Source organism: Thalassolituus marinus, assembly GCF_020320395.1.
In the GTDB taxonomy this organism is placed as follows: Bacteria; Pseudomonadota; Gammaproteobacteria; order Pseudomonadales; family Oceanobacteraceae; genus Venatoribacter; species Venatoribacter marinus.
This window is the reverse complement of record NZ_JAEDAH010000024.1, coordinates 1-44,340: the sequence shown is the minus strand read 5'-3', so window position 1 is coordinate 44,340 and position 44,340 is coordinate 1. Positions and strand designations below refer to the sequence as shown.

Sequence of the window (44,340 nt, the reverse complement as noted above, 5' to 3'; positions counted from 1 at the left end):
AATCGCTTTATTATCGAATTTGGTGACCGCCTGAACGGTCACCTGTAATGGGGTGGGCAGTTACACAGATTTATTTACAGGCTCAATGAGAACTAAACATAAACCCACTTTTGTATCAAACTATATTTTCGATAAAACTAGAGTTCTACCTAACACTCCCTAGTTTTTAATCAAACTTTATTTAAAAGTTGATCATAATGCATTCAAAAATAGAAGATTTATTATCAAACTTTAATTCAAAGCCACAGCCACAAGCACCAAACGGTGAATTTCTGCTGTTCGCCTCCGATGACGGCCGGGTACGGATCGAATGCCGCTTTGAAGGTGACACCCTGTGGCTGTCGCAGGCGATGATCTGTGATCTGTATGGCAAGGCAAAAGCAACCATCAGCGAGCACATCAAGAACATCTTTGAAGACGGTGAGTTATCCGAAGATTCAGTTGTTCGGTTTTACCGAACAACTGCCGCCGATGGCAAAACATACAACGTGCAGTACTTCAGCCTGCCCATGATTCTGGCCGTCGGTTATCGCGTCCGCTCTACCCGTGGCACCCAGTTCCGTAAATGGGCAACCCGAACGCTTCAGGAATACCTGGTTAAAGGCTTTGTCATGGATGACGAACGGCTGAAGAATCCGCCGGTCGCTAATTCCATCGTTCCTGATTACTTTGATGAACTGCTGGAACGCATACGAGATATCCGTGCCAGCGAACGGCGAATGTATCTGCGTGTGCGTGAGATTTTTGCACTGGCAGCCGATTACGAACCATCGTTGAAAGACACGACCCGCTTCTTCCAGACAATTCAGAACAAGCTGCATTACGCCTGCTCCGGACGAACAGCACCAGAGCTCATCTACCAACGTGCCGATGCATCAAAACCCAATATGGGGCTAACCACCTTTAAGGGTAGCGACGTACGCAAAGGTGACGTGACCACCGCCAAAAACTATCTGAGCGAAAGCGAAATCAAAGAACTCAACCGGATTGTGGTGATGTGGCTGGATTTTGCCGAAGATCAGGCAAGCCGTCGTCAGCAGGTTTTTCTGAACGACTGGCAAGACAAACTCGATCAGTTTCTGCAATTTAACGATCGTGATGTTCTCGAAGGTACAGGCACCATTAGTAAGAAACAGGCCGACCTGAAAGCCCAAACAGAGTATGACCGCTTCTCTGAAGAAAGACGTCGAATTAAAGAGCAGCAAGGTGAGCAGTATATTTCCGATCTTGTTCAGTGGACCCCGCCTGAGAAGAAATAACCCAGCGGGTTAGCCTGCTGCCTAATCAGCACCAACCTGATAAAGTTAACAGCATCAGCTCGGACACACAGGGAAGTTTCATGTCATTCCAGATCGCCAACCTGCAAAGCGAAATCCAGAACCAGCGCCGCTGGCTGCGTGATGCTCAGGATGCCGCCAAACGTCATGCTCGCGCCGCTGACAACGCTCGCCAAAAGGCGCAACAGCTTCAGCAAGCACTGACCCAGGCCAATGAGAAATACCAGTTCCAGAAAGCCTTTTCCGATGAACAGCTGGATACCATCAAGTACCTTGCAGCCCGCTCTGCTGAGCCGGGTAACGAGGGCCTGCGCGAGTTCAGCTTTAAGCTGTACCTGCTGGAGTTGTGCGGCGCACCGTATGAACAGGGCCTGCGCGGTTGTGGCGGTTATCACTGGCTGGACTCCCTGCGAATGGGTCTTTATCGGACCCCTGCGCGTGCTCTTAACCGGGAAGAAATGCGATTGATCAACCTCAAGCTGATGGTGCGAGCGGAGTTTTACACCTTTGCCAAGATCACCAAGAAGCTGAATGCCTTTCAGGGCAAGGTACTGGAAGCGCTGACCTTTGGTTCAGATGAGTACCCGCAGCTGCGCGACCCACGTTTAGTAGAGGTTGTGGTACGAGAAGTGAAGGCGCATAACGAGTGGATAGCGCAGCTGGAAGGAGCGGAAGAAGGCGATCTGCGCTTGCAGCATGATTGGGAAGCGGAGCGTCTGGCGTGGTGGAAGGAGAATGCGGCGTACCTTGAGGCAACCCATACAGTGCCTTTGTTTAAGGCGATGTTGAAGGAAAATCCGGCCATCCGGGTTGACGACTTTCATGCGGCAGGCCGGATAGCGCGGGATGCGGGCTGGCATATTAACCGTATGGAGCCATCCAAATATTACACTGCCAATACAGTTGCGGCGTTTTGGGATGCCCCCCACTCCTTCTGCCCGCAGGAAGTTATGCTTTAATCGCCAGCCTTTCCACTATCCTTCGTACTCTTATCCTCCCCCTGCTTGCCAGGGGCAGGCAAAGCGTTGTCACTGTCCTTCCCTTCATCCTCCCCCTGGTTGCCAGGGGCAGGCAAATCGTTGTCATTGTCCTGCTTAGGGTCTTTGCCTGCATTGGCAGGGCTGGCAGGGTTAGAAGCGGAGTTATCGTCCTTGTCGCCCTGATCTTCGCCCTTGTTCTTTTTCTTGTCGTCCTCTTTGAGGTTATTAGTGTTTTCTTTATCGTCATTGCCGCCGCCGGGTCGAACTAAAGCGCCGCCGACGCCGCCAGCGCCGGAAGAAACGAGAGCAGCAATAGCGTGTTTGCTGTCATTTTCATCAGAGCCAGGAGAGCCAAAAGAAGCACTAATGACGTTATTAATGAAAGCAGGAATTTCCCAAGAGAGTGAAAAGGACTTGTAGGTAACCCAGACTGGCGTGAAGCGAACTTTTCAAACGCTGCAAAGTCCCTTATAAACCGTTTCGCCCATTACCTCGCCACAGAAGATAACCATGAACTCTCGTGTATTCATTCTGCTGAGCCTTCTGTTCAGCAGCCTCACATTTGCCGCCACCGACTTCGCCACCATCCAGAGCTACGGCCAACTGGCGGCTGATACCTACCTGCCGGAAACGGAACTGGAAGACCAGCTGAAAAGTCAGGGGCAAACGCTGGTGCATCAGGCGGTTATGGCTGAGTCTCAGGTGAGCTACTTCCTCAGTTCAACGGACGATATGCAGACCATTGCCGTGCGCGGTACTGCCAATCTGACCAACGCCATGGTCGATCTGGATATCGAGTTTCAGCCGGATGAGCAACTGGGTATTACCCTGCACAAGGGTTTTAAAACCAGTGCGGCGGCGGTGTATGCCGATGTAAAACCGCATCTGGATAGCAGCAAGCCGATTACCGTTACCGGTCACAGCCTGGGCGGCGCCATTGCAGTCATTGTGGCGATGTTCTTAGAACAGGAGCAACGTACGCCTGCGCAGGTGATTACCTTTGGTCAGCCGAAGGTCACCAACGTTACCGGTGCCGGAGTGTTCGATGATATTCCCCTGACCCGCGTGGTCACGCCGAAAGACATTGTGCCGTTAGTACCACCTCTCAGCCCGCTGCAGATCAAGGATATGGATATCTACTGGCACATGGGTGAGGAAGTTATTCTGCTGGGCGAAGGCCAGTACTCACAAACCTCCGGGGTAAAAGCGATGCTGCGCGCTACCAAAATCATGAGTGCCCTGCCGGATGCCGACAATCTCGAAGCGCATAAAATGGATACCTACATGAGCCGCATTCAGACGCTGCAAACCGCGCCGGTTGAGGTGCCGTATAAAATGGAAATCAGCCTGTTTGGTCTGTCACTGAACTGACGGATCCTGTCCTCTGCGGTCAAACAATCTGGCCGCAGGGGTCGCTACGCCGACACAGCACTCGGGTATAGTGCCGCCTGATAACGATAAAAACGACAGGTCAGGTACTATGACATTACGCACTCTGGTTGCCGCCATCGCGCTGGCAACAGGCTCCGCGACAGCGCTAGCCGACGACACCCCCGTGAACCCTACCGTGGCACCGCAGGTAACCGATGCCGTTACTGAATCCACCCTGCACAGCCGTCGCGATGTTCCGGCCGATGCCCGCGAAGTGGTAGTGGTTGGTAACAACTGGGATGGCACCATTGATATCTACGATCCGCATACCTTCAAACGCATCAAAAAACTGAACGCGGTGCCGGACAAAGAACAGCGTCTTGAAGAGCTGAGCAGCAGCATCAAACGCTGGATTGTGTCGACCTTTATCAAGGAAGTGATTGGCGAAGGTAATCACCAGATGGTGGACGATATGTTCCCATCCAACGATGGCCGCTATCTGTTTATCTCGCGCCCGAGCTTTGCCGATGTGATTGCGTTGGATGTAAACAGCGGCGAGATCAAATGGCGTACGCCGGTGGAAGGCTCCCGCTCTGACCACTCCGCCATTTCGCCAGACGGCAAGGTATTCCTGGTATCGGCTTCTACCGCCGGTAAGGTGCACGCCATCGACACCGAAAACGGCGAGATCATTGGCGGTTTTGAGTCCGGCGATCAACCCCATGAAAACACCTATTCGCGCGATGGCAAACTGATCTACCACGCCAGCATCGGCAAGGTGTATGTACCGTTCACGACCTCATGGCTGGACTGGATTAAAGGCGATCGTTACTTCCAGATCGTTGATGCCCACAGCTATGAAATCCTGCAGCGCGTCGACATGGCCGACAAGCTGGAAGAGTTCGGTTTCCCCTGGGTCGACAGTGCCGTACGTCCGATGGCGGTAGCGCCGGACGGTAAGTTTGTTTACCTGCAGATTTCCTTCTACCACGGCTTCTTTGAATACGATGTTGAGCAACAGAAGATCACCCGTCGTATTGAGCTGCCGGTACCGGAAGAAATTCAGGCCATGAGCACGCGTGACTACCAGCTCAACTCCGCTCACCACGGTCTGGCGATGAACAGTGCGGGCACCAAGCTGTGCGTGGCGGGCACTATGTCCGGCTATGCTGCCATCGTCGACCGTGAAACCTTCGAGTATCAGACGGTACAGCTGTCCGAGCACCCGCTGGGTGCCAAGCCTTACTGGTCCACCGAAAGTGCCGATGGCAAAAACTGCTATGTATCGGTCAGCGAACAGGATCGGGTATCGGTGATTTCCTTCGATGAAGCGCGCGAGATTGCCAGCTTCCCGGTCGGTGATCACCCACAGCGCATCCGCACCGGGCATCTGATCATCGAGCAGCCTGCCGACCGTATCGTCAGCGACTAAGTTCGATAGTGAAACGGGTGGCCTGCGCGTCGGAGGTCACCCCCACCTTTCCGCCGTGGGCATCCACCACTGCCCGCACAATGGCTAACCCCAGGCCGGCTCCTTCCGACTGGCGCTGACGCGACGGGTCGGCACGATAGAAACGGTCAAACAGCTTATCCAGGTGCTCGGCGGCAATGACCTCACCAGGATTACTGACGCTGATTCTGACCCTGCCCTCTGTACTTTCTTCCAGCACGACGCTGATACAGCCACCGGCCGGTGTGTAGCGCAGAGCATTGGACAGCAGATTGGACAGTGCGCGGCGCAGTAAATGACGATCCGCTGCGACCTGAGCGGCCCCGTGCAGCGCCAGCGTAACACCCTGCTCTGCTGCCAGAGCCTCAAAGAATTCAAACAGCTCCTGCACTTCGTCGGCGAGATCCAGCGACTGGCGTTGCAGCGCCAGTAAACGGTTATCACTTTTTGCCAGCCACAACATGTCACCCACCATTTTGCTCAACCGTTCCAGTTCTTCGAGGCTGGAGTAGAGCAATTCATGATAGGTCGACGGCTCCCGCGGCTTACTCAGGGTGACCTGGATCTGGGTCATCAGGTTGGTCAGGGGTGTGCGCAGTTCGTGGGCTATATCGGCGGAAAAATGCGACAGCTGTTCGAAACTGTATTGCAGGCGCGCCGCCATTTCATTAAACGACAGAGCCAGATCACTGAGTTCCGGTGGCAGACTGTCAGGGTCGATACGGTTGTCCAGATTACTGCTCTGAGTGCTGCGCAGGTTACGACTGAAACCACGCAGCGGGATATGCCCCTGATAGATGGCGTAGGCGGCGGCGAGCAGCGTCAGCAGCGCCGTAGCCGCCATAATCAGCCACAGCGAATGGCGGAAACTGTGCAGGAAATGCAGATGAAAACCCATATCCACCGCCAGCGTCAGACGCTGACCGCTGACTTCCATTACCGCGCCGCGAAAGGTGTGATCGCCCACCTGCCAGGTGCGCAGGTTGTCCGCGGTGATGCGACTGACTGGCGCAATATCGGCCGCAGCGGCGGCAAAGCCCGCGCTGCTGGCCTGGTACAGCAGTTCGCCGGATGCAGCTTCTAACTGCAGTTCCACGCCATGATGGCCACTGAGCCAGGGCATCAGGCTGGTGTGCAGATCCGCTTCCTGCTGTGGTAACAGATTGAGCAGGCTGTCGGCGATAGCCTGCAGCTCACTGGCATCCTGCTCAGCAAAGTGATGGCGTACCGAACGCTCAATCAGGGTGATGTTCAGCATCAGACCCGCCGCAATCGCCGCACCGACAAACAGCAGCACGCGCAGGGTAAGGGAAATCGGCTGGTGTTTACTGGCCATCATCATCGCTGTCCAGTTTGTAGCCCATACCACGCACGGTATGAATCAGCTTGGTCGGGAAGTCGTCGTCGATTTTGGCGCGCAGGCGGCGAATAGCAACGTCGATGACATTGGTGTCAGAATCAAAATTCATATCCCACACCTGCGAGGCAATCAGCGAGCGCGGCAATACCTCGCCCTGGCGTCGTACCAGCAACTCCAGCAAGGCAAATTCTTTCTGACTGAGTGTAATACGCTGGCCAGCGCGGCTAACCCGGCGCTTGAGCAGGTCAAGACTCAGGTCAGCGACCTGCAACTGATCCGACTGCACCGGCACCGCACCACGGCGCAACAAAGTGCGAACCCGGGCCAGCAGTTCGGCAAAAGCAAAGGGTTTGACCAGATAGTCGTCAGCGCCTAGTTCCAGACCTTTGACCCGGTCTTCGACGCTGTCACGGGCGGTCAGAAACAGCACTGGCGTCTGTCGGCCGGCCTCGCGCAGGGCCTGCAGAATGCGCCAGCCATCGACATCCGGCAGCATGACATCCAGCAGCAACAGGTCGAAGTCTTCGGTCATGGCCAGATGGTGCCCATCCAGACCATTGCGTGCCAGCTGCACGCTGAAACCCGCTTCGCTCAGCCCCTGACGCAGATAATCACCGGTTTTCTGTTCGTCCTCGACCACCAGCAGCCGCATAGTTCACTCCTCAATCCGAATGGTCATTATGGCTGACACCGGCTGTCGCTTAAATGGCAGCAAGATTACGCTTTTGTCATGTTCGGGTCATGCCACTGTCAGTCAGCACAGAGCACACTCGGGGTATAACGTCAGGAAGTGGATTTTATGAAAGCGAAATCTCAGGCATCGATCATACACAGCAGCGTCAGTCGCCGCCGTTTTGTCCAGGGGCTTGCCGCCGGTGGCGTGCTCAGCGCCATGCCGAACTGGCTGTATGCACGCAGCCTGCAGGCTGCCGGCCATGGCACGGCACCGGTTATCAGCGGCACCGAGATTGATCTGGTGGTGGAAGAAACGCTGGTGAACTTTACCGGTAATGTGCGCAAAGCGACGGCCATCAACGGCTCAATTCCGGCACCGACCCTGCGCCTGCGTGAAGGCGACACCGTTACCATCCGCGTAACCAACCGCCTGAGCAAATCCACGTCCATTCACTGGCACGGCATCCTGCTCGATTACCGCATGGATGGCGTGCCGGGTATCAGCTTCGATGGTATTCCACCGGGCGAAACCTTTACTTATCAGTTCACCCTGCGCCAGAGCGGTACCTACTGGTATCACTCCCATTCCGGCATGCAGGAGCTGACCGGCATGTACGGTGCCTTAATAGTCGAGCCCCGCGCGCAGCATCACGCCATGACTCAGGATCAATCCATGGCCCACGACCATGGCATGAACCACAACGCCATGAACCACAGCAGCATGATGAGCCACGCTCAGCACAGCATGCCGGCGTATCAGCGTGATTATGTGGTGCAGCTGTCGGACTGGTCGGATGAACACCCGATGAGTGTGCTGGCCATGCTGAAAAGCCACAGCGATATGTACAACTACAACCACCCCACCGTGCCGGAGTTCACTGCAGATGCGCGCCAGCAGGGGCTGGCGGCTGCCTGGCATAAGCGCGTGATGTGGAATGAAATGCGTATGAGCCCCACCGACCTGGCTGACACCTCAGCCGCAGTGATGACCTATCTGCTCAATGGCACGACACCGGCCGGCAACTGGACCGGGCTGTTTAAACGCGGCGATACCGTGAAGCTGCGCTTTATTAACAGTGCCGGCAACACCTTCTACGATGTGCGCATTCCCGGTCAGACCCTGACCGTGGTGGCGGCTGACGGTCAGCCGGTAAAGCCAGTCGAAGTACATGAATTCCGCTTCGGCCCGGGTGAAACCTACGATGTACTGGTCACGCCGAACGAAGACGCCTGCACCCTGTTCGCTCAGACCATGGATCGCTCCGGCTATGCTGCCGGTACGCTGGCAACCGCCGCAGGCATGAGTGCAGCGCTGCCGGAAAACGATCCGGTCGAATGGCTGAGCATGGAAGATATGATGGGCAGCATGGACCATTCAGCAATGGACCATGCAGCAATGGACCATTCGACTATGAAACACGATATGGCCGGTATGAGTGGCATGAACGGCATGGATCATTCTGCAATGGATCATGCAGGCATGAACCATGATATGACCGCGATGAGTGGCATGAACGGCATGGACCACTCCGCCATGAACCATGATATGGCTGGTATGAGTGGTATGAACGGCATGGATCATTCGAAGATGAACCACGAAGCCATGAACCACGCAAACATGGGCCACGCCACACCGCCGAAGCCGTTGGCCAAACCCAGCAGCAAGGTCAGCCACGCGCGCAGCGAATACGGCGCCAGCGTCGATATGCGCGTCGACACACCGCGCACCAACCTCGATGACCCCGGTGTTGGCTTACGTAATCTGACTGGCCGCGGTTTGCGGCCGGCCGGACACAAAGTGCTGACCCTCGCCGACCTGCGTTCGGCAAACGGGGTACTAAGCGACAAACGGGTGCCAGCCAAAGAAATCGAGCTACACCTGACCGGCAATATGGAGCGCTACAGCTGGTCGCTGGACGGGCTGGAGTTCGGCAACAGCACACCGGTGGCAATGAAACATAACCAGCGTATCCGCGTGATTCTGCACAACGACACCATGATGACCCACCCGATGCACCTGCACGGTATGTGGAGTGATCTTGAATCTGCCGACGGCGAACTGCTGGTGCGCCGCCACACCATTCCCGTTCAGCCAGCGCAGCGCATCAGCTTCCTTACCACACCGGAGGATCTGGGCCGCTGGGCCTGGCACTGCCATCTGATGTTCCACATGGATATGGGTATGTTCCGCGAGGTGGTTGTTTATGAATAAGATCCTGCTCACCAGCCTCTGTCTGCTCACCACCCTTCCTCTAACAAGCGTTAGAGCAAACACAGAAGACGCCAGTGGAGGACGTGATCCGCACGCGCACAGTAATGGTTTCACCCTCACCTCGGGCCCGTATTCCATGCCCGCCCCGCGCCAGCTGGTGCTGGCCGATGAGCATCACTTTGGCAGCGTTATTGTCGACCGGCTGGAATACCAGCCTGACAACGAGTTCAGCGAATACGAGCTGAATGCCTGGTACGGCACGACCTGGAACCGCCTGCTGCTGAGCAGCGAAGGCGAAGTCGAAGACGGCGAGTTCAGCAGCGAAACCGACCTGCTGTGGCAACACGCACTGACCGCTTTCTGGGATACCCGACTAGGGATTCGTCTTGATCAGGCAAGCGAAGGCGAAAACCAGCAATGGCTGGCCGCAGGTATCAGTGGCCTGGCGCCGTGGTGGATTGAATCCAGCGCCATGCTGTATCTGAACGACAACGGCCAACTGGCGTTTACCCTGAGTGGTGAACATGAGCTGCTGTTTACCCAGCGACTGCTGCTGAACAGCCAGCTGGAACTTTCCGGCTACGGTAAAGACGACCAGCAACAGGCTCAGGCCGCAGGACTGGCGCAGGTTCGCGCCGGTATCCGCCTGCGCTATGACCTGAGTCGTCATTTTGGCCCTTACGCCGGCATAGACTGGAAATACAGCCTGGGGGAAAACGCGGATTACCTGCGTCAGGCTGGAGAGCCCACAGACAACGCAGAATTTGTTGTCGGGCTGCATTTCTGGTTTTAACAGAGGAACGATAATGACTAATAAAACCATACTGTCAGCGCTGTTCGCATCCAGCGTGGCATTAGCCTCTGGCCTCACCGCACTGTACGCACACGCCACTGAACTGACCGTGTTCAAAAGCCCTTCCTGCGGCTGCTGCAGCGAATGGGCCGAGCGCCTGGCGGATCAGGGCATCCACTCACGAATGGAAGATTACGAGGACCTGGCCGGGCTGAAAAAAACGCTGGGTATCGGCACCGATGTGCGCTCCTGCCACACCGCCGTTTCAGATGACGGTTTCGTGTTCGAAGGCCATGTGCCCGCGCGCTATATCGAACAGTATCTGGCAGCACCACCAGCAGACAGCATCGGCCTCAGCGTGCCGGCAATGCCGGTCGGCAGCCCGGGCATGGAGATGGGTAAGCGCTTTATGCCGTATCAGGTTTTATTGCTGAACAAGGACGGTAGTCACAGCGTGTTTGCCGAGGTAAACAGCCCGGCCGATCAGTAACGGCGAACGGGGCAGCCTGCTGTCCCGCCTTTAATCCTTTCGAATTCTTCGATCAGTCCCATGAATTTTTCGGCATTGTAGATATACCCCAGCGCTTTACTATGGTTACAGATTCCAGACGCCATCAGGCGGATTGCTAACCTGTTTACGAGGAAGGATGTCTTATGAAAGCACTGAATAAAGCGGGACTGATGGTCGCAGCGAGCCTGCTGTCTGGCGCAGCTCTGGCTGCGGATTACACCATTGATCCGACCCACACCAGCGTGGTTGTGAGCTGGAACCACTTTGGTTTCTCTAACCCAACGGCCAGCTTCAGCGATGCCTCCGGCAGCATTTCTTTCGATGAAAAAACGCCACAGAAAGCTTCGATCAACGTCACCATTCCGGTGAAAACCGTCGATACCAAGGTGGCCAAGCTGAACGAAGAGTTTATCAACGAAGCGGATTACTTCGACGTTGCCAAATACCCAACCGCTACCTTCAAAAGTACCAAAGTAACGGCAAAGGGTGACGGCCAGTTCGACGTAACCGGCGACCTGACCATCAAGGACGTGACTAAGTCTGTTGTGTTCAATGCCAAGCTGAACGGCATGGGCGAGCACCCGATGAGCAAGAAACCAGCCATTGGTTTTGACGCCAGCACCGTGATCAAACGTACCGAGTTTAATCTGGGTAAATACGCGCCGTACGTCAGCGACGAAGTGACCCTGACTATTACCACAGAAGCACAGGGACAGTGATTCTGTAACCAGCACCCTATCTGGTCGTTCTCTCCAGCCCGGTTAACCCGGGCTTTTTTATGTCTGGCGAACGGTGTGAGTTAAAAATCCGCCAGCATGTTCTTCAGGCTGGATAAGGTTTCCTGACCGCGCTGCTTCTGTTCCTCGGCGGAGGTTTCGGTTTTGCCTTCCCAGACAATATCGTCCGGAGGCAGCTCATCGAGGAAGCGCGAGTGAGTGGTTTCCATGGCCTCGCCATACTGACGGCGCTTGCCGGCGTAGGTCAGCGTCAGTGTGCGCTTGGCGCGGGTAATACCCACGTACATTAAGCGCCGTTCTTCTTCAATGGTATCGGCTTCGATGCTGTTGCGGTGTGGCATCAGCTCTTCTTCCATACCCATGATGTAAACGTGCGGAAACTCCAGACCCTTGGAGGCGTGCAGCGTCATCAGCTGCACCTGGTCGGATTCATCTTCCTGCTCCTGCTGTTCCATCATGTCGCGCAGAATCAGTTTGCTGACGGCATCTTCGATGGTGCACTCGTCACCCAGCTCATCCGCTTTTTCGATCATCTTGCTGATCGAGTCGATCAGGAACCAGACGTTCTTCATGCGTCGTTCGGCCTGGTTCGGCGTGCCTGAGTTCTGCATCAGGTAGCCTTCGTAATCGATGTCGCTGATCATTTCCTTAACTGCCGCCACCGGGTCATCGGTGTAGGCATTACGGGTGATATTTTCCATCCAGTGACGGAAGCGACGCAGACGATCGAGGGCTTTCGGCATAAGTGCCGTTTCCAGCCCCATTTCATCCACAGCGGCCAGCATAGAACAGCCACGCATGGCCGCATATTCACCGAGTTTTTCGATGGTGGTCGGACCTATTTCACGGCGCGGGGTGTTGATGATGCGCAGGAAGGCCGCGTCATCCGACGGGTTAATGATCAGCCGCAGATAACCCATAATGTCTTTGATTTCGTTGCGGCCAAAGAACGACTGGCCACCACTCAGTTTGTACGGCACCTGATAGGCCTGCAGCTTCATTTCGATGGCGCGCGACTGGTGATTACCGCGATACAGCACGGCAAAGTCGCGATAGCCGCAGCCATAGCGCAGGCGGCGTTCAACGATTTCGGTAGCAATACGTTCCGATTCCACTTCATCGTTGCGGCACTTAAGAATCTTGATCGGGTCGCCGTAGCCCATATCGGACCACAGCTTTTTCTCAAATTCGTGCGGGTTGTTATCAATCACGCGGTTGGCGGCGTTCAGAATCAGGCCGGTGGAGCGATAGTTCTGCTCCAGCTTGACCAGTTTCAGGGTCGGGAAGTCTTTTTTCAGCAGCGACAGGTTTTCCGGCTTAGCGCCGCGCCAGGCGTAGATCGACTGGTCGTCGTCACCAACCACGGTCAGCCCCGTGCGATGGCCCACCAGCAGCTTCACTAATTCGTACTGCGAGGTGTTGGTGTCCTGATATTCATCCACCAGCAGGTAGCGGATTTTCTTCTGCCAGCGCGCCAGAACATCCGGGTTATCGCGGAACAGCACCGTCGGCACCATGATCAGGTCGTCAAAATCCACCGCGTTGTAGGCTTTCAGCATGCGCTGATACACCGAGTAGGTCTGCGCAATAAGCATTTCCTGTGGACTGGCGGCCATGCCCAGCGCCTGATCGGGCGCAATCAGATCGTTCTTCAGATTGGAAATGGCATTCTGCACCAGCTCGATCATGTCGCCATCATCGCCGTGCTCACGGTGCATGACGTCACGCAGAATACCGCGGCAGTCGTCCTGATCGAGAATCGAAAAACCGGCCTTATAGCCCGCTGCCGTCAGCTCATGACGAATAATATTCAGACCGAGGTTGTGGAAGGTCGACACTGTCAGACCTTTCGCTCCGCCCTTGCCCACCAGCGACATAACCCGCTCTTTCATCTCGCGCGCGGCCTTGTTGGTAAAGGTTACCGCCGCAATGTGATGAGCCTTAATGCCACACACGCCGATCAGGTAAGCGATCTTACGGGTAATTACCGAGGTTTTACCGGAGCCTGCACCGGCGAGTACCAGCAACGGACCGTCGATATACTTCGCGGCTTCTTTCTGACGGGGGTTAAGCTGACTGAGATCGACCACAGGATTAATGACGCACTGACTGAATGGGCGGGCATTTTAACAGCTAACGGCGCGCTTTGAATCGTCATAAATATGTGATCACAAATCAGAAACCGCATTCATTATCAGTTGCAACACATTGTCAGCACTGTGTTTTTTCGCCACAACTAAAGACAGAGTGGCGCAAATGTCCTATATATAGTTTCAGAATAATAATTTAAAACGTTATCGCTACCTCAAGCAGTGGGCGATACCAGGCGCCATCAGGCGATGGCATTAATGCACTTTTTGCAGCCGGGCATTATGGAATTCTCACCAAACCATGACGGGATCAGCCTGCTGATTCTGAGTACCTGCCAGGAACAACTTGAAACCGTCCGCCTGTGGCTTGATCACCACAAAGACGAGCTGTTTCTGCCCGCTCACTTCCTGCTGATGGATGAAGACCATCAGTGGCAGACCCATGAACTGATCACTGGCGAAAACCTGCCGTGGCAAGCAGCGGTTGTGATTGTCGATAGCCTCTGCGACCAGCGCCGGCACTGGCTGCAGGAATTGCAGCAAGCGGTACCAACAATTCTGATCAGCAGTAAGGATCACTACAACCAGCTGCCCTACGCGTTTCAGTGGTTATCACTCAGTGACGTTGATCGCACACGTCTGTTCCGCAGTTTGCGGCCGCTACACCTGAGTCTGCGCGATGATTTACCGCCGACATTGGAGCGCAACGACTTTCTGTCGCAGTTACGGCAACGACTGAGCGCAGCGCCCAGACCCTTGTACCTTCAGGTCATTCAGTGTCGCTGGCTGCAGGATGCACAGCGTTCCGGCTGGCGTCACCTGCAATCAGTGCAGCGCGAGTTTGAACGCTCAATCCGCCTGCGTGCACCTGAAACCAGTCTGGTCGGGCGTATTCTCGATGACCAGCTGATCATTGCCAGCGATAACTACTATGACCTGCAGGCCGACTGGCTACCCCACCACCCCGATGACGACCTCAGACCCTGGATCGTTTACCACAGTGCACCGCTGCAACTGGAGGACATCAGTTCCCTCAGTGCCGTGCTGCAGGAAGGAATTCAGCAGATTGCTCGCGAGCGGCTGGTGCAGGAGGCGCAGTTTGAATGGCGCACTCACGAACGCAGCCTGAGCTTGTTTGATGGCCTGCATCTGGCGCTGCAACGGGAAGAGTTTTACCTCGAATATCAGCCGCAGTTTGATAGCCACAGTGGTTCCTGGGTAGGCGCCGAAGCCCTGATGCGCTGGCGCCATCCGTCACTGGGGGTTATCCCGCCAACCGTATTTATCCGTGAGGCCGAAGCCGCAGGCCTGATTCAGGCGCTGGGCCAATGGGCGCTGCGTGAAACCGCAGCAACCTGGAAGCGTATCCGCGAACAGACCGGCGAGAGTGTGCGTCTGGCGGTCAACGTATCCTTTCCGGAGGTAGCCGATCCCTGGTATGCCGAGCAGGTGATGGAGATTCTTAATCAGGCAGGTATGCCACCGCAGTTTCTGGAACTGGAACTGACCGAAACAGCGATGATGCAGGATGCCAGCGTGTCGATGCTGAACCTGCGCCACCTGAAAGCGCAGGGCATTCATATAGTGCTGGATGACTTCGGCACCGGCTTCTCGTCGCTGTCCCACCTGAGTGATTTACCGCTGACCGGTATTAAGCTGGATCGGGCCTTTGTTTCACCACTGCCAGACAATGGACCACAAACCCATATCGTGACCTCAATGCTGGAGCTGGCGAAGCGCCTTAATCTGGAAACCACTGCAGAAGGTGTGGAAGACATTGCCTGTCTGGAGCTGGTACGCAAACTGGGTTGCGACCGGATTCAGGGCTATATCTACGCCCAGCCGTTAGCGCTGGACGAACTGATCAGCCGGGCCCGGGAGGGTTTTCACCCTCCACAGGATTTCCAGCAAGGTAGCCTGTTCTGACCTCAGAGGGCCAGACGGGTTACCGCTTCCAGCTCAGTGGCAGACAACAGCGTCAGCCACTGCTGGTCTGAGGTCGTTACGCCCTGCCAGCGCTGATTCCAGTTGCCGCTGCAGCCCCAGCTAATCAGGCGACCGTTGGCATGATCGTAATCCAGACACTTACCGCTGCTGCCGTTTTTCAGTGCCTGTGTACTTTCGTTGTAGCTCCAGCGTTGTGCCAGATTTTCTGCCGAGCACAGTTCCATAGCCAGAACACTGCCGGAAGGTTGCAGGCACAGCCATGGGCTGTCAGTGACGTGCAGGCGGCCATAGCCGTCCATGGTCCACTGACTGCGGCTGTCGGCGTTATCGGTGCTCTGACGTGTCAGCAGAACCTGACCACCTTCACCGGCTGAACTATCAAAGAAGAAGTTGTTACCGTAGATTTCGCCCGCAGCCAGCTCTTCTTCTCCTGCAACCAGCAAGCCGGATGCCAGCAACTGACCACGCAGGCGCAGTGCGGTTTCCTCGTCGCTCAGCCCGGTATCCGCTGCGTGCGCCAGCAGTACTTTGACTGCACGAGCGTTATCAGCCATTTGCAGAATGTTCGCCAAACGAGTGGCTGTGCTTTCCGGCAAGGCAGCCAGCAGTGCTGCACGCTCAGTGCTGGCAACTTTCACCGCCAGAGTGCTGCTCAGTGCACTGAAATCTGATGTCAGAGCATCGATACCTGCGGCGATTTCGTCCACTTCGCGTGCCAGGATCTGGCTCACACCCTCTTCCATACCCACAATACCCACCGGCGGCAGCGCCGGGATATCACCATCAAACTCTGTGCGGGTTACTTCGACCACGCTGCCAGCGCGGCGACAATTCAGCACAGCCAGCAACGGCCGGAAGTCGGCTTTCAGGTTCACGTGCAACTGGTTCGCTGACGCCGATGCGTGACGGCTATCCGCCACGGAGATCAGCTTTGTTTCGTCGGCATTGCTGATTGCCAGCCAGCAGGCATCTTCCGTTGCATTCAGGTCCGGCGCCGGCAGGTCAAACACGTTGCCGTAGTTACCGTGGAATACAGGGTAAATGACCGCACTGTCAGCCTGTTCCGTGGTTGCCGGATTGTGCGCACCGATAATGGTTGCCACCGCGACACCCACTTCGCGTGCTGCGGGATGAGTGGTAACCGCTTCTTCAAACTCACCTGTGGTCGTGTTCCACTGTTTGTAGCCTGAGCTGTAGGCAGTATCCGGAATCATAAAAGACTCCAGATGGTTCTGAATAATGCGAGCACTGTATCCGGTGTAGTGGGTATAACGCGACAACGGCGAACCATCCCAGCCTCCGGACATTGCGTCTTTGTTGTAGCTGTAACTGCCGTCGGCATTAATGCCCGACACGCCAGTGCGAAGACGCTGGCGGAATGGGATATAACCCCAGCCACTGTCAGCATGATGCACCGCCCAGCGGCCATCTTCGGTCAGCCCCTGACCCGGGTAATGACCCAGGCCATAGCCATGACCCCATTCATGACTGGCTTCATTGCCAGAAGAGGCGTACAGGGTGGCAATGCCGTTACCACCACTGAGGCCATGAGAAACCTGGCCGTTCTGGTAATTACCGCGGGTATGGTGGCTGGTCACCTGCTTGAATGGCTGGCTATAGCTCTGATTCATATGCCAGCTACTGTAGCCATAGTTGGCCATATTAATGCCAACACTGACCTGTGACTTACCGACGTTTTCACGCATGTCACCTGAGTAAACGCTGCCTTCGGTTGCACTGACTTCGTCATAAATAACGCCGCTGCGTACCATGACTTTATCCAGCTGAACATCAGCGTAATTCCCCATCACCACACGCGAGACCGGCAGCGTTGAGAAGTAATCAACCGCGGCCTCCACCGGATCATTCGAGGCAAAGTGACCGTCACTGACCGCCGGCGGAGTGGTCAGCATACCTACCCGGATGGACAGGTTAACCAGCTGCGTCGCTTCACCGACGTCGATATCACCAGCGTTCAGGCTGCCGCTCTGTTCATCTGCGGTAAAGTTCAGCGACATGCCGGTGCGAACATGCTGCCACGGCACCACTGCCCACCAGGCCTTAGTGGAATAGGCCAGAGTGCCGGCAAAGTTGTCAGGTGCCAGCAACGTCGAAGGGTGCTGCAGCTGCAGTGTTTCCACCACAGTACCGTTGACCAGCAGTTCGGCACTGACGCTGCCCGGCGTGCTGCCGTCCTGTGGCATAAACAGCAGCAGCGCTTCTCGCTGGGCGACCAGTTTCGGCATATAACGCGAGCGGGTCTGATCGCCACTGTCGACCTGATAGTTACCATTGGCGGCTACCGAGTGTGATTGCACAAACTGGATTTCTGCTGCCAGATCACCCGTCAGATCATTACGCAGCAAGCGCTCGTTGCCATCGTAATCTTTAGCGTAGAAGTCGATCAGGTCGGTGCCGAGGTACTGCTCCGCAGCGGCAACCGCCAGAGTACCTTCAAACAAACGCTCGTCGCCGTTGTCACTGCTGGCCGAGACAGTTACCGCAACCGGGCCACGGATGGCAGGTGTTCCAGATAACGCCCCGGTTTGTTCATCGACATTCAGCCACTCGGGTACAGAGACTGCGGTGAACGTCAGCTCACCGCTGATGTCGGAATAAGCAGGCAAAGTATGAAAGTAGGCCGTTGCTACAGCCGACGGAAGCGTTAGCGCTGATACCGGGGTTTCGCTTACCTCGGGAACTTCTGGCAGCTCTGGGGTTTCAGGCAGTGCCGGTGAACCAGTTTCGGTTTCCGGTGATGTGGACGTGCCATCTTTTTCCACACCAACACCACTGCCGCCGCCACCGCAGGCGGACAGAATCAGCGTACTGAGAACCACACTGAGAGTGGACCGCTTCATCATATTGATACCTTTCATATTTTTAGTCTTCAGAGGGCGGCATTCTCTACCGTCATCTGCAATTGGCAACGATACGATGAAACGGCTTTGCAGTTCTGTAGCAGGCCTCACAGGATAACCAATAGCTTATTGCTTTTTACGACATTTCGTGAGCAATCCTGACCGAACGGTCAGAATTGACAGTGGCGGATTCTGGCTCAGTTGGTCAGATAGCGATCCAGAGAACGGTAGCCCAAGGCCTCCATCAAATGCTGACGGGCAATGCGGTCCTGCTGCTGCAGATCCGCAATGGTGCGCGCCACTTTCAGCACCCGGTGATACCCCCGCGCCGATAACTGCAGTTTTTCCAGCACTGCCAGCAGCCACTGCTGATCGTCTGTCTGCAACCCGCACACTGCATCGCGCTGCTCTCCTGCCAGCTCGGCATTCACACATCCCTGACGCTGCAGCTGGTGCTCCCGTGCCGCCATTACCCGCTGCTGCACCAGCTCACTGCTTTCACCGGCGGGTGCCTGCTGCAACAGCGCCGGTGGCATCGGCGGCACTTCCACATGCAGATCGATACGATCCAGCAGAGGTCCGGATGTCTGTCCCTGGTAGCGTCTGATCTGCTCCTGATTACAGCGACAGCGCCCGGACGGGTCACCAAAGTAACCACAGGGGCATGGGTTCATGGCGGCGATAAGCTGAAAACGAGCAGGAAACGTGATGGAACGACTGGCACGACTGATAACGATGCGGCCACTTTCCAGCGGCTCACGCAGCACATCCAGCACCTTGCGGCTGAACTCCGGCAATTCATCAAGAAACAGCACACCACCATGGGCCAGAGAAATCTCGCCCGGTCGCGGTGTTGTTCCGCCTCCCACCAGTGCCACGCCGGAGGCGGTATGATGAGGCGCACGAAATGGTCGCTGGCGCCAGTGCGCCAGCCACTCGCGCGCACCACTGATGGAACTGACCGATGCTGACACCAGAGCCTCATCCTCTGACATCGGCGGCAGAATACCTGGCAAGCGGCTGGCGAGCATGGTTTTTCCCGTACCCGGCGGGCCGATAAACAGCAGGTTATGCGAACCTGCGGCGGCAATTTCCAGCGCCCGGCGAGCCTGTGGCTGACCACGCACATCACGCAGGTCAGCGGCCAGAGAACTGATCTGACAATCGGGTTCCGGCGCTGAAACCGCCTGCAGCGATTGCTGGCCGTGCAGCCAGGCAGTGACCTCAGATAACGACGAGGCTGCGCGACAATCGACCTGAGAACATAACGCCGCTTCTGCGGCATTCGCGCCGGGCACCACCAGCAAACGCTGAGCCCGCGCACATTGCAGGGCACAGGGCAGAACACCCGGCACCGGTTGTAAAGCACCGGCCAGCGTCAACTCGCCAACAAACTCACAACCGTCCAGCGCAGTCGCTGGTATCTGACCGGAGGCAGCGAGAATACCGAGGGCAATAGCCAAATCATAACGACCGCCCTCTTTAGGCAGATCGGCCGGTGCAAGGTTGATGGTGATGCGTTTGGCTGGGAACTCAAAGCCACTGTTGAGCAGCGCGCTGCGCACTCTGTCCTTGCTTTCGCGCACCGCAGTTTCCGGCATTCCCACCAGACTCATGGATGGTAAACCGCCGGACAGATGTACTTCGACCATCACCGATGGCGCCTCAATACCCAGCTGGGCACGGGTGTAGACTCTGGCTAATGACATCAGCAATCCTTTGCTGTGAATAAACACCCCAGCCTAGCGGAATAGCACGACTGCAGGAATCAGACACAAACGTGAAAGCGATCAGAAAAGCGACGTTTTCCAGCCTTTTTCCATAGCCTTGTCACCCAAATTTCTGCGTTGGGCGTTACACTGACAACAAAGCTCGCCAATGGATGACCCGATGAACCATTCAGCCTCACGTCTGCGCAATGCAATTCTGCTGGCGGCCATGCCAGCACTTCTGACCGCCTGTACCAGTGGCAGCAGCGGTATCGGAGAAGAGCAAACACTGCTCACCGGCTACACCCTGAGTGGCACCCTGTATGGAGCTACCGGGATAACCACCGACTCCGACATCAACGATGTATACGCCGACTTCTCCAGCAATGATGATCCGCAAGCACCACAGGCCATCAGCAACCGCGCCACCGTGCAGGGGTTTGCCAGCTATAGTCCGACCCGCGGCAGCATCAGTGGCGCAGCCGAGCTGGAAAATTTTGCCACCACGCCTGATGAAGATGACTACTTTATTGCCACCCTGCAGGCGGGTCAGACTATTCAGCTGCAAGTGGTCGACTATGAAGGTGACGGCGTCTTTGAGTACAGAGGCGACCTGGATCTCTACCTGTACGACAACAGCTCAGGAACGGGTGCTATTCAAGAAAACCTGGTTGACTTCTCTTATCTCGACTACCCGGCCGGCCAGTTCGAAACCGTCACAGTGCCCGCCGATGGCGAATACATTATCAATGTTAATGCTTACGAGGGCGCCTCTAAGTATGTGCTGCAGATTCTGGAAAGTACCGGTGCCAGCAGCGTGCAGGATGCCTTCGTGCCGAATCAGGTCATTATGCGCAGCGAGAATGATGACAATGCCAGCGCGCAGATGAAGGCTGCCGGCTTATCCATTGCCAGCAGTCACGGTGGTAAGCAACGGCCGCGACTGGTTACTCTGGCGCGCAATAACATCAGCAGCCAGTCTGTCAGCGCACCATCGCAGACGCTGAAAACCTTCAGCAAGTCTTTATGGGAACAGCGCCAGACCCTGAAAGATATCAAAGCGCTGCGTCAGCAGAAAGGCGTGTTGTATGCCGAACCCAACTACATCCGCCAACCACTGGCCACACCAACCGACCCCTACTACAGCTACCAGTGGCACTATCGCAATATCGAGCTGCCATCAGCCTGGGACCTTGCAGATGGCAGCGGTGTCATTGTCGCTGTAGCCGATACCGGTGTATTTCTGACCCACGAAGACCTCAGCAGCCAGCTGGTGAGTGGCTACGACTTTATTTCCGACAGCAGCTCCGCGCGAGATGGTAATGGTATCGACAGCAACCCGGATGACCCCGGTGACAGCACCGTTGCCGGCCAGAGCAGCTGGCACGGTACCCACGTTGCAGGCACGGTTGCCGCCGCCAGCAATAATGGTAAAGGTGGTGCAGGCATCGCCAGTGCAGCGAAGATTATGCCGCTACGGGTGCTGGGCCAGGATGGCGGAACCACGTACGACATTATTCAGGCTGTGCGTTATGCCGCTCGTCTGAGCAACGACTCTGGCACATTGCCAGCGCAAAAAGCCGACATCATCAACCTCAGTCTGGGCGGCAGTTCATCGTCTTCCGCCGAACAGGAAGCCTACAACGCCGTCATGAGTGAAGGCGTCATTATCGTCGCTGCTGCCGGTAACGAGTCGACCAGCTCGCCATCTTACCCGGCGTCATATCAGGGTATTATTTCCGTCAGTGCTACCGATCAGAAAGGCCAGCTGGCGTACTACTCGAACTACGGCAGCAAAATTGATATTGCCGCACCCGGTGGCAGCCTGCGCCTCGACGACAATAACGACAGCCTCGCCGATGGCATTATGAGCACCTATGTCGACGACAGCCTCGGAACCCGCCAGCCCGCTTACACCTACCAGATGCAGGGAACCTCCATGGCCAGCCCGCACATTGCCGGCGTGATTGCGTTGATGAAGTCGGTTTACTCAGGCCTGTCCAATGATCAGTTGCAGGCTCTGATCCAGAGCTGTGCCATTACCAGTAAAGTTAATAACAGCACCTGTACCCGTGATGACCAGCTTGGCTACGGCCAGATTGATGCCTACCTGGCGGTTACCGAAGCACTGAAGCTGGAAAACGGTGGCACCCTGCCAGCGTTACCGGTCCTGCTGCAGTCTTCTCCATTAAGTCTTAACTTTGGCGCTACCTCAGACAGCCTTACCTTCGATATCAGCAACGCCGGCGGCAGCACTGCCAGTATCAGCGCAGTCAGCGATAATGCCGACTGGCTGACAGTGACAGCACAGACCGTCGACAGCGCCGGACTGGGAACCTACCTGGCCAGCGTCGACCGCAACGGTCTCAGTGATGGATTCTACAGCGCCAGTATCACGGTAACGGATGCTGCTGGCAGCAAAGTGCAGGTTGATGTATCGCTGCAGCAGGGTGTGACCAGTGCCAGCAACCTGACCGTACAGTATGTGATTCTGGAAAATGCCGATTGCACCGCCGATGACTGCATCGTTGCCAGTATTAAGGCAGGAGACAATGGCAGCTACCGTTTCAGCAACGTCGAACCCGGCAACTACCATGTTCTGGCCGGCTCGGATATCGATGTTGATGGCTATATTTGCGGAGCCGGTGAAATCTGTGGTGCCTACCCGAACGCTGGCGCCATGCAGGCCATCAGCGTCGAACAGGACAACCGCAGCGGCATCGACTTTCTGGTCAGCCTTAACAGCGGCTTTGTCGGCAGCAGTATTCAGGCAATGCGGATCACACCGGCCGTGAACGGTAGCGAAGAAAAAACCAAACAGGTGGCGCCATAGCCACCTGACTCAGCGGCTCAGTGCCTGCAGCAGCGGCACCATGCGTGCCGCGTTGTGCGGCGGTGCGATATAGCCGCGGTAATGCCCGGCACTATCCAGCACGGCCAGATTGGCGCTGTGGTCCATCAGGTAAGCAGCATCACCCCGATCCACGCGCTGATACACGGCATTAAGATCCGCCGCCAGCTGGCTCAGACTCTGGCCATTACCAGTGAAAGCAACAAATGCCTTGTTGAAGTAACCCATGTATGGCGCCAGTGATTCTGGTGTATCGCGGGCCGGGTCAACCGATACCAGAATGACCTGCCACTGCTGCTTCAGCTCGTCCGGTAACTGCTTCCAGGTACGACTCAGATCCATAAGCGTTGTCGGGCAGATGTCCGGGCAGAAGGTGTAGCCGAAGAACACCAGCAGATTCTTGCCCTGAAAGCTGGCCAGCGATACCGCTTGTCCTTGCTGGTCAGTGAATGCCGCCGCACGCACCGGTAATGACCGCGGAAACAGCACCACACCTTTCTGGTCGAGGACGTCATCTGCGCCACTGCTGGTTGGCATTGCCTGATAGATGCCTGCCAGCAACGCCCCCAGCATCAGCAAACCCGCTACAATCGCTTTTTTCATAACTGACCATCTGAACCGATTTTTGCGGAGTATATCAGCCATGCCCGAGCATCAGGCGACAAACAGTGCTTCTCATACTGTGACACAAGGTCGCATCTGGGCTCTGGCCTGGCCGGTCATGCTGAGCAATATCACGGTACCCTTGCTTGGTCTGGTCGACAGCGCCGTGCTCGGCCATCTGCCGGATGCAGCCTACCTCGGCGCGGTCGCCATCGGTAATCAGATGTTTACTCTGCTGTTCTGGAGCTTCGGTTTTCTGCGCATGGGCACCACCGCCCTCACCGCCCATGCACAGGGTCGAAATCAGGGCCAGGTAGAAGTACTGCAGCAGGCGCTGTGGCTCAGTCTGCCGGTATTGCTGCTGGTGTTAATGGCAGCCGCATTACTGCTGCCCTGGCTGCTACCGCTGATGGGCGGCAGCACCCTGGTGCAGGAAGGCGCACGCGAATACCTGCTCATTCGTCTGTGTGCGGCGCCCGCCGTGCTGGCGCAGTACGCCCTGACCGGCTGGTTTATCGGCCTGGGTCATACCCGTATTCCGCTGATCATTCTGACCCTGGTGAACGTCGCCAATGCGCTGCTGGATTACCTGTTTGTGTTCGGGCTGAATATGACCAGCGATGGTGTGGCACTGGGTAGTATGCTGGCCGACTACAGCGGGCTGCTGCTGGCACTCGGCTTTGCACGCAAACTCGGCTTGCTGTCTCTGGGGCCACGTCCTGCCCTAAGCCTGTTGCAACCCATGCTGCGCATTAACCGTCACCTGTTTGTTCGTACCCTGTGTCTGCTGGCGGTGTTTGCCTTCTTTACCGCTCAGGGGGCACGCCAGAGTGAATTGATTCTCGCCGCTAACGCCATGCTGATTACCCTGCTGATGCTTATATCCAATGCTCTGGATGGTTTTGCCCATGCGGCCGAGGCGCTGACAGGGCAGGCACTGGGGCGGCACGACGCCCACGCCGTGCGCCGGACCATCCGCCTGACCGGCGTCGATATGCTGCTGATGGCTTTTGCTATGTGCCTGCTGTTCGAAATACTTGGCCCGCAATTGCTGGCTTTGTTAACCGACAACCCGGATTTGCAGATGACGCTGAGCCAGTACCAGCACTTTCTGTTCTGGCTGCCATTGATTGGCATGGCAAGCTTCTGGCTGGACGGTATTTTCATCGGTGCCCAGGCCACTGCCAGTATGCGCAATGCCATGCTGGCTGCGGGATTGCTGGTGTTTCTACCACTCTGGTGGCTGACCCGAGCGTGGGGAAATGACGGCCTGTGGTGGAGCTTTTATGCCTTCATGCTGGCCCGCGCTCTGTTTATGAGCGGCACTTTTCTGACACTTTTTCGCCGTCCGATAAATTTTTTGTAAATCGACTGGTGGGAGCGTCAATCTTTACTATACTTTCCAATGTCGACAGAAATTAGCGGTCTAAATTATTGATTTTAAAGGATATTTCTTTAGATCATATTTTCAGACCGATTCCGTCTGAGTAGTGCCACAGATTGTTGTTGCCGTCAGAAAAACGAACTTTTAACGTAGATAGCAACTCCAACAAGGCAGATTGGAAACGAGGCAACCTATGTCCATGGAAGTAATTCAGCACCAGATCCGCAACGCCATCGCCGATGAACATGCAACCCACCTGTTACAGCAGGCTCTTTGCAGCCGCGCCGACCAGGTCGCACGCATTGTTGATCTGCCGAGCGAAGAGGCCGGAGAGAAACTGCTGGAGTTTGTCGTTCGCTACATTCAGGACGTACCACAGATGCTGGAAGATCTGGAGTCCGCCGCTGTGGAAGCCGGACTGATTGAGTATGTGCAACCGGTTGTCACTGTTGCCGCCGACTTCTTTACCACTCCACCGGAAGCCATCACGACCGAAGCTGGCCTGGCCGCGCTGATGCATAAAGCGTATCTGGCGAACCGACTGCTGGAAGAAGTGAACGAAACCTATATCAGCCGTGTTGGCCAACCGATGATTCCGATGGATATGACCCTGTCCAATGTCATTGTTCACACCCTGATTGGCGAACCGTTTGCCAACGATCTCGATCAGCTGGTTGATATTGGTATTCAGCGCGTTTTTGGCCCCGCCCGTGCGTATCGCAGCGAAGGCTTCCGCGCGTTTATGAACCGTCAGGAGACCAGTAATCTGGTGCATATCTGGCGCAAATGGCCGTCCATGTCGGGCGAAATGGGTCTGATCAGCAACCTGATCTGAGCCTGTCGTAAGGCATAAAAAACGCCGGCATGACCGCATTGCTGCCCCACAAATTTGTATTTGAACTTTTGTGAGATATTCCAGGCCCCTTGTCCTCATAGAGGGGCCTTCCGAAACGTCGGACCGCCCCTCTCGCCGGACGGGCGTGACTCCTGACCGCCATGGATGGCGGAAATGCAGGTTTCGCAGGAGCAAAAACCGGCCCGCTTCGCGCTGTTCTGGCTCGTTTACCCTGGAAACCTTGATATTTCCTGACCTAGCGCCCCATCGGCCATCCATGGCCGGGGCCGCTTGCCCGAGTCCCTTCGGGCAGGTCGGAAATATCTACGCTTTCTGCGGCGAGCCCAGAGGCGCTGTGTTAGTTAACCTCACAGCCTTATTTCAAACGTCACGCAGAATCTGAACTTCATGTCTCTGACTGAAATTCAGAGTAGGCGTTGTACTAAAAAGCAGCTTAGAGGAAGCCAGTCCTTCGCATTCTGGAGCGCCGAAATGAACGATGATTTTTCCGGTCCGCCGGGCAAGGATGCCCGGCGAGCGGACGGCGACAGGGATGTCCATGGGCGCGTGGCCTGAAAAATCGAGAGAATGAGGGTAACGCTCCAGGAGCGAAAAGCTGGGGTCGGCCCTGCCGGCCAGGGGCGGTCCGACGCTCGGTAAGTTCCCCTGGGAGGCAGCAGGCATTGCAGATTTAAAAGTCGTTTATAGAAAACCGATATATTTAAAACTGTGGGACAGTAGTGCGGTATGACCGGCGTTTTTTCGTTTGCTAATCAGCGTTAACGTAACTTATCCACCAGCGTTGCTGCCAGCTCATCAGCCATCAGAGCAGCAACCTGGCGCGCCGCTTTCTGGCGTGCCACATCCTGCAAACCGGATACGCCTTTCGCCTGCTTACTGAATGAACTGAGAATTCGTCCGGACTGATCACGGATGGTCAGACGACTGTCGATAAACACGTAGTGGTTACCACTCTGTGCTTTGGCCGATAACGTCGCACCCAGATCAAACTGCAGGTCTGCATCGGCGCTGCCGCCGATGCGTAATCCCTGCTCGGTCAGAGCTTCCAGTACTCCACCTTCAATCTCACGACCACCGTCATTATTCACCGTCAGGCGTACCTGCAACTGATCGATTCGACGATAGATATCATCCTGAACCTGACGCAGCTCGACGCTTAACGGCGCCGCCTGACGATCCATGCTGACCAGCTGCAGACGTTCAGACAAACGTTCGCGCTGAGCAAACAGCGTCAGCGCCGGTAACAGCGGCTGCAATTGCTGCAGACGCGTGCCTTCCGGGCTGAGTGCGGCGATGTCTTCAATCTGCTGTTCTGTCGCAGCGATATCGCGGCGCAGACGCGCTGCCGCCTGCACCCGATCCAGCTCGGCCAGAACATAGGCGTAGGTCTGGTCGATATAAGTATCGGCGGTAACCACATCGTCCAGCTCCGCTTCAGGCACCTGACTGCGCACGTAGTTACGCACGGTGCGCACCACTTCCGTCTGGCGACCGCTGCCACTGAACTCGGTGGTATCGTTGCTGAAATCACCACTGACCGTGACTTTCAGCTGGCTGACCAGATCAACCCGCGCCAACTCAGCCGCGCGTTTTACCGCCGCGGCCTGATCACCGTAGATTTCCATTGAGCCAACGCCGTAAGCCAGGCCTTTTTTCAATGGCGGCTGCGTAACCCAATCCGGTTGCTGACTGTGCTTAACCGTCTGCACCGGAGTATTGCTGCTACCGGTGGTGGCACAGCCAGCTAACGCAGTGCTGGCGACCAGTGTCGCAATCAGTAGTTTTTTCACGCTGACCCCTTAAAAGCCGAACGAAGATTTTTCCTGCAATTTCTGGATTTTCTTCTGGCCATTCCACACTTCAATGTTGGATTCCATATCAACCAGCTTCATGTCCACCTGATAGAAGGTCACGCGCTCTTTACCCACCTGATCCACCAGCGAGTTGATAGAACCGGACAAAGCGAAGTCGGCGGCTTTTTCCTGACCCATCTGCTTCGCGTCTTTGGCATTCAGTTCCTGATCACGACGCTCATCACGAATGGCATCACGCTCATCGCCACCGGCTACAAAGCTGGCCTTACCGGAGCGGATAATGGCGCGCTTGATATCGTTAACAAAGGTATCCACCGCAATGTGCTCATGGGACTTGTTGCTGATACGGGAAATAATCACGGTCGGACGACGGTTGTTGTTCATTTCGAACTCGCGTGCCCATGGGAACGACAGCGCATCGGTAATCATTTCGTTGGCTACCAGCTCAGAGTCCTTTGCGTTCCAGCGGTCAGAGAGTGCGACTTCCTTGCCCGGATCGACACGAGTCACTTTTGTCGAACAACCTGCGGCGGTCAGAGCCGCAGCCATCATAAGCAGTGCAGGGATGCGTTTTTTAGTCAGCATAATTCCAGTCCTTGTCATTATTTAGCGGGCGCGCCATCCAGTGTACGAACACGCCACAGGTGAATATCTCCGTCCTCCAGTGTCACCGCCTCGCGGTGTACCTTCTGGCCGGCTTTTAATAAAGCAGATTCCAGCTCGAGCTGGTGTTCACCCGGTGCCACCGGCACCCGGCGAATACGAATATCATTTGGCAGCAGCAACCAGTTGCGGGTTTCTGCGGCGTCTGTCAGTTGCATCAGCAACTTACCGGCAAAGGCATAGAGTCCGGCGTTTTCTTTATCCGCGACCTTAGCCGTGGTTAATGCCGTGAGAGCCTTAAACGCGGCACGGGCAAGAGCCGAACGGATATCAGCACCAGCGTTCACCAGCTGTTCCTGCACCGCGATCATAGCGGGGCTGGAGGCACGTATCATCGGCAGACTCTGATGATCGACATGCAGCGTTGATGGCCCCTGCTGCTGTAAACGGCCGTAATACGGCACAGTGACCCGCAACGAATTGCCAATGGCTTCGGTCAGGCCGAGGCGCTCTGCCTGATACCACAGTGGGCCGAGCGGTACTGTTTTGGTAAAGAAAACCGGCTGATAAGTACTGCGGGTAATGTTGAGGTAGCCACTCACCAGCTGCGTCAGATTTTTATCGGCGTACAACACATAAAACCAGGCTAACTCATCACGGTCGTTACCCACCAGATAGGGGCGCAACTGCAGCGAGCGCAGGCCCGGATTCACCGACAGTTCGAGGTTCATTTCCTTACGCTGTGGTGCCAGTCCCTTATCTTCGATTACCACCAGCTGTGTCTGACGGCGCTGCCATTTCTCCAGCTCATTCTGCCAGTGCTTATTCAGCTTCTTCTGCGCCAGTTCAGGCCATTCGTTCTCATAACCACCGCCATCGCGCATCATGCGAATGGTATCAAACCAGGCCTGCTGGATGGTGTCATCATCCAGAAAATACTGTTTCGTGTAGCCGCCTTCGTAAGCCTCGGCAGCCTTCTGATAACTGATGCGGGCGTTATCGTATTCGCGGTTCATTTCAAAACTGAGACCGGCCAGATAATGCGCCATGGCGTCATCGCGATACTGCCAGTCATCACTATTAACCAGATTACCCATCAGCTTGCTGAACACCGACAGCAGTTTAGAGAACGTTTCCTCGTCCTTATCCTTCTTCTGCTTATAGTTGCCCTTACGATCACTGATATCGTTCAGTTTGATAATCAGACGGCGGGCTTCCACCCGCGAGGCTTCGAGGTTATCCAGCTGCTCATTACGCGTGACCGACTGCTCGGCCAGTTCGATGTAATTCAGGGATTTATAGAAGTTGATGAACACCCGCTCAAATTCGGCACCGGCATAGCTCCCCATACGCGGGTTGGTCATCATTACCGCCAGTTCGTCAGAGATGCGGCGGGTTTCGAGGTCATCGGCGATGCGTTCTGCTTTTTCAAGCAGCACATTACTTTCCTGGTAGCGACCTTCCAGATGGCGCAGCATACCCAGTTCCAGGTGATACAGCAGACGGTCGCTGCCGGTAGGGGAAAGCTCCTGGGTGATCTTTTTTTCTGAGGCCTGAAAATCGCCTTTACGCAGATCGCTGATTGCTCCGTTCAGCCCCGCACCATACGTTGCACAGCCGCTAAGCAGCATTATCTGCAGGATCAGAACACAGTGACGTAATGCCTTAATCATCAGGGGGTAGCAGCTCCATGCCTTTTATGTTCGCAGGGCAGTCTATCGGCCCCGACTAAGAATAGCCATGCCACAGGGGGAGGAACAGAAAATTAGCGCGATCACGATAAGCAGACAGCAGAAACAAAACCGGCCACCGACGCGTCCATGCGTCAGGTGACCGGTGCCAGAGTGCTGACTTAACTGTCAATTTATCAAAAACAAACTCGGCCTACAAAGACAATATGCGATTCAGTCCTTAAGTGACCGATTTGTCATCCGTAGCGGACGACAAGCCAATAATCTTCAGCGGCTGCTCACCCTCATCCAGGATTGCCTTGCCGTCCGGCGTAACCCGGGTAACCAGTTCTTGTGCGGCAGCGTCTTCTGCGGCCTGCTCCGACGTAGTCTGCTTAAAACCGCAACTGATGCACTCGCGAACTTCTTCACCATCATCATTGCTGTACATCACCGTACGGTCCATCTCGCTGCATTTAGGGCAGACAGCGCCGGCAATAAAACGGCGCGGACGTTTGGCTGGGGTGTACTCAGTCATCAGGCAACTTCCTCCACCATGATGCCCGAGTGGCGTAACAGCGGCTCGACTGATGGCTTGCGCCCACGGAAGTTCTCAAACAGGACGGCCGCTTCGCGCGAACCGCCCTGACTGAGGATTTCACGCAGGAAGCTTTCGCCGGTTTCACGGTTAAAAATGCCTTCCTCTTCAAAGCGCGAGTAAGCATCGGCGCTGAGTACCTCGGCCCATTTGTAGGAGTAGTAACCCGCCGCATAGCCACCGGCGAAGATGTGGGTAAAGCTGTGCTGGAAGCGGTTGAAATCCACCACCGGCACCACAGTCACTGCGGCCCGGACTTCGTTCAGCAGTGCCTGCACATCAAGCTGGTTGTCTGTGCGGAATTCGTTATGCAGACGGAAATCGAACAGCGCGAATTCCAGCTGACGCATGGTCATCATCGCGCTCTGGAAGTGTTTGGCTGCCAGCAGTTTATCCAGCAGTTCCTGTGGCAGCGGCTCGCCAGTCTGATAGTGACCAGACAGGAAGGCCAGCGCTTCCGGCTCGTAGCACCAGTTCTCCATAAACTGACTTGGCAGCTCAACCGCATCCCATGCCACGCCATTAATACCGGACACATCCGGTACATCAATCTGCGTCATCATATGATGCAGACCGTGACCAAACTCGTGGAACAGGGTGGTCATTTCATCGTGAGTCAGCAGCGCCGGGGTATCACCCACCGCCGGGCTGAAGTTACATACCAGATAAGCCACCGGCAGCTGAATGCCATCCACCGTCATACGGCGCACACGACAGTCGTCCATCCAGGCACCGCCACGCTTTTTCGCGCGGGCGTATAAATCGAGGTAGAAAGCGGCAATCTGCTCACCGTCTTTATTCACGGTAAAGAAGCGCGCTTCCGGATGGTAAGTGTCAAAGCTCTTCTGTTCTTCGAACGCTACGCCATACAGGCGCGATACCACTTCAAACATGCCCTTAATGACGGTATCCACCGGCAGGTACGGGCGAATATCTTCCTGCGAAATGCTGTAACGGGCCTGACGCAATTTCTCACTGTAGAAACTGACGTCCCACGGTTTCAGCTCAGCACAGCCTTGTTCAGCAGCATATGCCTGCAGCTCAGCAAACTCGCGCTCGGCCTGAGGCTTGGCTTTGGCCGCCAGATCATTAAGGAAGCCCAGCACCTCGTCCGGCGACTGCGCCATTTTGGTGGCCAGAGAATAGTTGGCGTAGGAATCAAAGCCCAGCAGCTGAGCCAGCTCAAAACGCAGCTCCAGAATCTCGCCCATCAGTTCGCTGTTATCGAACTTACCAGCATCCGGCCCCTGGTCAGACGCACGAGTGACGTAGGCGGTGTACATTTCTTCGCGCAGCTGACGGTTTTCGCCGTAGGTCAGCACCGGCATATAGGATGGAAAATCCAGCGTCAGCAGATAGCCTTCCTGCTCTTTGGCGGCAGCTTGCTGAGCCAGCAGACCTAACGCGCTGTCCGGCAGGCCAGCCAGCTCGTCTTTATCGGTAATCAATTTGCTCCAGGCGTTGGTGGCATCCAGCACGTTCTCGCCGAACTTACTGGTCAGCGCCGACAGACGCTGACGGATTTCGCCGTAACGCGCTTTCTTATCATCCGCCAGATCAACACCCGCCAGGTGGAAATCACGCAGCGCGTTATCCACGGCTTTCTTCTGCGCTACTGACATCGCCTCGTAGGCAGCCGAGTCGCGCAGTTTTTTATACATATCGCACAGCGCTTTGTTCTGACCCATCTCGGTGCTGTACTGGCTCAGCAGCGGCAGACAGGCATTGTAAGCATCACGCAACTCATCGCTGTTAAGCACGCCATTCAGATGACCCACCGGCGACCAGGCCTGGCTCAGCTCGTCATCCCACTGCTGCATCGGTGCAACAAAGTTATCCCAGCCTGGCTCGCTCACCTCCGCCAGCAGCGCCTTTACGCGCTCACGGTTACGGTTCAGCAGCGACTCAATGGCGGGTTTAACATGCTCGGCCTTAATCGAGGAAAACGGCGGCAGCAGGTGTGTCTCTAACAGCGGGTTACTCATATCAGCGTCCATTGTAATTGGCGATGGCCGCACCTGTGTCACGACGTATGGCCAAGGTGCAGTGGCTATTCGAACAGAGATTGGGTCAAATAGGCATTTATTCAATGATATAGCCGGAATTGGATCGTATGTCAGATGTAAGAAGCTATCAGGGTCATAGCCCGAAACTGGGCGAGCGCGTATTTGTAGACCGCACCGCCGTGATTATCGGTGATGTTGAACTGGGCGATGACTGCTCGGTATGGCCACTGGCCGTGATCCGTGGCGACATGCACCACATCCGCATTGGCGCGCGTACCAGTGTGCAGGACGGCAGTGTGCTGCATATCACCCACGCGTCCGACTACAACCCCGGCGGCTATCCACTGATCATCGGCGACGACGTGACCATCGGCCACCAGGCCATGCTGCACGGCTGCACTATAGGCAACCGCGTACTGATCGGCATGAAGTCGATGATCATGGACGGCGCTATCGTCGAAGACGAAGTGATCGTTGCCGCCGGCGCAGTGGTCACCCCCGGCAAAGTGCTGGAAAGCGGCTACCTGTACAAAGGCAACCCGGCCAAAGCCGCACGGCCAATCAGCGAAAAGGAACGCAGCTTCTTTACCTACGGTGCTGGAAACTATGTGCGCTTAAAAGATAAACATATTGCCGAAGGCTACGATCAGCCGTTGTAAGCCGAAAGCTTGAAGCCAGAGGCTGGATGCAAGCAATACCAACAGCAGCCCCAAACAAAAACGGGAGATACCATTGCTGGCACCTCCCGTTTTTTTAGCTTCTGGCTTCAAGCCTCCAGCTTCAGGCTCCCCTCAGAATTTCACCTGCCAGCCCAGCGCCAGCTGATTCTGGAACATAGTGATATCGGCTTCACCACCACCGAAGCTGGTCGGAATAGAGTTGCTGCCTTTTACCGTTTCTTCAAAGCCGTGGGTATATGCCACAGATACTTCGTTGCTGGCGTTAACCGCGTAGCTTGCACCAACAGAAGCGTGCTTCTGAATCACGCCCGGTGCCAGAATGTTAAAAAAGGTCTGGCTGGACGGAATTGGCTGGTCGCAGTAGCTGAAACCGGCACGCAGGGTCAGGCCTTGCTGCAGCGCATATTCCGCACCCAGTTTATAAACATTGATGTCATCCCAACCAAAACCGGAGCCGTTATCAGCGCCCAGTGGGCCGCCTTCATTCAGTTCGTTGGCAATGGAACGCACGCTGCCGTAGGCAATGTACTGCCAGTCTGCCGCCAGTGTCAGCGCTGGAATAACCTGCCATGCCACACCTGCACCGTAGTTTTCCGGAATATCGAAACCACCGTTCTCAGCGAACAGACCGGCATAACGATCAAAAGCATCAGTATCAATCGCTGACGACCAGCTCGCGCCCAGAGTGACGCCTTCAGCCACTTTCCCCTGCCAACCCAGTTTCACGCCCCAGCCTGTGCTGGTGTCGGTACCCTGATCAGATACTTTACTGCCATCCTGTGACATGCCAGCAAACGGCTGAATACCTGTTGCTTCAAACTGCTGGCGCACCCAGGTGACACCCAGACCCAGCGCATGCTGTTCGTTCAGGCGGTATGCCACGGTACCTGTAACAAACATCTGTTCCAGATTCACACCAGCATTGCCCTGTGCACCGAAGTTGGCAAACGGGTTATTGGCGTAATCAGTATTCATGCCGCCGTTGCCGTACAGAGCAATACCGTAGCTCAGCACGTCGGAGTGCTTGCGCGCATAGCCCAGTTCCGGCATCCAGAAAGCCTCTGTGTCGTTACCGTCATAGCTGCCATCAATGCCAAAACCGTTGCCGCTGATTTCTGCAGAACGCTCTGGTTTAAAGTAAGTCACACCCGCATCCAGCTGCTGCTCAGCGGTCAGATTGGCGATAGCGGCCGGGTTCACCGCCGCACTCAGGCTGTCGTGAGCCAGTGCCATTGAAGTTCCTGCCATTCCCTGGGCGCGCACGCTGGTTGCGTGGGTAAAGTAACCATTGGTTGCCTGAGCACTGAAGGCCAGACCGGCCAGTGCGATTGCGCTGCTGATTCGCAGAACCTGGGACATAGCAAATACTCCGCTGTAAGTGTCTCTGTGATAAGTGGCGGGCATTTTAGAGCAGGTGGTTATAACCAATAAGTAATATTTCGCAATAAGGTTATAACTAATTACGAATACAGTATGAGAGCAGTTGGTCCCTGCGCAGGCCGTGGGCAAGACACTGGCGTCGACAGGGAGTACAATCCTGCGCGATCTTAAATTTCAGTTAATCAGCCAAAGAAGCAATTCCCATGGGCAGAGCGTTTCAGAACCGAAAAGAATCCATGGCCAAAACGGCCGCGGCAAAAACCAAAGTGTATTCCAAATACGGTCGTGAAATTTACGTGACCGCAAAAGCCGGTGGTACTGATCCATCCGGTAATCTGGCGCTGCGCAGTCTGATCGACCGCGCCAAGAAAGATCAGGTGCCGAGCCACGTGATCGAGAAAGCGCTGGATAAAGCCAGCGGTAGCGGCGGTGAAGACTTCCAGCCAGCGCTGTACGAAGGCATTGCCCCTGGTGGCGCCATGGTGCTGATCAGTGCCCTGACTGACAACAACAACCGTACCTTCGGTGAAATCCGTGGCGTGTTCTCTAAGTGCAAAGCCAAACTGGGTTCACAGGGCTCGGTGTCTCATATGTTCGATCACCGCGCCATGTTCGTGTTCGCCGGTGACGATGAAGAGCCAGTACTGGAAGCACTGATGGAAGCCGACGTTGATGTCTCTGACATCGACTGTGAAGACGGCATGATCACCGTGCTGGTACCACCAACTGAATTCTTCAAAACCAAAACGGCTCTGAACGAGCTGAACGGTGAAATTGAATTTGAAGTGGAAGAAATCACTTACCTGCCAACCACAGAACACCCGATTAAAGGTGACGATGTGGCGCAGTTCGAGCGCTTCGCGGGTCTGCTGAACGACCTGGAAGACGTGCAGGAAATCTACCACAACGGTGTATTCAGCTGATTGCAGTTGAATCCTGAAGATAAAAAAACGGAGCTTTGTGCTCCGTTTTTTTATGCCTGTGCGGTCTGGTCAATCAGCCGTGCATTACTCGCCCTCACCTCGTGCAAAGGTCAGCGTTACCAGCAGTCCGCCTTGCGGGTGATTGGCCAGGCGCAAACGCGCGCCGTGCACATCAGCAATACGGGCGACGATGGAGAGCCCAAGACCCGCGCCACCGTGGCTGGTTACACCTGCCCGGTAGAAGCGTTCGCTGAGTCGCTGCAATTCGCTGTCGCTGACGCCCTGGCCATGATCGCGCACAGTCAGCTCTACCTGCTGACTGTCGGCGTTGAGCGCAACATCCACGGCACTGCCCGGCGCATAGCGCAGCGCATTTTCAATCAGGTTGCGAATGGCGACTTCCAGCATAGTGGCGTTGGCGCGCAACAGAATATGCTCCGGCTGACTGTCGAGCCCCAACGCACAGCCCTGCTTATCGGCCTTGAAGTGCAACTCGGCCAGCGTCCGCCGGCACAGTTCTGCCAGATCCAGCTGCTCCTTCTGCGGACTCTGCTCTTCATCCAGACGAGCCAGCAGTAGCAACTGTTCCACCACCCGGCCGGAGCGATCGGCGCTCTGCTCCAGCTGCTGCAGTTCCTCTTTCAGATCGTGACAGTCGAGCCCCTGCAGGTGCTGGGTCTGCAGTTTAATCACCGACAACGGCGTGCGCAGTTCATGGGCGGCGTCGGCCACAAAGCGGCGCTCACGTTCGAGGCCAGCAGACAGTCGCGCGAACATCTGGTTCAGGCCTTCCACCACCGGGCGCAGCTCTTTGGGTGTACGCACCAGATCAACCGGCTGCAGATTATTCAGCGAACGACGACGCAGTACCGCTCCCAGCTGTTTCAGTGGGCCAAGACCGTAATCGATCGCCGTCAGCGCCACCAGCGAACAGATAATCAGGGCGATCACACCGGATACCCCGAAGACCTGCCCCAGTTCATCAATAATTTCGGCACGGGCATAGGGATATTCACCCACCATCAGCCAGCTGTTGGCCTGCGGCAGGTCGGTGACATACACCACCCACTCGCCGCTTTTGCCATCATGGTGATAAAAGCCTTTACGCATCGGTGCCAGCGCGTATTCCGGTGCCCCCGGTGAGCGGAAAATCAGTTCACTGCCATCCTGTTGCCAGACCTGTATCAGACGGGTACGTTCATAGGCTTCCAGCTCGGGCTGCGCCGGCTGAACTGTGCCGAGGGATTCCTGTAAGGCCTCGGCAATACGCGGCAGATCACCGATCAGATCTTTTTCATTGAGCAGACCTTTAATCAGCTTGGCCGACACTGCCAGCTCGGCATCAAATACCTCGTTAACTTCGTGGCGCGCCACCATATGGCCAAACAGACTGTTCAGGCCAATGGCCAGCAGCAGTACGAACATAAGCAACAGCAGCAAGGTATTACGGATCGACAGCCTCATGACGACACCTCCGCATTGAGACGATAGCCAACACCACGCACCGTCTGAATCAGGTCACCGCTGAGTTTTTTACGCAGGTGATGAATGTGGACTTCCAGCGCGTTGCTTTCCACTTCTTCCCCCCAGCCATACATGGATTGTTCCAGTTGCTGACGGGTAAATACCTGGCCGGGGCGATTCAGCAAAACTTCAAGCAGTAGTAGCTCACGGCGGGACAAAGCCACGGGTTCTCCCCTGAAGCTGGCCTGATGATGAGCCATGTCGAGAACAACCTCACCAAACCGGATTTCATTCACCCGTGTCACCGCCTGCCCGCGTCGCCCCAGAGCACGCAAACGGGCATAGAGTTCGTGCAGATCAAAGGGCTTCAACAGGTAATCATCGGCTCCGGCATCCAGCCCGCGTATACGATCGTTGACCGAATCGCGGGCGGTAAGAATCAGTACCGGAATCGCCATTTTCTGCGCGCGGATTTCTTCAATGACGCGGATACCATCCAGACCCGGCAGGCCCAGATCCATAATCGCCATATCGAAATGCTCGCTTTGCAGTGCGCCAAGGGCATTCAGGCCGGTGGTGACCCAGTCAACCACATAGCCCTGACCGGTCAGTGCCTGTTTCAGGCTGCTGCCCAGCATTTCATCATCTTCCACCAACAGTAAACGCATCAGCGCATGCTCCAGAACTGCACATCCTGCGCGGCTAAAAACTCTTCGGCTTCACTGCCCATCATCAGCGCCAGGGTGCTGAAAATACCCGCCTGCAAACAACTGGAAGCCACCACAGTCACCGCCCTTGGTGCGTCAGTCACCGGCCAGCCGCTACGCGGATCGAGAATGTGGCTGTAGCGCACACCATCGCGCAGCAGAAAACGCTGGCTGTCACCACTGGTCGCCACAGCTGCCGTACCCAGTTCAATCAGTTCAACCTGGCCAGCACTGACTTTTTCCACCCCTATCTGCCACTGACTGCCATCCGCACGGGGGCCTCTGGCGCGCAGATCACCGCCAAAATTCACCAGAAACGCACCGTTGAAGGCCTGTTCCAGCTCTGCGTATACCCGGTCGACTGCGTATTCCTTGCCAATTCCGCCAAGGTCGATCTCCATACCGGGCTGCAACGTCAGTTGCGGTGGTTGCCAGCGAACCCGCGACCAGCCGATGTTGTTAAGCAGGGCCTCAACCGTGGCAGCCGGCGGCAACCGGTCTGAGCCATCGAAGGTCCAGGCCTGACGCAGCAGACCGGAGGTAATATCGAAGCGGCCTTCGGACAGATCGTAGAGTTCAGCCGCGAACTCAATCAGCCCGGCAGTTTCATCATCTAATGTGACAGTTCTGCCATCCGCCTGGTTAATTTCTGCGACAATATTGTCTTTTCTGTAGCGCGAATACTTGCGTTCTATGCGCTGCGTTTCCGAGCGGGCCAGTTCGCCCAGCGCTAATGCCTGTTGCAGGTCAGAGGTGTCGATCAGAACTTCGCACAGGCAGGCCATGGCCGGGAAATTCACCCGGCAATAGCCATCCAGTTGAGTCAGCTGCAGCTGATAAGTCATCCGTTGCCCGTGTCTCTGATCGTGCTGTTACCAGCGGAAGGTGTAGCCCAGCTGAACCCAGCTGGCTGAAAGCTCAGCAAACTGTGACATACCATCCAGATGAGAGCCAGCGGCAACCGCTTTCAGACTGTTGTCATCATGCTGCTGGTAAACCTCATAGCGCAGTGAAAGCTCGCTGCTGCTACCCAGTGCCAGCCCGACTTTCAGGCCCATAGTGTCAGCACTGAAAGCACCCAGGCGCGGATCTGACGAGGCCTCATCGACCAGTGCGGTGACGCTGCTGCCAACCACTTCCACTTCGCTACCAGCATTCAGGAACGGCGTGTAGAAATCGGCCGCTGACTGGCGGTAGTAACGGTAATGAGGCTCAAGATACAGCCCCTCGCTGATCTGCCAGTGGTAAGTCAGATCAAGGGTATGCGAGTTTACCGACCAGTCATCGGTCATGTAGCGGTAGCCAACATCAATCACATCATCGGCGCCAATGGCCACCTTGTTCTGCCAGAAGAAACTCATTTTCTGCCGGTCTTCAGGGCGGTTCTCAAACAGATACAGGTAGCTTTCCGGGTCGTCCGGATTGACGATCAGGTTACCGTCATTCACTACCGTCAGAATCTTATAAGGGTCATTCTGATAGCCGGATGACTGGCTCAGGCCGAGGTTAAACTGCATCAGCCAGCGACGGTTCATCACCTGAGTAACGCCCAGCATCAGGTCGACCACCTGCTTAGTGTCGTCACTGCCATCGGTATTGCCGGCGCCATACATGGTCAGTGCCGTTGGCACGCCACCGTTAGGGTTGATGCTGTCGGCTTCCAGGTTCAGGCCCAGCGACACCGTGGTGGCTTTGTTGTTGAAGTCACGGGCCAGTGCGCCATTAACACTGAACGAGGTGAAATCACCTTCACTGGAATAGGCACCACCCAGGTTCATGGTGTAGCCATTGCTCAGCGGACGCGTCCAGCCAAGGGACAAGACTGTGCGGTTATCTTCAAACGACGGATCGAGGGGAAGGTCGCCCGGCGCGATGGTATAGCTGCCGCGGTCGCCGTACTTTTCCAGCTCTTCCTCGTCGTCATCCTCTTCAGCCTGCTCGATTCGAGCCGCTGCCGACGCCGAGGTAAAGGTTTGCGCCACAGACGCGGGCATCGCACCATTCGGTGACGATCCCGTCAGGGCATCGTAGATCACCCGCACATTAATACTGCTTTCGTCATCAAACTGACGGCTCAGGTTCAGCACCGGCTCCACCGCCTGCACTCGATCATCGGCTTCGCTGTACATCAGCAAGGCGGAACTGACTTCCCAGTAGTCAGCGGCCTGGGCCTGTAGCGAGCCCAGCAGAGCCGAGGTTGCCAGTGTCAGTCGCTTACCAATCTGTTTGTTTTTTAATTGCATCCGCAACCTCCGCCACCAAAGCCACGGCCACCGGAGCTGGCTTCTTTACTGAAGTAAATATGATCTTCAAACGCGGTCTGCAGCGGATCGGAATCCAGAGCCATCTGCGGCTTCGCTAACAGGTCGCGTTCCCAGGGTTTTACCGTGGAACAGCCGCACAGGCCGACCACCGCCAGTACCACCAGCGTTGTTTTCAGCATCAGGATTCCTCCAGTAACTTTTTGATTTCCTGCTCGTAGCCCGCAGTCTTATCCGTATGGAAGCCTTTGTGCTTCACCCGCGCCTTACCAGAGCGATCAATCAGAAAGCTGGTTGGCATGGTGTCTACACCGAACTGGCCAGCCATATCACCACTGGCATCAAATTCGATACGGAATGTCGGCGCATACTGCTGCAGGAATTTCTGCGCCAGCTCTGGCTCCTGATCCAGATTCACGGCAATCACTTCGAGGCCGTCGCTGCCGTAGCGCTGATGCATGCTCTCCATCCACGGGAATGAGCTGCGGCAGGGGCCACACCATGAAGCCCAGAAATCGAGATAGACCACCTTGCCTTTCAGCTGGTCAAAATCGACCTCGGCCGCCATCAGGTTTGAAGCCATCAACAGGCTGGTTATCAGAAGCAGAATTCGACGCATGGTCACCTCAACAGAGTGTGGGATTTATCACAGGGTAGAAGACGCGCCTTAAGGCTTCCTTAACAGTCCTTAAGAAAGTGTTAAGGCGGTCTTAAGCTGTCGCTGCCAGTCTGTAGCCTTTCCGATGACTGGTTTCAGGACATTCTCATGACACGTTTAATGACCTGCCTGATCTGGCTGCTGGCTTTCAGCAACGTCAGTCTGGCTGCAGGCCTGCCCGATCTTTCTGCTCTGGACGACGCCGAAGACAGCGAGTTCCTTCCGGTGGCAGAAGCTTTTCAGCCGCAGCTGAGCCGTAGCGCCGACACCCTGCAGGTGCATTTTGATATTGCACCCGGCTATTACCTTTATCAGAACCGTCTGAAAGCAACGGCTGGCGACAGCGACATTCCCATGCAGTTTGTTCAGCAACCTGAAACCAAACAGGATAAGAACTTCGGACGGGTTGAGGTGTTCCATCAGCAGCTGGATATAACCCTGCCACTGCACGCAGCCGGTGCCAGTCTGAGCTATCAGGGCTGCTCTGAGCATGGCCTGTGCTACCCACCCCAAACGCTGTCACTGGGGACTCCGGTGGCCAGCACTGGCAGCGCCGTTGCGGCTGGTTCTGACAGCGGTCTCGGCAGCGACAGCCTGTGGTGGATTCTGCTCAGCTTCCTCGGCCTCGGGGTTGGCCTGTCGCTGACGCCATGTATATTTCCGATGATCCCGATTCTGTCGAGCATCATTGTTGGCCAGGGCAGCAGCCGTTTGTCCGCTGGCAAGGGTTTCTCCCTGGCACTGTCCTATGTGGTCGGGATGGCCAGCTCGTACGCCATGATCGGCATGCTGGTCGCAGCCTTTGGCGCGCGCGTGAATCTGGCCGCCTTCACCCAGACACCGATTGTGATTTCACTGGCAGCGATGATGTTTATCATTCTTGCCCTGCCCATGTTTGGTCTGTTTGAACTGCAACTGCCGGGCTTCCTGCGTAACCGTCTGAATGACATCAGCAGCCGTCAGCAAGGCGGACACTTACTCAGTACCTTCCTGATGGGTTTCTTCGCCGCCCTGGTCGTATCACCTTGTGTATCGGCACCGCTGGCAGGTGCATTGATTTACCTGAGCACCACCGGCGATATCGTCACCGGCGGCAGCGCCCTGTTTGCACTGGGTATTGGTATGGGCGCCCCACTGCTGCTGATTGGTGTCAGTGGTGGTCGTCTGCTGCCCAAAGCCGGCACCTGGATGCTGACCATTAAGGCGGCCTTTGGTGTGGGCTTACTCGCCGTGGCGCTGGGACTGCTGAGCCGGATCATCCCGGCGCCCATGACGCTGGTACTGAGCGGCATGCTGGCGCTGGGCTGCGCCGTATACCTGGGCCTGCTGGAAACGCCGGCCAACGCACGTGAACGCTTTGCCCGCTCTGTCGCCTTAATCAGCGCCATCATAGGCATTATCTGGATCACAGGCGCTGCACTGGGAAACGCTTCCCTGCTGTACCCGCTGCGCTCCGGTACGCTGGAGGTGACCTCCCGTGAACCGGTGGCAGAAGTCCGTCGGGTACAGTCAGCCGAGCAACTGCAGCAATTACTTGCGGATGCCGGCCAGGCGGTCATAGTGGATGTCTACGCCGACTGGTGCACCAGCTGCCGTGAAATGGATGAACTGCTGGCCGAGCGCTCGGTCAGTGCCGCGCTGGCGCCTTACAAGGTGATTCGATTCGACGTTACCGACAGCCAGCGCAGCCAGCTTGATCTGCTGGCCGAATGGCAGATTTTCGGACCACCTGCACTGCTGCATTTTGACCAGGGCAGCATGATCGGTCGTCCGTTGCAGGGGCTGCCAGACGAAGAAGAACTGCTGCAGTGGCTGCAGCCTTAATGCCTGCTGGTCATATTGCTGACATACAACGGTAACCTGACCGTCACATTGGCCATTCAGTCTCTGCCCGATACGAAATCCGGCGGAGACTCCCCATGAAAATTCAGACCCTGGCACTGGCCATCAGTGCCTCACTGCTCGTTGCCTGCGGCGGCGATGACGACAAAAAAGAATCAGCGATCGAGAAACTGGGCATCGAGTGTGTAGCAACTGAAGTTGCCACTGAAACGCCAAGCGGTACCCTGTCTCTGCGCCTGATCGACAGCCATGTGTCCAGCAACGACTTCGCCACCAGCTCTGCTGAAATCGTCAGCTACGACAGCTGTTCAGACCAGCTGTACGTGGTAAACGCGGAAAGCGCCACCGTCGATGTGCTGTCGCTGGCAGCCAGCAACAGTGCACCAACCAACAACGGTACCATCAACCTGCAAGCCGCGGCTCAGGCTGCTGGCATCAGCATTGGCGCTGCCAACAGCGTTTCCGCCAAACAAGGTCTGGTGGCCGTGGCGATTGAAGCTGCAAGCAAACAGGATAACGGCATTATCGCGCTGTACCGTTCAGACGACCTGAGCCTGCTCGGCACCTACGCAGCTGGCGCACTGCCAGACATGGTGATGCTGTCTGCCGATGGCCACTACATCGTCAGCGCTAACGAAGGTGAGCCAAGCGGGGATTACAGCAATGACCCGCAAGGTTCCGTTACCATCGTTGACCTGAAAAAAGGCTTCGAAGCCGATCAGGCGGTTGTGACTCAGGTGACCTTTGAAGACTTCAACACAGGCGGCAGCCGTGCCAGCGAACTGCCAGCAGGCGTGCGTATTAGCGGCCCGAATGCTTCCGTCGCACAGGATCTGGAGCCGGAATACCTGACCCTGAGCAAAGACGGCTCGACCGCCTGGGTTGCGCTGCAGGAAAACAACGCCATGGCCATCATTGATGTCGAAGCCGGCTCGGTAACCGCCATTAAAGCGTTGGGTGCAAAACCCTGGAATGCAGCGTCCGGCAATGAGCTGGATGCGTCTAACAAAGACGATGGCACCGGTCAGTTCGCCAGCTACGAGCAGGTCGCCGGCCTGTATATGCCGGACACTCTGGCCAGCTTCGAAATGAACGGCGAGACCTACATTCTGTCTGCCAACGAAGGTGACGGCCGCGAGTATATCTACGATGCGACTCAAAGCGTCTGTGAAACAGCTGGCCACAGCTGGGATGGTGATGACTTCACCGGCACCGCCGAATACACCACAGAAGAAGACGACTGCATTTCTCATATTGATGAAATGCGCGGCGGCGATCTGTATGACCTGGTGGATTCAGAACACCCGCAGTATGCCGCTCTGGACGATAACGACCAGCTCAAACGCCTGAAGTTTGTTGTCGACAAGGACAGCTACGGCGCCGCCGATACCCTGTACGCCTTTGGCGCGCGTTCTGTCAGTGTATGGAATGCTGATGCCGAACTGGTGTTCGATAGCGGTGACGACATTGCTCAGCGCGTTTATGCCGCCGATGCTGATAACTTCAACTCCGATAACGAAAGCAACGACTCGGCTGACAGCCGCAGCGACGACAAAGGTACCGAGCCTGAAGCTATCGAAGTCGTAGTAATCGGTGAACGCGCCTTTGCTTTTGTTGGTCTGGAACGTCAGGGCGGCGTTATGGTGTATGACGTGACTGACCCTGCGGCACCTGTGTTCCAGAGCTATCTGAACAACCGTGACTTCAGTGAAGCGGTATGTACCGAAGTGGATGGCGACGGCGAGTGTGACAACGACACTTACAACAGTGCCGCTGGAGATCTGGGCCCTGAGTCAATTGACTACTTCAGCCGTAACAACAAGCACTACATCGCGGTTGGTAACGAAGTCAGCGGCACGACCACTGTGTATGAGCTGACGTTTAACTGATCCATTCGTTGAGCATTCCTGTGACACCAACCGTTACAGGCACGCTATCCATTGCAAGTACTCAGAGCCCCGGTCAATGACCGGGGCTTTTTTTTGGTTCATCGCACTTTACCGGGAAACGCCGCTTTGATTTTCAAAAAGAAGTAGTCGTTGTCCCGGTACCCATACGCCATTCTCT

34 protein-coding genes are annotated in these 44,340 nt (G+C 55.9%); 16 read left to right on the top strand and 18 right to left on the bottom strand.

The window, feature by feature from the left end:
* The first annotated feature begins 197 nt into the window (after positions 1 to 197).
* The 4 genes from I9W95_RS05700 (at position 198) to I9W95_RS05685 (ending at position 5,060) form a co-directional block, all read left to right on the top strand.
* A complete protein-coding gene (locus tag I9W95_RS05700; protein WP_225672758.1) occupies positions 198 to 1,259 on the top strand; it encodes a virulence RhuM family protein in 1,062 nt (353 codons plus the stop codon).
* Positions 1,260 to 1,339: 80 nt separating this feature from the next.
* A complete protein-coding gene (locus tag I9W95_RS05695; RefSeq protein WP_225672756.1) occupies positions 1,340 to 2,236 on the top strand; it encodes a hypothetical protein in 897 nt (298 codons plus the stop codon).
* A gap of 531 nt (positions 2,237 to 2,767) precedes the next feature.
* Positions 2,768 to 3,628 (top strand): lipase family protein, encoded by an 861-nt coding sequence (locus I9W95_RS05690; RefSeq protein WP_225672754.1) that lies wholly within the window; start codon positions 2,768 to 2,770, stop codon positions 3,626 to 3,628.
* Positions 3,629 to 3,737: 109 nt separating this feature from the next.
* Complete coding sequence (locus I9W95_RS05685) at positions 3,738 to 5,060, top strand: YncE family protein (RefSeq protein ID WP_225672752.1); 1,323 nt, start codon at positions 3,738 to 3,740, stop codon at positions 5,058 to 5,060.
* On the opposite strand, the gene I9W95_RS05680 is transcribed toward I9W95_RS05685, so the two are convergent.
* Entirely contained in the window at positions 5,050 to 6,420 is a 1,371-nt protein-coding gene (locus I9W95_RS05680) for a heavy metal sensor histidine kinase (RefSeq protein ID WP_225672750.1), read from the bottom strand. The two genes, I9W95_RS05685 and I9W95_RS05680, sit on opposite strands and share 11 nt — an antisense overlap.
* Entirely contained in the window at positions 6,404 to 7,090 is a 687-nt protein-coding gene (locus I9W95_RS05675) for a heavy metal response regulator transcription factor (protein WP_225672748.1), read from the bottom strand. The genes I9W95_RS05680 and I9W95_RS05675 overlap by 17 nt, the downstream gene beginning before the upstream one ends.
* A gap of 147 nt (positions 7,091 to 7,237) precedes the next feature.
* Here I9W95_RS05675 and I9W95_RS05670 point away from each other — a divergent pair, with 147 nt between their 5' ends.
* The 4 genes from I9W95_RS05670 to I9W95_RS05655 all read left to right on the top strand — a co-directional run bounded on the left by I9W95_RS05670 (position 7,238) and on the right by I9W95_RS05655 (position 11,348).
* Positions 7,238 to 9,325: a multicopper oxidase domain-containing protein gene (locus tag I9W95_RS05670; protein WP_225672746.1), complete on the top strand. Its 2,088-nt coding sequence runs from the start codon at positions 7,238 to 7,240 to the stop codon at positions 9,323 to 9,325.
* Positions 9,318 to 10,118, top strand: a complete 801-nt coding sequence (locus I9W95_RS05665) for a copper resistance protein B (protein WP_225672744.1) — start codon at positions 9,318 to 9,320, stop codon at positions 10,116 to 10,118. The genes I9W95_RS05670 and I9W95_RS05665 overlap by 8 nt, the downstream gene beginning before the upstream one ends.
* Before the next feature lie 13 nt (positions 10,119 to 10,131).
* Entirely contained in the window at positions 10,132 to 10,608 is a 477-nt protein-coding gene (locus I9W95_RS05660) for a DUF411 domain-containing protein (RefSeq protein ID WP_225672741.1), read from the top strand.
* A gap of 164 nt (positions 10,609 to 10,772) precedes the next feature.
* Positions 10,773 to 11,348, top strand: a complete 576-nt coding sequence (locus I9W95_RS05655; protein ID WP_225672739.1) for a YceI family protein — start codon at positions 10,773 to 10,775, stop codon at positions 11,346 to 11,348.
* Positions 11,349 to 11,428: 80 nt separating this feature from the next.
* On the opposite strand, the gene rep is transcribed toward I9W95_RS05655, so the two are convergent.
* On the bottom strand, positions 11,429 to 13,456 hold the full coding sequence (gene rep, locus I9W95_RS05650) for a DNA helicase Rep (RefSeq protein WP_225672737.1): 2,028 nt from the start codon (positions 13,454 to 13,456) through the stop codon (positions 11,429 to 11,431).
* Between the two features lie 249 nt (positions 13,457 to 13,705).
* On the opposite strand from rep, the gene I9W95_RS05645 reads away from it, so the two are divergent.
* On the top strand, positions 13,706 to 15,382 hold the full coding sequence (locus I9W95_RS05645) for an EAL domain-containing protein (protein WP_225672735.1): 1,677 nt from the start codon (positions 13,706 to 13,708) through the stop codon (positions 15,380 to 15,382).
* 2 nt (positions 15,383 to 15,384) lie between these two features.
* Here the strand turns inward: I9W95_RS05645 and I9W95_RS05640 are convergent, their stop codons facing one another.
* Positions 15,385 to 18,267, bottom strand: a complete 2,883-nt coding sequence (locus I9W95_RS05640; RefSeq protein WP_225672733.1) for a M66 family metalloprotease — start codon at positions 18,265 to 18,267, stop codon at positions 15,385 to 15,387.
* Positions 18,268 to 18,461: 194 nt separating this feature from the next.
* Complete coding sequence (locus I9W95_RS05635) at positions 18,462 to 19,973, bottom strand: YifB family Mg chelatase-like AAA ATPase (protein WP_225672731.1); 1,512 nt, start codon at positions 19,971 to 19,973, stop codon at positions 18,462 to 18,464.
* A 181-nt stretch (positions 19,974 to 20,154) separates the two neighbouring features.
* On the opposite strand from I9W95_RS05635, the gene I9W95_RS05630 reads away from it, so the two are divergent.
* A complete protein-coding gene (locus I9W95_RS05630) occupies positions 20,155 to 22,806 on the top strand; it encodes a S8 family serine peptidase (RefSeq protein ID WP_225672729.1) in 2,652 nt (883 codons plus the stop codon).
* A gap of 9 nt (positions 22,807 to 22,815) precedes the next feature.
* Here I9W95_RS05630 and I9W95_RS05625 read toward each other — a convergent pair whose 3' ends face one another.
* Positions 22,816 to 23,427, bottom strand: a complete 612-nt coding sequence (locus I9W95_RS05625) for an SCO family protein (protein ID WP_225672727.1) — start codon at positions 23,425 to 23,427, stop codon at positions 22,816 to 22,818.
* Between the two features lie 40 nt (positions 23,428 to 23,467).
* On the opposite strand from I9W95_RS05625, the gene I9W95_RS05620 reads away from it, so the two are divergent.
* Positions 23,468 to 24,793 (top strand): MATE family efflux transporter, encoded by a 1,326-nt coding sequence (locus I9W95_RS05620; RefSeq protein ID WP_225672725.1) that lies wholly within the window; start codon positions 23,468 to 23,470, stop codon positions 24,791 to 24,793.
* 211 nt (positions 24,794 to 25,004) lie between these two features.
* Complete coding sequence (locus tag I9W95_RS05615; RefSeq protein ID WP_225672723.1) at positions 25,005 to 25,646, top strand: hypothetical protein; 642 nt, start codon at positions 25,005 to 25,007, stop codon at positions 25,644 to 25,646.
* Between the two features lie 779 nt (positions 25,647 to 26,425).
* Here I9W95_RS05615 and I9W95_RS05610 read toward each other — a convergent pair.
* The 5 genes from I9W95_RS05610 to prlC all read right to left on the bottom strand — a co-directional run bounded on the left by I9W95_RS05610 (position 26,426) and on the right by prlC (position 32,337).
* On the bottom strand, positions 26,426 to 27,457 hold the full coding sequence (locus tag I9W95_RS05610; protein WP_225672721.1) for an LPP20 family lipoprotein: 1,032 nt from the start codon (positions 27,455 to 27,457) through the stop codon (positions 26,426 to 26,428).
* Positions 27,458 to 27,466: 9 nt separating this feature from the next.
* A complete protein-coding gene (locus I9W95_RS05605; RefSeq protein WP_225672719.1) occupies positions 27,467 to 28,066 on the bottom strand; it encodes a penicillin-binding protein activator LpoB in 600 nt (199 codons plus the stop codon).
* Between the two features lie 17 nt (positions 28,067 to 28,083).
* Positions 28,084 to 29,757 carry a hypothetical protein gene (locus I9W95_RS05600; protein ID WP_225672716.1) on the bottom strand — a complete coding sequence of 558 codons (1,674 nt, stop codon included), beginning with the start codon at positions 29,755 to 29,757 and terminating at the stop codon, positions 28,084 to 28,086.
* Between the two features lie 238 nt (positions 29,758 to 29,995).
* Positions 29,996 to 30,292: a YheV family putative zinc ribbon protein gene (locus I9W95_RS05595; RefSeq protein WP_225672714.1), complete on the bottom strand. Its 297-nt coding sequence runs from the start codon at positions 30,290 to 30,292 to the stop codon at positions 29,996 to 29,998.
* A complete protein-coding gene (gene prlC / locus I9W95_RS05590; protein ID WP_225672712.1) occupies positions 30,292 to 32,337 on the bottom strand; it encodes an oligopeptidase A in 2,046 nt (681 codons plus the stop codon). The genes I9W95_RS05595 and prlC overlap by 1 nt, the downstream gene beginning before the upstream one ends.
* A 128-nt stretch (positions 32,338 to 32,465) precedes the next feature.
* Here prlC and I9W95_RS05585 point away from each other — a divergent pair, with 128 nt between their 5' ends.
* Complete coding sequence (locus I9W95_RS05585; RefSeq protein ID WP_225672710.1) at positions 32,466 to 33,017, top strand: gamma carbonic anhydrase family protein; 552 nt, start codon at positions 32,466 to 32,468, stop codon at positions 33,015 to 33,017.
* Positions 33,018 to 33,149: 132 nt separating this feature from the next.
* On the opposite strand, the gene I9W95_RS05580 is transcribed toward I9W95_RS05585, so the two are convergent.
* Positions 33,150 to 34,397 (bottom strand): OmpP1/FadL family transporter, encoded by a 1,248-nt coding sequence (locus tag I9W95_RS05580; RefSeq protein WP_225672708.1) that lies wholly within the window; start codon positions 34,395 to 34,397, stop codon positions 33,150 to 33,152.
* 224 nt (positions 34,398 to 34,621) lie between these two features.
* Here I9W95_RS05580 and I9W95_RS05575 point away from each other — a divergent pair, with 224 nt between their 5' ends.
* Complete coding sequence (locus tag I9W95_RS05575; protein ID WP_225672706.1) at positions 34,622 to 35,341, top strand: YebC/PmpR family DNA-binding transcriptional regulator; 720 nt, start codon at positions 34,622 to 34,624, stop codon at positions 35,339 to 35,341.
* 84 nt (positions 35,342 to 35,425) lie between these two features.
* On the opposite strand, the gene I9W95_RS05570 is transcribed toward I9W95_RS05575, so the two are convergent.
* From I9W95_RS05570 to I9W95_RS05545, 6 genes are read right to left on the bottom strand one after another with little or no spacing between them, the layout of a single operon-like run.
* Entirely contained in the window at positions 35,426 to 36,805 is a 1,380-nt protein-coding gene (locus I9W95_RS05570; RefSeq protein ID WP_225672704.1) for an ATP-binding protein, read from the bottom strand.
* The gene (locus tag I9W95_RS05565; protein ID WP_225672702.1) at positions 36,802 to 37,473 is read right to left on the bottom strand and encodes a response regulator; all 672 of its coding nucleotides are present in this window, start codon (positions 37,471 to 37,473) and stop codon (positions 36,802 to 36,804) included. Before I9W95_RS05565 ends, I9W95_RS05570 begins: the two co-directional genes overlap by 4 nt.
* On the bottom strand, positions 37,473 to 38,357 hold the full coding sequence (locus I9W95_RS05560; protein WP_225672700.1) for an FAD:protein FMN transferase: 885 nt from the start codon (positions 38,355 to 38,357) through the stop codon (positions 37,473 to 37,475). The genes I9W95_RS05565 and I9W95_RS05560 overlap by 1 nt, the downstream gene beginning before the upstream one ends.
* 27 nt (positions 38,358 to 38,384) lie before the next feature.
* Complete coding sequence (locus I9W95_RS05555; RefSeq protein ID WP_225672698.1) at positions 38,385 to 39,755, bottom strand: DUF3570 domain-containing protein; 1,371 nt, start codon at positions 39,753 to 39,755, stop codon at positions 38,385 to 38,387.
* A complete protein-coding gene (locus tag I9W95_RS05550) occupies positions 39,746 to 39,955 on the bottom strand; it encodes a DUF4266 domain-containing protein (RefSeq protein ID WP_225672696.1) in 210 nt (69 codons plus the stop codon). The genes I9W95_RS05555 and I9W95_RS05550 overlap by 10 nt, the downstream gene beginning before the upstream one ends.
* Complete coding sequence (locus I9W95_RS05545; protein ID WP_225672694.1) at positions 39,955 to 40,392, bottom strand: TlpA disulfide reductase family protein; 438 nt, start codon at positions 40,390 to 40,392, stop codon at positions 39,955 to 39,957. Before I9W95_RS05545 ends, I9W95_RS05550 begins: the two co-directional genes overlap by 1 nt.
* A gap of 147 nt (positions 40,393 to 40,539) precedes the next feature.
* Here I9W95_RS05545 and dsbD point away from each other — a divergent pair, with 147 nt between their 5' ends.
* Both dsbD and I9W95_RS05535 read left to right on the top strand, forming a co-directional pair.
* Positions 40,540 to 42,255, top strand: coding sequence for a protein-disulfide reductase DsbD (dsbD, locus tag I9W95_RS05540; RefSeq protein ID WP_225672692.1), 1,716 nt, complete (start codon positions 40,540 to 40,542; stop codon positions 42,253 to 42,255).
* Between the two features lie 95 nt (positions 42,256 to 42,350).
* Positions 42,351 to 44,162, top strand: a complete 1,812-nt coding sequence (locus I9W95_RS05535) for a choice-of-anchor I family protein (RefSeq protein ID WP_225672690.1) — start codon at positions 42,351 to 42,353, stop codon at positions 44,160 to 44,162.
* Positions 44,163 to 44,340: the final 178 nt, after the last annotated feature.

Bases quoted from the DNA above. Each gene is read 5' to 3' on its own strand.
- I9W95_RS05570 (WP_225672704.1), bottom strand. From the start codon at position 36,805: ATGAGGCTGTCGATCCGTAATACCTTGCTGCTGTTGCTTATGTTCGTA.
- prlC (WP_225672712.1), bottom strand. From the start codon at position 32,337: ATGAGTAACCCGCTGTTAGAGACACACCTGCTGCCGCCGTTTTCCTCG.
- I9W95_RS05665 (WP_225672744.1), top strand. From the start codon at position 9,318: ATGAATAAGATCCTGCTCACCAGCCTCTGTCTGCTCACCACCCTTCCT.
- I9W95_RS05605 (WP_225672719.1), bottom strand. From the start codon at position 28,066: ATGCTGACTAAAAAACGCATCCCTGCACTGCTTATGATGGCTGCGGCT.
- I9W95_RS05560 (WP_225672700.1), bottom strand. From the start codon at position 38,357: ATGACTTATCAGCTGCAGCTGACTCAACTGGATGGCTATTGCCGGGTG.
- I9W95_RS05660 (WP_225672741.1), top strand. From the start codon at position 10,132: ATGACTAATAAAACCATACTGTCAGCGCTGTTCGCATCCAGCGTGGCA.
- I9W95_RS05545 (WP_225672694.1), bottom strand. From the start codon at position 40,392: ATGCGTCGAATTCTGCTTCTGATAACCAGCCTGTTGATGGCTTCAAAC.
- I9W95_RS05630 (WP_225672729.1), top strand. From the start codon at position 20,155: ATGAACCATTCAGCCTCACGTCTGCGCAATGCAATTCTGCTGGCGGCC.
- I9W95_RS05635 (WP_225672731.1), bottom strand. From the start codon at position 19,973: ATGTCATTAGCCAGAGTCTACACCCGTGCCCAGCTGGGTATTGAGGCG.
- I9W95_RS05585 (WP_225672710.1), top strand. From the start codon at position 32,466: ATGTCAGATGTAAGAAGCTATCAGGGTCATAGCCCGAAACTGGGCGAG.
- I9W95_RS05655 (WP_225672739.1), top strand. From the start codon at position 10,773: ATGAAAGCACTGAATAAAGCGGGACTGATGGTCGCAGCGAGCCTGCTG.
- I9W95_RS05565 (WP_225672702.1), bottom strand. From the start codon at position 37,473: ATGCGTTTACTGTTGGTGGAAGATGATGAAATGCTGGGCAGCAGCCTG.
- I9W95_RS05595 (WP_225672714.1), bottom strand. From the start codon at position 30,292: ATGACTGAGTACACCCCAGCCAAACGTCCGCGCCGTTTTATTGCCGGC.
- I9W95_RS05640 (WP_225672733.1), bottom strand. From the start codon at position 18,267: ATGATGAAGCGGTCCACTCTCAGTGTGGTTCTCAGTACGCTGATTCTG.
- I9W95_RS05620 (WP_225672725.1), top strand. From the start codon at position 23,468: ATGCCCGAGCATCAGGCGACAAACAGTGCTTCTCATACTGTGACACAA.
- I9W95_RS05675 (WP_225672748.1), bottom strand. From the start codon at position 7,090: ATGCGGCTGCTGGTGGTCGAGGACGAACAGAAAACCGGTGATTATCTG.
- I9W95_RS05695 (WP_225672756.1), top strand. From the start codon at position 1,340: ATGTCATTCCAGATCGCCAACCTGCAAAGCGAAATCCAGAACCAGCGC.
- I9W95_RS05680 (WP_225672750.1), bottom strand. From the start codon at position 6,420: ATGATGATGGCCAGTAAACACCAGCCGATTTCCCTTACCCTGCGCGTG.
- I9W95_RS05535 (WP_225672690.1), top strand. From the start codon at position 42,351: ATGAAAATTCAGACCCTGGCACTGGCCATCAGTGCCTCACTGCTCGTT.
- I9W95_RS05615 (WP_225672723.1), top strand. From the start codon at position 25,005: ATGTCCATGGAAGTAATTCAGCACCAGATCCGCAACGCCATCGCCGAT.
- I9W95_RS05670 (WP_225672746.1), top strand. From the start codon at position 7,238: ATGAAAGCGAAATCTCAGGCATCGATCATACACAGCAGCGTCAGTCGC.
- I9W95_RS05575 (WP_225672706.1), top strand. From the start codon at position 34,622: ATGGGCAGAGCGTTTCAGAACCGAAAAGAATCCATGGCCAAAACGGCC.
- I9W95_RS05600 (WP_225672716.1), bottom strand. From the start codon at position 29,757: ATGATTAAGGCATTACGTCACTGTGTTCTGATCCTGCAGATAATGCTG.
- dsbD (WP_225672692.1), top strand. From the start codon at position 40,540: ATGACACGTTTAATGACCTGCCTGATCTGGCTGCTGGCTTTCAGCAAC.
- I9W95_RS05685 (WP_225672752.1), top strand. From the start codon at position 3,738: ATGACATTACGCACTCTGGTTGCCGCCATCGCGCTGGCAACAGGCTCC.
- I9W95_RS05625 (WP_225672727.1), bottom strand. From the start codon at position 23,427: ATGAAAAAAGCGATTGTAGCGGGTTTGCTGATGCTGGGGGCGTTGCTG.
- I9W95_RS05555 (WP_225672698.1), bottom strand. From the start codon at position 39,755: ATGCAATTAAAAAACAAACAGATTGGTAAGCGACTGACACTGGCAACC.
- I9W95_RS05645 (WP_225672735.1), top strand. From the start codon at position 13,706: ATGGCATTAATGCACTTTTTGCAGCCGGGCATTATGGAATTCTCACCA.
- I9W95_RS05690 (WP_225672754.1), top strand. From the start codon at position 2,768: ATGAACTCTCGTGTATTCATTCTGCTGAGCCTTCTGTTCAGCAGCCTC.
- I9W95_RS05580 (WP_225672708.1), bottom strand. From the start codon at position 34,397: ATGTCCCAGGTTCTGCGAATCAGCAGCGCAATCGCACTGGCCGGTCTG.
- I9W95_RS05550 (WP_225672696.1), bottom strand. From the start codon at position 39,955: ATGCTGAAAACAACGCTGGTGGTACTGGCGGTGGTCGGCCTGTGCGGC.
- I9W95_RS05700 (WP_225672758.1), top strand. From the start codon at position 198: ATGCATTCAAAAATAGAAGATTTATTATCAAACTTTAATTCAAAGCCA.